At 63.3% G+C, this 54,590-nt stretch carries 62 protein-coding genes, 2 tRNA genes and 1 pseudogene (2 of these 65 cut by a window edge); 35 read left to right on the top strand and 30 right to left on the bottom strand.

What is annotated here, in order from left to right:
* Both C7441_RS17375 and C7441_RS24420 read left to right on the top strand, forming a co-directional pair.
* Positions 1 to 525, top strand: partial view of an argininosuccinate synthase gene (locus C7441_RS17375; RefSeq protein WP_109613973.1) — the final stretch only. 696 nt of this gene lie to the left of the window's left edge; 525 of the gene's 1,221 nt are visible here — the last part of the coding sequence; the start codon falls outside the window, past its left edge; the stop codon is at positions 523 to 525.
* Positions 526 to 1,055: 530 nt separating this feature from the next.
* Positions 1,056 to 1,163: pseudogene (locus C7441_RS24420) on the top strand (excalibur calcium-binding domain-containing protein); the annotation flags it as partial.
* A 111-nt stretch (positions 1,164 to 1,274) separates the two neighbouring features.
* On the opposite strand, the gene acs reads toward C7441_RS24420, so the two are convergent.
* Both acs and C7441_RS17390 read right to left on the bottom strand, forming a co-directional pair.
* A complete protein-coding gene (acs, locus tag C7441_RS17385) occupies positions 1,275 to 3,227 on the bottom strand; it encodes an acetate--CoA ligase (RefSeq protein WP_109613974.1) in 1,953 nt (650 codons plus the stop codon).
* 292 nt (positions 3,228 to 3,519) lie between these two features.
* Positions 3,520 to 3,594, bottom strand: a tRNA-Gly gene (locus tag C7441_RS17390).
* A 223-nt stretch (positions 3,595 to 3,817) separates the two neighbouring features.
* On the opposite strand from C7441_RS17390, the gene C7441_RS17395 reads away from it, so the two are divergent.
* From C7441_RS17395 to C7441_RS17410, 4 genes are all read left to right on the top strand, one after another.
* Positions 3,818 to 4,315, top strand: a complete 498-nt coding sequence (locus C7441_RS17395; protein ID WP_109613975.1) for a prolyl-tRNA synthetase associated domain-containing protein — start codon at positions 3,818 to 3,820, stop codon at positions 4,313 to 4,315.
* A gap of 84 nt (positions 4,316 to 4,399) precedes the next feature.
* Positions 4,400 to 5,380, top strand: a complete 981-nt coding sequence (gene trxA, locus C7441_RS17400; protein WP_109613976.1) for a thioredoxin — start codon at positions 4,400 to 4,402, stop codon at positions 5,378 to 5,380.
* A 72-nt stretch (positions 5,381 to 5,452) separates the two neighbouring features.
* The gene (locus C7441_RS17405) at positions 5,453 to 6,124 is read left to right on the top strand and encodes an LON peptidase substrate-binding domain-containing protein (protein WP_109613977.1); all 672 of its coding nucleotides are present in this window, start codon (positions 5,453 to 5,455) and stop codon (positions 6,122 to 6,124) included.
* A gap of 8 nt (positions 6,125 to 6,132) precedes the next feature.
* Positions 6,133 to 6,351 carry a Trm112 family protein gene (locus tag C7441_RS17410; RefSeq protein WP_019170861.1) on the top strand — a complete coding sequence of 73 codons (219 nt, stop codon included), beginning with the start codon at positions 6,133 to 6,135 and terminating at the stop codon, positions 6,349 to 6,351.
* Between the two features lie 38 nt (positions 6,352 to 6,389).
* Here the strand turns inward: C7441_RS17410 and C7441_RS17415 are convergent, their stop codons facing one another.
* Positions 6,390 to 6,680: a YggT family protein gene (locus tag C7441_RS17415; protein WP_019170862.1), complete on the bottom strand. Its 291-nt coding sequence runs from the start codon at positions 6,678 to 6,680 to the stop codon at positions 6,390 to 6,392.
* A gap of 140 nt (positions 6,681 to 6,820) precedes the next feature.
* Between C7441_RS17415 and C7441_RS17420 the strand changes: the two genes are divergently transcribed.
* Positions 6,821 to 6,896 (top strand) — tRNA-Ala (locus C7441_RS17420).
* Positions 6,897 to 7,043: 147 nt separating this feature from the next.
* Entirely contained in the window at positions 7,044 to 7,379 is a 336-nt protein-coding gene (locus tag C7441_RS17425) for a hypothetical protein (RefSeq protein ID WP_170125171.1), read from the top strand.
* Positions 7,380 to 7,528: 149 nt separating this feature from the next.
* Here C7441_RS17425 and C7441_RS17430 read toward each other — a convergent pair whose 3' ends face one another.
* Positions 7,529 to 8,833 (bottom strand): NCS2 family permease, encoded by a 1,305-nt coding sequence (locus C7441_RS17430; protein ID WP_086002565.1) that lies wholly within the window; start codon positions 8,831 to 8,833, stop codon positions 7,529 to 7,531.
* A 585-nt stretch (positions 8,834 to 9,418) separates the two neighbouring features.
* Here C7441_RS17430 and C7441_RS24120 point away from each other — a divergent pair.
* Together C7441_RS24120 and C7441_RS17435 are read left to right on the top strand one after the other, a co-directional pair.
* The gene (locus tag C7441_RS24120; RefSeq protein ID WP_170125172.1) at positions 9,419 to 9,580 is read left to right on the top strand and encodes a hypothetical protein; all 162 of its coding nucleotides are present in this window, start codon (positions 9,419 to 9,421) and stop codon (positions 9,578 to 9,580) included.
* Positions 9,581 to 9,716: 136 nt separating this feature from the next.
* Entirely contained in the window at positions 9,717 to 10,958 is a 1,242-nt protein-coding gene (locus tag C7441_RS17435) for an MFS transporter (RefSeq protein ID WP_109613979.1), read from the top strand.
* A gap of 84 nt (positions 10,959 to 11,042) precedes the next feature.
* On the opposite strand, the gene C7441_RS17440 is transcribed toward C7441_RS17435, so the two are convergent.
* The 6 genes from C7441_RS17440 to hemC form a co-directional block, all read right to left on the bottom strand.
* Complete coding sequence (locus C7441_RS17440; protein WP_109614037.1) at positions 11,043 to 11,753, bottom strand: glutamine amidotransferase; 711 nt, start codon at positions 11,751 to 11,753, stop codon at positions 11,043 to 11,045.
* Positions 11,754 to 11,761: 8 nt separating this feature from the next.
* Entirely contained in the window at positions 11,762 to 12,244 is a 483-nt protein-coding gene (locus C7441_RS17445; RefSeq protein ID WP_109613980.1) for a tellurite resistance TerB family protein, read from the bottom strand.
* 119 nt (positions 12,245 to 12,363) lie between these two features.
* Positions 12,364 to 13,959, bottom strand: a complete 1,596-nt coding sequence (locus C7441_RS17450; RefSeq protein ID WP_109613981.1) for a heme biosynthesis protein HemY — start codon at positions 13,957 to 13,959, stop codon at positions 12,364 to 12,366.
* A 15-nt stretch (positions 13,960 to 13,974) separates the two neighbouring features.
* Entirely contained in the window at positions 13,975 to 15,423 is a 1,449-nt protein-coding gene (locus tag C7441_RS17455; protein WP_109613982.1) for a COG4223 family protein, read from the bottom strand.
* Positions 15,424 to 15,523: 100 nt separating this feature from the next.
* A complete protein-coding gene (locus C7441_RS17460) occupies positions 15,524 to 16,249 on the bottom strand; it encodes a uroporphyrinogen-III synthase (RefSeq protein ID WP_109613983.1) in 726 nt (241 codons plus the stop codon).
* Positions 16,250 to 17,179, bottom strand: a complete 930-nt coding sequence (gene hemC / locus C7441_RS17465) for a hydroxymethylbilane synthase (RefSeq protein WP_109613984.1) — start codon at positions 17,177 to 17,179, stop codon at positions 16,250 to 16,252.
* Between the two features lie 99 nt (positions 17,180 to 17,278).
* Here hemC and tsaD point away from each other — a divergent pair, with 99 nt between their 5' ends.
* Genes tsaD through C7441_RS17490 form a run of 5 tightly spaced genes read left to right on the top strand, consistent with a single transcriptional unit; the run spans position 17,279 to position 20,744 of the window.
* Positions 17,279 to 18,361 carry a tRNA (adenosine(37)-N6)-threonylcarbamoyltransferase complex transferase subunit TsaD gene (tsaD, locus tag C7441_RS17470; RefSeq protein WP_210205674.1) on the top strand — a complete coding sequence of 361 codons (1,083 nt, stop codon included), beginning with the start codon at positions 17,279 to 17,281 and terminating at the stop codon, positions 18,359 to 18,361.
* Entirely contained in the window at positions 18,358 to 19,341 is a 984-nt protein-coding gene (locus tag C7441_RS17475) for an NAD(P)H-dependent glycerol-3-phosphate dehydrogenase (protein WP_109613985.1), read from the top strand. The genes tsaD and C7441_RS17475 overlap by 4 nt, the downstream gene beginning before the upstream one ends.
* Before the next feature lie 25 nt (positions 19,342 to 19,366).
* Entirely contained in the window at positions 19,367 to 19,663 is a 297-nt protein-coding gene (locus C7441_RS17480) for a YciI-like protein (protein ID WP_019170875.1), read from the top strand.
* Between the two features lie 11 nt (positions 19,664 to 19,674).
* A complete protein-coding gene (locus tag C7441_RS17485; protein WP_019170876.1) occupies positions 19,675 to 20,100 on the top strand; it encodes an EVE domain-containing protein in 426 nt (141 codons plus the stop codon).
* A 44-nt stretch (positions 20,101 to 20,144) separates the two neighbouring features.
* A complete protein-coding gene (locus C7441_RS17490; protein WP_109614039.1) occupies positions 20,145 to 20,744 on the top strand; it encodes a class I SAM-dependent methyltransferase in 600 nt (199 codons plus the stop codon).
* A 95-nt stretch (positions 20,745 to 20,839) separates the two neighbouring features.
* Here C7441_RS17490 and C7441_RS17495 read toward each other — a convergent pair whose 3' ends face one another.
* Positions 20,840 to 21,430, bottom strand: coding sequence for a L,D-transpeptidase family protein (locus C7441_RS17495; protein WP_109613986.1), 591 nt, complete (start codon positions 21,428 to 21,430; stop codon positions 20,840 to 20,842).
* 84 nt (positions 21,431 to 21,514) lie between these two features.
* Here C7441_RS17495 and C7441_RS17500 point away from each other — a divergent pair, with 84 nt between their 5' ends.
* Entirely contained in the window at positions 21,515 to 22,198 is a 684-nt protein-coding gene (locus tag C7441_RS17500) for a response regulator transcription factor (protein ID WP_019170879.1), read from the top strand.
* 63 nt (positions 22,199 to 22,261) lie between these two features.
* A complete protein-coding gene (locus C7441_RS17505; protein ID WP_109613987.1) occupies positions 22,262 to 22,717 on the top strand; it encodes a cyclic nucleotide-binding domain-containing protein in 456 nt (151 codons plus the stop codon).
* Positions 22,718 to 23,105: 388 nt separating this feature from the next.
* Here the strand turns inward: C7441_RS17505 and C7441_RS17510 are convergent, their stop codons facing one another.
* From C7441_RS17510 to mnmE, 5 genes are all read right to left on the bottom strand, one after another.
* Entirely contained in the window at positions 23,106 to 23,981 is an 876-nt protein-coding gene (locus tag C7441_RS17510) for a ParB/RepB/Spo0J family partition protein (RefSeq protein ID WP_109613988.1), read from the bottom strand.
* A 29-nt stretch (positions 23,982 to 24,010) separates the two neighbouring features.
* Positions 24,011 to 24,808 (bottom strand): ParA family protein, encoded by a 798-nt coding sequence (locus tag C7441_RS17515; RefSeq protein ID WP_026060128.1) that lies wholly within the window; start codon positions 24,806 to 24,808, stop codon positions 24,011 to 24,013.
* 41 nt (positions 24,809 to 24,849) lie between these two features.
* Positions 24,850 to 25,482: a 16S rRNA (guanine(527)-N(7))-methyltransferase RsmG gene (gene rsmG / locus C7441_RS17520; protein WP_109613989.1), complete on the bottom strand. Its 633-nt coding sequence runs from the start codon at positions 25,480 to 25,482 to the stop codon at positions 24,850 to 24,852.
* Positions 25,479 to 27,353, bottom strand: a complete 1,875-nt coding sequence (gene mnmG / locus C7441_RS17525) for a tRNA uridine-5-carboxymethylaminomethyl(34) synthesis enzyme MnmG (protein ID WP_109613990.1) — start codon at positions 27,351 to 27,353, stop codon at positions 25,479 to 25,481. The genes rsmG and mnmG overlap by 4 nt, the downstream gene beginning before the upstream one ends.
* Positions 27,354 to 27,533: 180 nt before the next feature.
* The gene (gene mnmE / locus C7441_RS17530; protein ID WP_109613991.1) at positions 27,534 to 28,862 is read right to left on the bottom strand and encodes a tRNA uridine-5-carboxymethylaminomethyl(34) synthesis GTPase MnmE; all 1,329 of its coding nucleotides are present in this window, start codon (positions 28,860 to 28,862) and stop codon (positions 27,534 to 27,536) included.
* A 61-nt stretch (positions 28,863 to 28,923) separates the two neighbouring features.
* Between mnmE and C7441_RS17535 the strand changes: the two genes are divergently transcribed.
* Positions 28,924 to 30,942, top strand: coding sequence for a thioredoxin domain-containing protein (locus tag C7441_RS17535; protein WP_109613992.1), 2,019 nt, complete (start codon positions 28,924 to 28,926; stop codon positions 30,940 to 30,942).
* A 156-nt stretch (positions 30,943 to 31,098) separates the two neighbouring features.
* Here the strand turns inward: C7441_RS17535 and rho are convergent, their stop codons facing one another.
* The 3 genes from rho to hemE form a co-directional block, all read right to left on the bottom strand.
* The gene (rho, locus tag C7441_RS17540; protein ID WP_109613993.1) at positions 31,099 to 32,364 is read right to left on the bottom strand and encodes a transcription termination factor Rho; all 1,266 of its coding nucleotides are present in this window, start codon (positions 32,362 to 32,364) and stop codon (positions 31,099 to 31,101) included.
* A 161-nt stretch (positions 32,365 to 32,525) separates the two neighbouring features.
* Complete coding sequence (gene hemJ / locus C7441_RS17545) at positions 32,526 to 33,065, bottom strand: protoporphyrinogen oxidase HemJ (RefSeq protein ID WP_109613994.1); 540 nt, start codon at positions 33,063 to 33,065, stop codon at positions 32,526 to 32,528.
* A complete protein-coding gene (gene hemE, locus C7441_RS17550; RefSeq protein ID WP_109613995.1) occupies positions 33,062 to 34,096 on the bottom strand; it encodes a uroporphyrinogen decarboxylase in 1,035 nt (344 codons plus the stop codon). Before hemE ends, hemJ begins: the two co-directional genes overlap by 4 nt.
* A 402-nt stretch (positions 34,097 to 34,498) precedes the next feature.
* Here hemE and C7441_RS17555 point away from each other — a divergent pair, with 402 nt between their 5' ends.
* The 5 genes from C7441_RS17555 to dnaQ all read left to right on the top strand — a co-directional run bounded on the left by C7441_RS17555 (position 34,499) and on the right by dnaQ (position 38,334).
* Complete coding sequence (locus C7441_RS17555) at positions 34,499 to 35,320, top strand: pyruvate, water dikinase regulatory protein (RefSeq protein WP_019170890.1); 822 nt, start codon at positions 34,499 to 34,501, stop codon at positions 35,318 to 35,320.
* A gap of 86 nt (positions 35,321 to 35,406) precedes the next feature.
* Positions 35,407 to 36,003: a Maf-like protein gene (locus tag C7441_RS17560; protein ID WP_019170891.1), complete on the top strand. Its 597-nt coding sequence runs from the start codon at positions 35,407 to 35,409 to the stop codon at positions 36,001 to 36,003.
* Positions 35,996 to 36,832: a shikimate dehydrogenase gene (locus C7441_RS17565; RefSeq protein WP_109613996.1), complete on the top strand. Its 837-nt coding sequence runs from the start codon at positions 35,996 to 35,998 to the stop codon at positions 36,830 to 36,832. Before C7441_RS17560 ends, C7441_RS17565 begins: the two co-directional genes overlap by 8 nt.
* Entirely contained in the window at positions 36,829 to 37,434 is a 606-nt protein-coding gene (gene coaE, locus C7441_RS17570; protein ID WP_109613997.1) for a dephospho-CoA kinase, read from the top strand. Before C7441_RS17565 ends, coaE begins: the two co-directional genes overlap by 4 nt.
* Before the next feature lie 171 nt (positions 37,435 to 37,605).
* Positions 37,606 to 38,334: a DNA polymerase III subunit epsilon gene (dnaQ, locus tag C7441_RS17575; RefSeq protein ID WP_109614040.1), complete on the top strand. Its 729-nt coding sequence runs from the start codon at positions 37,606 to 37,608 to the stop codon at positions 38,332 to 38,334.
* Between the two features lie 81 nt (positions 38,335 to 38,415).
* On the opposite strand, the gene secB is transcribed toward dnaQ, so the two are convergent.
* Both secB and C7441_RS17585 read right to left on the bottom strand, forming a co-directional pair.
* A complete protein-coding gene (secB, locus tag C7441_RS17580) occupies positions 38,416 to 38,916 on the bottom strand; it encodes a protein-export chaperone SecB (RefSeq protein ID WP_019170895.1) in 501 nt (166 codons plus the stop codon).
* Between the two features lie 125 nt (positions 38,917 to 39,041).
* The gene (locus tag C7441_RS17585) at positions 39,042 to 39,530 is read right to left on the bottom strand and encodes an FxsA family protein (RefSeq protein ID WP_026060130.1); all 489 of its coding nucleotides are present in this window, start codon (positions 39,528 to 39,530) and stop codon (positions 39,042 to 39,044) included.
* A gap of 214 nt (positions 39,531 to 39,744) precedes the next feature.
* Between C7441_RS17585 and C7441_RS17590 the strand changes: the two genes are divergently transcribed.
* From C7441_RS17590 to C7441_RS17605, 4 genes are read left to right on the top strand one after another with little or no spacing between them, the layout of a single operon-like run.
* Positions 39,745 to 40,449 (top strand): Tim44/TimA family putative adaptor protein, encoded by a 705-nt coding sequence (locus C7441_RS17590; protein WP_026060131.1) that lies wholly within the window; start codon positions 39,745 to 39,747, stop codon positions 40,447 to 40,449.
* Between the two features lie 22 nt (positions 40,450 to 40,471).
* Positions 40,472 to 41,569: a murein transglycosylase A gene (mltA, locus tag C7441_RS17595; RefSeq protein WP_109613998.1), complete on the top strand. Its 1,098-nt coding sequence runs from the start codon at positions 40,472 to 40,474 to the stop codon at positions 41,567 to 41,569.
* Positions 41,566 to 42,114 carry a Smr/MutS family protein gene (locus C7441_RS17600; RefSeq protein WP_109613999.1) on the top strand — a complete coding sequence of 183 codons (549 nt, stop codon included), beginning with the start codon at positions 41,566 to 41,568 and terminating at the stop codon, positions 42,112 to 42,114. Before mltA ends, C7441_RS17600 begins: the two co-directional genes overlap by 4 nt.
* On the top strand, positions 42,111 to 42,479 hold the full coding sequence (locus C7441_RS17605; protein ID WP_019170900.1) for a helix-turn-helix domain-containing protein: 369 nt from the start codon (positions 42,111 to 42,113) through the stop codon (positions 42,477 to 42,479). Before C7441_RS17600 ends, C7441_RS17605 begins: the two co-directional genes overlap by 4 nt.
* Before the next feature lie 11 nt (positions 42,480 to 42,490).
* Here the strand turns inward: C7441_RS17605 and C7441_RS17610 are convergent, their stop codons facing one another.
* The 5 genes from C7441_RS17610 to hslV all read right to left on the bottom strand — a co-directional run bounded on the left by C7441_RS17610 (position 42,491) and on the right by hslV (position 46,538).
* Positions 42,491 to 43,450: a DUF1402 family protein gene (locus C7441_RS17610; protein ID WP_109614000.1), complete on the bottom strand. Its 960-nt coding sequence runs from the start codon at positions 43,448 to 43,450 to the stop codon at positions 42,491 to 42,493.
* A gap of 114 nt (positions 43,451 to 43,564) precedes the next feature.
* Positions 43,565 to 44,875, bottom strand: a complete 1,311-nt coding sequence (gene hslU / locus C7441_RS17615; protein WP_109614001.1) for an ATP-dependent protease ATPase subunit HslU — start codon at positions 44,873 to 44,875, stop codon at positions 43,565 to 43,567.
* Between the two features lie 4 nt (positions 44,876 to 44,879).
* Positions 44,880 to 45,482, bottom strand: coding sequence for a DUF2585 domain-containing protein (locus C7441_RS17620; protein ID WP_109614002.1), 603 nt, complete (start codon positions 45,480 to 45,482; stop codon positions 44,880 to 44,882).
* Positions 45,479 to 46,000 (bottom strand): GNAT family N-acetyltransferase, encoded by a 522-nt coding sequence (locus tag C7441_RS17625; RefSeq protein WP_109614003.1) that lies wholly within the window; start codon positions 45,998 to 46,000, stop codon positions 45,479 to 45,481. Before C7441_RS17625 ends, C7441_RS17620 begins: the two co-directional genes overlap by 4 nt.
* Positions 45,990 to 46,538 (bottom strand): ATP-dependent protease subunit HslV, encoded by a 549-nt coding sequence (hslV, locus tag C7441_RS17630; RefSeq protein ID WP_109614004.1) that lies wholly within the window; start codon positions 46,536 to 46,538, stop codon positions 45,990 to 45,992. Before hslV ends, C7441_RS17625 begins: the two co-directional genes overlap by 11 nt.
* A gap of 197 nt (positions 46,539 to 46,735) precedes the next feature.
* On the opposite strand from hslV, the gene hisB reads away from it, so the two are divergent.
* The 8 genes from hisB to coaA all read left to right on the top strand — a co-directional run bounded on the left by hisB (position 46,736) and on the right by coaA (position 51,754).
* A complete protein-coding gene (gene hisB, locus C7441_RS17635; protein ID WP_109614005.1) occupies positions 46,736 to 47,335 on the top strand; it encodes an imidazoleglycerol-phosphate dehydratase HisB in 600 nt (199 codons plus the stop codon).
* Positions 47,336 to 47,339: 4 nt separating this feature from the next.
* A complete protein-coding gene (locus C7441_RS17640) occupies positions 47,340 to 47,828 on the top strand; it encodes a DUF2628 domain-containing protein (protein WP_109614006.1) in 489 nt (162 codons plus the stop codon).
* 1 nt (position 47,829) lies between these two features.
* On the top strand, positions 47,830 to 48,480 hold the full coding sequence (gene hisH / locus C7441_RS17645; protein WP_109614007.1) for an imidazole glycerol phosphate synthase subunit HisH: 651 nt from the start codon (positions 47,830 to 47,832) through the stop codon (positions 48,478 to 48,480).
* Positions 48,477 to 48,767, top strand: a complete 291-nt coding sequence (locus C7441_RS17650; RefSeq protein ID WP_019170910.1) for a DUF1330 domain-containing protein — start codon at positions 48,477 to 48,479, stop codon at positions 48,765 to 48,767. The genes hisH and C7441_RS17650 overlap by 4 nt, the downstream gene beginning before the upstream one ends.
* Before the next feature lie 4 nt (positions 48,768 to 48,771).
* Positions 48,772 to 49,536: a 1-(5-phosphoribosyl)-5-[(5-phosphoribosylamino)methylideneamino]imidazole-4-carboxamide isomerase gene (gene hisA, locus C7441_RS17655; protein WP_109614008.1), complete on the top strand. Its 765-nt coding sequence runs from the start codon at positions 48,772 to 48,774 to the stop codon at positions 49,534 to 49,536.
* A gap of 103 nt (positions 49,537 to 49,639) precedes the next feature.
* Positions 49,640 to 50,425, top strand: coding sequence for an imidazole glycerol phosphate synthase subunit HisF (gene hisF / locus C7441_RS17660; protein WP_109614009.1), 786 nt, complete (start codon positions 49,640 to 49,642; stop codon positions 50,423 to 50,425).
* A 28-nt stretch (positions 50,426 to 50,453) separates the two neighbouring features.
* Positions 50,454 to 50,777, top strand: coding sequence for a phosphoribosyl-ATP diphosphatase (locus C7441_RS17665; protein ID WP_109614010.1), 324 nt, complete (start codon positions 50,454 to 50,456; stop codon positions 50,775 to 50,777).
* Positions 50,778 to 50,794: 17 nt separating this feature from the next.
* Positions 50,795 to 51,754 (top strand): type I pantothenate kinase, encoded by a 960-nt coding sequence (coaA, locus tag C7441_RS17670; protein WP_019170915.1) that lies wholly within the window; start codon positions 50,795 to 50,797, stop codon positions 51,752 to 51,754.
* 7 nt (positions 51,755 to 51,761) lie between these two features.
* On the opposite strand, the gene C7441_RS17675 is transcribed toward coaA, so the two are convergent.
* From C7441_RS17675 to C7441_RS17690, 4 genes are all read right to left on the bottom strand, one after another.
* Complete coding sequence (locus C7441_RS17675; protein WP_109614011.1) at positions 51,762 to 52,382, bottom strand: alpha-ketoglutarate-dependent dioxygenase AlkB family protein; 621 nt, start codon at positions 52,380 to 52,382, stop codon at positions 51,762 to 51,764.
* Between the two features lie 95 nt (positions 52,383 to 52,477).
* Entirely contained in the window at positions 52,478 to 52,999 is a 522-nt protein-coding gene (gene lysM, locus C7441_RS17680) for a peptidoglycan-binding protein LysM (protein ID WP_109614041.1), read from the bottom strand.
* Positions 53,000 to 53,096: 97 nt separating this feature from the next.
* The gene (arfB, locus tag C7441_RS17685; RefSeq protein ID WP_109614012.1) at positions 53,097 to 53,534 is read right to left on the bottom strand and encodes an alternative ribosome rescue aminoacyl-tRNA hydrolase ArfB; all 438 of its coding nucleotides are present in this window, start codon (positions 53,532 to 53,534) and stop codon (positions 53,097 to 53,099) included.
* An 84-nt stretch (positions 53,535 to 53,618) separates the two neighbouring features.
* Positions 53,619 to 54,590 carry the 3' portion of a phosphoenolpyruvate carboxykinase gene (locus C7441_RS17690; protein ID WP_109614013.1) on the bottom strand. It continues 639 nt past the right edge of the window, so only the last 972 of its 1,611 coding nucleotides appear in the window; the start codon falls outside the window, past its right edge; its stop codon occupies positions 53,619 to 53,621.

Raw genomic sequence — 54,590 nt, forward strand, 5'->3', positions numbered from 1 at the left:
GACGCCGTATCCATCAACGGCGTGCGCATGAGCCCGGCAACGCTGCTCACCAGGCTCAACGAATATGGCCGCGACAACGGCATCGGCCGTCTCGACCTCGTGGAAAACCGTTTCGTCGGCATGAAGTCACGCGGGGTTTATGAAACGCCGGGCGGCACGATCCTGCTGGCCGCGCATCGCGCCATCGAGAGCATCACGCTCGACCGGGGTGCAGCCCACCTCAAGGACGAGCTGATGCCGCGCTATGCCGAACTGATCTACTACGGCTTCTGGTTCTCGCCCGAGCGCGAAATGCTGCAGGCGGCAATCGACCTCAGCCAGAGACAAGTGGAAGGCGAAGTCACGCTCAAGCTCTACAAGGGCAATGTGATGGTGATCGGCCGCGAGAGCGAAAAGTCGCTTTATTCCGACAAGCTCGTCACCTTCGAGGACGATCAGGGCGCCTACGACCAGAAGGACGCGGCGGGCTTCATCAAGCTCAACGCGCTGCGCCTGCGCACGCTGGCCGCGCGCGACCGCCGCTGACATAGTCTTAGCCGCATTTTGCGCGACGCCAGGCGTTACCGCCTGGCTGCAAAATGTTCCAACCGCCGGCCTTCGGGCCGGCGTTTCGCTATCTACCTGTTGAGCATGATCTTTTCCGAAACCCGGTTTCCACTTTTCGCCGGCGCGGCCTTCGGTTCGGGATGATGCCTCCCAAAGAAAAGGCCGCCGCTTCTTTCGAAGCAGGCGGCCCCGTTCTTTCGTCCGGCGTGCGGTCGTCAGCCGTGATCCTCAAGGGAGCGGCCGCACGTCATGCGCTTCAGCGAAGAGGCTGCTCCCCGCGAAGGCAATCCGCCGAGACCTCACTCCGGAAAACGAAATCACTCGACATCGGATCACCTCCTTTCGATTGGTTGAACATGCAACACAATGTGGGAGCTTTCTGCCGCTTGCGCAAGACCTTCGTGACATGCGGTTGAGTTCGCGCACTGCGGGCCTATGCTGCGTCGACGGGGGAAACAATGATGCGGCCTGTGCGCATGGCATCGCTGGCAGTCGCGCTCGCCGCACTGATGCCGACACATGCGATTGCGAAAAGCTGCAAGCAGGTTAGGTCCTGCGAGGAAGCGGTCGAACTCTGGTGCGGCGGCTACAGCCGCGCCGACGGCGACAATGACGGCATCCCTTGCGAGAACGTCTGCTCCACCCGCGAACAGGTGGAGCAGATCAGAAAGCGGATCGGCTGCTGCTGCCGATGCCTGCGGGGCCGTGGCCCGGCCCCGCGGCTTTTCTCACTTCTTGTTCTGGCGATGCTCGATCAGGTCATCGACCACGGCCGGATCGGCGAGCGTCGACGTGTCGCCGAGCGCGCCGAAATCGTCCTCGGCGATCTTGCGCAGGATGCGGCGCATGATCTTGCCCGAGCGGGTCTTGGGCAGACCCGGCGCGAACTGGATCTTGTCGGGCGAGGCGATCGGCCCGATCTCCTTGCGCACATGGGCGATGAGTTCCGTGCGCAGGTCCTCGGTGGCATCGACGCCCGCCATCAGCGTGACATAGCTGTAGATGCCCTGCCCCTTGATGTCGTGCGGATAGCCCACGACGGCAGCTTCCGACACCTTGTCGTGGCTGACCAGCGCCGATTCCACTTCCGCCGTGCCCATGCGGTGCCCGGAGACGTTGATGACGTCGTCCACGCGGCCGGTGATCCAGTAATAGCCGTCCTCGTCGCGGCGGCAGCCGTCGCCAGTGAAATATTTACCCTTGTAGGTGGCGAAATAGGTCTCGATGAAGCGCTGGTGGTCGCCATAGACGGTGCGCATCATGCCCGGCCACGGCTCGGTGATGCACAGATTGCCCGAGCCGGTGCCTTCGATGACCTCGCCGTCATTGTCGACGATCTGCGGCACCACGCCGAAGAACGGCCGGGTTGCCGAACCGGGCTTGAGATCGGTGGCGCCGGGCAGCGGCGAGATCAGGATGCCGCCATTTTCCGTCTGCCACCAGGTGTCGACGATCGGCACCTTCTTTTCGCCGACGACGTTGAAATACCATTCCCAGGCCTCCGGGTTGATCGGCTCACCCACCGAACCCATCACGCGCAGGCTCTTGCGCGAGGACTTCTTCACCCATTCGTCGCCCGCGCCCATCAGCGCGCGGATGGCGGTCGGGGCGGTGTAGAAGATGTTGACCTTGTGCTTGTCCACCACATCCCAGAAGCGCGAGGGCGAGGGATAGTTCGGCACGCCCTCGAACATCAGCGTCGTCGCGCCATTGGCGAGCGGGCCATAGAGGATATAGCTGTGACCGGTGACCCAGCCGACATCGGCCGTGCACCAGTAGATGTCGCCGTCATGATAATCGAAGACATATTGGTGGGTCATCGACGCATAGACGAGATAGCCGCCCGTGGTGTGCAGGACGCCCTTCGGCTTGCCGGTCGAGCCGGAGGTGTAGAGGATGAACAGCGGGTCCTCCGCCTTCATCTCCGCCGGCTTGCAATCCGGTTTCACCGAGGCTGCCTCGTCGTGATACCAGAGGTCGCGCTTGTCGAACCAGGCGATCTTCCCGGCGGTGCGGCGCACCACCAGCACGTTCTTGACGGTGACGTTGTTGCGCGCGGCGATGTCGATCGCCTTGTCGGTGTTCTCCTTCAGCGGGATGGTCCGGCCGCCCCGCAGGCCCTCGTCGGCGGTGATGACGAAGGTCGATTCGCAGTCCACGATGCGCCCGGCCAGGGCGTCCGGCGAGAAACCGCCGAACACCACCGAATGCACGGCGCCGATGCGCGTGCAGGCCAGCATCGCATAGGCCGCCTCGGGGATCATCGGCATGTAGATGGTAACGCGATCGCCTCGTTTGACGCCATGCTTCTTGAGCACGTTGGCCATGCGGCAGACATGCTCGTAGAGCTCGTTATAGGTGATCTTCCTGTCGTCGTAGGGATTGTCGCCTTCCCAGATGATGGCGGTCTGGTTGCCGCGCTTCTTCAGATGGCGGTCGATGCAGTTGTAGGAGACGTTCGTCACGCCGTCCTCGAACCATTTGATCGACACATTGCCGCCGAAGGAGGCGTTCTTGACCTTGGTATAAGGCTTGAACCAGTCGATCCGCTTGCCGTGCTTGCCCCAGAATTTGTCCGGATCCTTCACGCTGTCGGCATACCATTTCTGGTAGGTGTCGTTGTCGATCAGAGCATCTTTCTTCCATGCCGGCTGAACGCGGTAGACCTTGGTGTCGGACATTTTCTCTCCCCAGAAATTGCGAACGGCAAAAACGGTTCGCCGCGCGACTGGCGCGCTGAATATTCGAGCGAATTAATATCATTCCGTCGCAGGGGACAATATTAGACCTTGGGTTCGGATGGCGTCGAGCAAAATGCGCCCAGATGCCGGCGGCCGGTGCGTTCGCGGCGGCGGTGTCCGGGCGGGAAGTATCCCCGGGCGGGCATTGCCGCCAACGTTGTTTGCCAGCGTTGCTTCATTGTCCGGAAAACGAAAAAGCCGCGGAAAACCGCGGCCTTTTTCGTGGAGTAATTGGAGCGGGTGAAGCGATTCGAACGCTCGACCCCAACCTTGGCAAGGTTGTGCTCTACCCCTGAGCTACACCCGCTCGCGCGGTCTTTGTCGACCGAAGCGACGCCTATATGGCCGAAGAGCTTCAGGATTGCAACAGAGAAAATAGCGCTTTTTGCAACTTCTCCGGATCAACCCGTAATTTTTTCGAAAGCCGCTTTCATCCATATCCGCGGCACGGGACGGGCAGGGGATTGTGTATCGCGCCGCCTTGGCCAATAACCGGGGACAGCGACAATCAGCCCGGAAAAACATCATCCATGCCAAAGACTCCCGACGAGCTTCTCGCCTTTCTCGAATCGCTGGGCATTGCGGTCACGACGAAACAGCATCCCCCCTTGTTCACCGTTGCCGATTCGCAGTCGCTGCGCGGCGAGATCGCCGGCGGCCACACCAAGAACCTCTTCCTGAAGGACAAGAAGGACAATTTCTTCCTGGTTACGGTGGACGAGGACGCCGAGGTCGATCTCAAGCAGATCCATCATCTGATCGGGGCTTCCAGCCGCGTTTCCTTCGGCAAGCCCGAGGCGCTGATGGAATTGCTCGGCGTCGTGCCCGGCTCGGTAACGGTGTTCGGTCTCATCAACGACAGCGACAAGCGGGTGAAGCTGGTACTGGACAGCGCATTGATGGACAATGACGTGATCAACGCCCATCCGCTGACCAATGAAGCGACCACGACGATCGGCCGCGACGACCTTCTCACCTTCGTGGAAGCGACGGGCCATGAGCCGCTCGTCTTGAAAGTCTCCGGTTGATTGCCAAATGGAGGACAAGGATACGTTTCGCCCATGCTTTCATGGGAAAAAGGTTTGCCAGGCGGTGACGCCGAAAGGACAGTGATGAGCAATCAAGACAATTCGTTCGGCGGAGCCGACAACAGCTATACGACGACCATGACCTTCGGCAGCCAGCCCGCACCGGCCGGCAACGGCGCTGCGGCCCCCGATGACGCGTCCCTCATCAAGGACACGACCACATCCGGCTTTGCCGCCGACGTGTTGCAGGAATCGCGCCGCCAGCCCGTTCTGGTCGATTTCTGGGCGCCCTGGTGCGGTCCCTGCAAGCAACTGGCTCCGGCGCTGGAGAAGACGGTCCAGCAGGCGGGCGGGCGCGTCAAGCTGGTCAAGATGAACATCGACGACCATCCTTCCGTGGCCGGCCAGCTCGGCATCCAGTCCATTCCCGCCGTCATCGCCTTCAAGGATGGCCAGCCGGTGGACGGTTTCATGGGCGCGGTCCCCGAAAGCCAGATTCGCGAATTCATCGACCGTATTGCCGGCAAGGATGCGGGTCCGCAGCTTGAAGAGGCGCTCGCCGCGGCCGCCCAGGCGCGCGACGCCGGCGATGCGAACACGGCAGCGGCCATCTTCGATTCGGTGCTGCAGCAGGCGCCCGACAATGTCGAGGCGCTGGCCGGCCTTGCCGATCTGCTGTTCGACGCCGGCGACGCGGCCGGTGCCGAGGAGGTGCTGGCGCGTGCGCCCGCCGACAAGGCCGATGCCCCTGCACTCGCCGGCGTGCGAGCCAAGATCGCACTGGCCACGCAGGCCGCCTCTCTCGGCGATCCGAAGGAATTCGAGGCCCGGCTTGCGGCAAACCCGAAAGACCACCAGGCCCGCTTCGACCTGGCCATGATCCAGAACGCTCTGGGCCAGCGTGCCGAGGCTGCCGACAATCTGTTGACGATCGTCAGGACCGACCGCGGCTGGAACGACGATGCGGCGCGCACGCAGCTCCTCCAGCTTTTCGAGGCATGGGGCATGACTGACGAGGTGACGCTGGCCAGCCGCCGCAAATTGTCGTCGCTGCTGTTTTCGTGAACAGGCGAGCGCCGGGCGCCCTTGCATGCGGCCCCCGGCGCTCCAGATGATAGAGCGTGGAGCGGAGGAGAAATGCAGGCGGGAAACGCGCACTACCGTTTCGAGAAGGACATACCGACGACGATTGCGGTATTTCCGCTGGTGGGGGCGCTGCTTTTGCCGGGCGGCCGCATGCCGCTCAATATCTTCGAGCCGCGCTATCTGCAGATGGTCGATGAGGCCATCGGCGGGGGCCGGCTTCTGGGCATGATCCAGCCGGCGCTGGACGGAGCGTTGCGCGCGGACGGCGAGCCCGAACTGAGCGAGGTCGGGTGCCTCGGACGCATCACCTCCTTAACCGAGACCGGCGACGGCCGCTATCTGATCTCGTTGCAGGGTGTGTGCCGGTTTCGCATCGTGCAGGAAGTGAGCGCGAAAGGCCCGTTCCGGCAATGCCGGATCATGCCGTTCGTGGCCGATCTGTCCGAAGACCCGACGGGCACGGAAATCAACCGCCTGGCTTTGCTGAAGGCGTTTCGCGCCTATCTTGAGGCCAACGATCTGGAAGCCGACTGGGACAGCGTCAGCCGGGCCGAGAACGCCATGCTGGTCAATGCGCTGTCGATGATGGTTCCCTACGGCGCTGCTGAAAAGCAGGCGCTGCTGGAAGCCCCCGACCTGAAGACACGGGCCGACACGCTGATCGCGATCACCGAAATGACGCTGGCGCGCGAAAATGACGAGTTCGGCTCCGGCCTGCAGTGAGGACGCCCGTGAGACAGGACAAGCCCACGGTCGATGTGAAACTGCTGGAACTGCTCGCCTGCCCCCTGACCAAGGGGCCATTGACCTGGGATGCGGAAAAGCAGGAGCTGGTGTCGCGCCTTGCCAGGCTCGCCTATCCCGTCCGTGACGGCATCCCGGTGATGCTGCCCTCGGAGGCGCGATCGATCGATGCCGACGACGACGCGCTCCGCCCCGGCACGAAATAGCACCCCCTGTTACGATGGCCGCCGGCAGCGGCGGCGTGTCAGACGACCAGCCGCAGCACCGTCGTCAGCAGGAACTGACGCAGGAAGAAAATGACCAGCAGCACGACGATGGGAGAGATGTCGATGCCGCCGAGATCGGGCAGGGCGCGACGGATCGGCCCCAGCACGGGCTCGGTGGCGCGGAACAGGAAATTGCCGATCGCGCCGACGAACTGGTTGCGCGAATTCACGACATTGAACGCGTAGAGCCAGGAATAGATGGCCGCGGCGATGATAATCCACCAGTAGATGTCCAGCGCCAGAACGAGGGTCTGTATGAGGGCGATCATGCCGTTCTCCGTTGAATTGGCGAGATGTAGCGACTGGAAGCGCGGGCGACAAGTCCTGCGGCAGGTCTCGTTTCGTGTGGCCCAACTACCTGCTTGACAGAAAGCGGCCGTCAACCCTAAATGCCCGCCATCCGCTGAATGGGGCTGTAGCTCAGCTGGGAGAGCGCGTCGTTCGCAATGACGAGGTCAGGGGTTCGATCCCCCTCAGCTCCACCAGCGGATTTATTTTTTCTACGAAATCCCGACTATATGCAGCAATTCTTCTTTCTATTATTATCCCGCAATCAAAATAATTCACCTTGCGCTCAGTTTGAGTAAGCTTATATCTCGCTCGCTCAATTATGGGCTGGGGATATTAATACTATGAAACTTTATATGTTCGCTGCAGCTTTTGCAGTGGCGGGAATTGCTTCGGTGGGGACTGCGAACGCCGAAGATCTGGTATTCACCCTCAAGAACGGCACCAATTCCGTGATGACGCGTTTCCACACCTCGCCGATCAATGTCGGCGAATGGGAGGAAGACGTTCTGGGCCGCGATGTGCTCGAGCCGGGCGAAAGCGTTCGCGTGACGATCGCCGACGGTCGTGACGTGTGCAAATACGACATGAAGTTCGAGTTCGACGAGGATTCCGACCTCGACACGACCACCGACATGCAGGACCTGTGTGAACTGGGCGAATACACGATCACCGAATAACGGATCGGCTCTCATGTCCGAAGGGTCGCCTCAAGCGGTCCTTTTTTCATGGCCGTTGCAGCCATGCGGCGGCGCCACAACGCAAACGGCGCGCGGATCATTCCGCGCGCCGCCCTTGTCGGCTTCGACCTGGCACGAACGCGCAGCCTCTATGCAAAGAAAGCGAACCGTATCACGAACAGCGCCGCCACCAGCCAGGTGGCCGGATGCACCTTGCCCGGCTGGCCGGTAATGGCCTTCAGCACGGCGTAGCTGATGAAGCCGAAGGCCAGGCCGTTGGCGATCGAATAGGTGAACGGCATCATCAGCGCGGTAAGGGCTGCCGGCGCGGCCTCGGTGACATCGCCCCATTCCACATCCACCAGTTCGCGCAGCATCAGACAGGCGACATAGAGCAGGGCAGGCGCGGTGGCATAGACAGGCACGGCGCCCGCCAGCGGCGAGAAGAACAGCGCGGCCAGGAACAGCACGGCCACCACCAGCGCGGTGAGGCCGGTGCGGCCGCCCGCCTGCACGCCTGAAGCGCTCTCGACATAGGCCGTGGTGCTGCTGGTGCCCAGCACCGAGCCGGCGACGATTGCGGTGCTGTCGGCAAGCAGGGCGCGACCGAGACGGTTCGGCTTGCCTTCCTCGATCAGGCCGGCGCGCTTGGCCACGCCGATCAGCGTGCCGGTGGCGTCGAACACCTCGACCAGCACGAACACCAGGATGACATGGACAAGACCGCCGTGCAGCGCGCCGACGATGTCGAGCTGGAAGAAGGTGGGCGCGATGCTCGGGGGCATCGACACGACACCGCCGAACTGGCTGACCCCGAGCGCCATGGAAAGCGCGGTGATGATGAGGATGCCGATCAGGATGGCTCCGCGCACCTTGAGCCCATCAAGGGCGGCGATGATGAAGAAGCCGAGGATCGCCAGCAGCGGCCCGGTCTGGGTGACGTCGCCCATCGCCACGAGGGTGGCTTCATTCCCGACCACGAGGCCCGAGCTTTTCAGCGCGATGATGGCCAGGAACAGGCCGATACCGGCGGCCACCGCACTGCGCATCGAATGGGGAATGCCTGCGACCAGCCAGCTTCGCACGCCGGTGACGGTGAGCACCACGAAGATGACGCCCGAGATGAACACGCAGCCCAGCGCCTGCTGCCAGCTGAAGCCCATGGCGCCAACCACGGTGAAGGCGAAGAACGCGTTGAGCCCCATGCCCGGCGCCATGCCGATCGGCCATTTCGCCACCAGCGCCATGATGAGTGAACCGAGCGCCGCAGCCAGGCAGGTGGCGACGAACACCGCATTGCGATCCATGCCCGTAGAGGACAGGATCTCCGGATTGACGAAAATGATGTAGGACATCGTCAGGAACGTGGTGATGCCGGCGATCACTTCCGTGCGCACCGACGTGCCCTGTTCCTTCAGGTTGAAGTAGTTTTCCAGCACTCGCTTCCCTCCCATGCGGCCCGCGGCCGACATATGGCGGCCCCACCTTCACGACCCCCGCAGGCACACAATGGCCGCCTGCGCGGGATCGCCAGCCCAACGCCGCAAATGGCGTCCTCTTCCCGGCCGGTACGGAACCGCAACTTTCGCGTGCAAACTGGCGCTTGCACAAACCGCGCTAACTTCTGCCCATTGTTTTGACGGCACAAGTACCGTCATTACTGCTTCTTCTAAAAGCAGTTTATCAATTTGCTGAACAATCCATGATGCCGGCGCAGCCAGTCCGGCATTCCGGAAAGCAGCGGGAACTCTTCGGCTTCAGAAGTCTTATCGCCTTGAATATTGCCTCGGTTTCCCTCGGGAAGCCGCATGTTTTACGGCGTGGCCTGACGGGTTTTGCCCCGGCCTCTCCACCCTGATTTCCGACCCGCATAATGCTGAAACAGGAGGTGCTTTGGCAATGCGACCCTTGCTGCTGGTGCTGGCTGTCTACACGATCCATCGCATCATCGCCGAGAACACCATTCGAGAAGCGGCGGCTCCCGTACTGCTCCTGCCGCCGCCCCGCCGAACGACGGCCCGACGCCGGAGCCCGGGGACATGAATGCGCTGGCCTTCGGCGGCTGCCTCGCGGCATGTTCGCTGGTGGGCCTTGCCATCGGCGCCTGGATCGGCCGGCCGGTACAGGGCCTGCTGATCGGCTTTGCCGCGGGTGCCGCTATCGCCAGCGTGCTGATTGCCCTGGACGACAGGGCGAACTGAGAAGACGGAGCCTCCACCCGGTAGCCGCAAAAGCGGGGCGCATGGCAAAAAAGCCGCACAAGGCGAAAAACTCGTTTATGGTCGCGGCCGCGAAGCGCAGAAAGCCGTCAATCGCCAGTTCAAACGAAGCTTCCCCATGCCCGCCGCAGCCGATCCGGACGCTTATCAACGATACGCCGCTTTTCGCCACGGGGCCTTCCTCCGTTTCTGGGCGGCGCGTTTTCTGACCACCTTCGCCACGCAGATCGTGTCCGTGGCCGTCGGCTGGCAAATCTACGACCTGACACGCGATCCGTTCGATCTCGGCCTCGTCGGCATCATCCAGTTCGCGCCGGCATTGCTTCTGGTGCTGATCACCGGCGTGGTCGCCGACAAGTTCGGCCGCCGCCTCATCATGGGGCTGGCGGCGATGCTGGAAGCTTTGTGCGCGCTGGCGCTGCTGTTTCTCACATGGCACGGTCTTGCCGGGCCTCTCCCCGTCTTTGCGGTGCTGGTCGTATTCGGCACGGCACGCGCCTTCTTCGGCCCGGCCTCCGCCTCGCTGGTGGCCAATCTCGTTCCGAGCGAGGATTTCGCCAACGCGGTGGCCTGGAATTCCTCGGCCTGGCAGACGGCAACGATCGTCGGCCCCGTCGCGGGCGGCCTGCTCTACGGGCTTTCGTCCGAGGCCGCCTATGGCACGGCCGTTCTCCTCATGCTGGTGGCGAGCCTGCTGGTGCTGTCGATCCCCAAGCCCGCGCAAACCAGCGCCGCGCAGAAGGCGACGCTGGAAACGCTGTTCGCCGGTTTCCGCTATATATGGGGTGAAAAAGTCGTTCTCGGCGCGATCTCGCTCGACCTGTTCGCGGTTCTGCTGTCCGGCGCCACCGCGCTGTTGCCGGTCTATGCGCGCGACATTCTCGATCTCGGGCCCTGGGGGCTCGGCCTGCTGCGTTCGGCCCCCGGTGTCGGCGCACTGACGGTCGCCGTGTGGCTGGCCGGCCATCCGATCCGCGACCATGCCGGCGCGATCATGCTGTTTTTCGTCGCGCTGTTCGGCGCCGTCACGGTCGTCTTCGGCCTGTCGACGGTAACCTGGCTGTCGATCGCGGCGCTTGCGTTGCTCGGCGCAACCGACATGATCAGCGTCTATGTGCGCGAAACGCTGATCCAGTTGTGGACGCCGGACGAGGTGCGCGGGCGCGTCAACGCCGTCAACGGCGTCTTCGTCGGCGCATCCAACGAGCTTGGTGAATTCCGCGCCGGCACCATGGCCGCCTTCATCGGCACCGTGCCTGCGGTTGTGGTGGGCGGCGTGGGCGCGGTAGCCGTGGCCGGCCTGTGGGCGGTCATCTTTCCCGAGCTGCGCAAGGTGCGCCATCTTGGCGGCAGGCACTGAGCACGTTGCAGCCGGGTGGAATCACCTAGCATCGCATACATGCGGTAAAATCAATCAGTTAGACCATGATCCCACCCGAAGAAATCAGCGCGGCTCCGGCCGGCCGAATACGGTGTGCAGGAATTCCGTCAGCCAGCGTTTCAGATGCATGTCCCAGATCAGCCGGCCGCCGAGATGATCGCGGCCGGGCTGCGCGCCGGGCAATTCGAAGCGGTGCGCTCCATGCACGACCCAGCGATGCATCATCATGCGCGTCAGCTCCGCATGGAACTGGATGCCCCAGGCGTTATCGCCATAGCGGAAGGCCTGGTTCGGGTAGGTTTCGGCGGTGGCCAGAAGCTTTGCACCGGAGGGCAGCGAAAAACCTTCGCGATGGAACTGGTAGACCATCTCCGGCCAGTGCATCATCCTGCGGCCTTCCTCGGTCGCCCTGAGCGGATACCAGCCGATCTCGACCTGACCCTCGCCATGGCCCTCGACCTTGCCGCCGAGATGATTGACCAGCATCTGCGCGCCCAGGCAGATGCCGAGAAAGGGCCGGTTTTCCTTGAGTGGCACCGCCAGCCACTCGGTTTCGCGCCGCACGAATTCATCCGTGTCGTTGGCGCTCATCGGACCGCCGAACATCACCGCTCCGGCATGACCGGCAAGGGTTTCCGGTAGCGGGTCGCCAAGCGGCGGCCGTCTGATGTCGAGGTCGAAACCGCTTTCCAGCAGGAGATGGCCGACGCGGCCGGGGCTGGAGGTTTCCTGGTGCAGGACAACGAGGATTTTCGGCCGATGGGCTGGCGGCATGGATGGCATCAAACCTGTTCGTCGGAGGCGTCACCGGTTTTCGCGCCGGCGACCTGGCGGCGCATGGCTATACGGTCGTGCCGGGCGACGCCCAGAAGCTCGGCCACGCGCCAGATGATGTTGTCTTCCAGTTCGTGCACCTCACCGTCGGCATAGACGATTTCCCACATCAGACGGATGAACTCGACGCGCGCCGGCTCGTCGAGGCGACGCATGAGGACGCTGGTGAAGGCATAAAGGTCGATGGCCTCGCGCTCCGCCTTTTCACCCGCCGTGACGAGCGCGTCCAGTTCCGTGCCACTGGCGCCATAGGCCTGCGAAAGGACGTCTTTCAACCGCTCCCATTCGGCGTCCTGACGCACCCCGTCGGCATTCATGACATGATAGAGCAGGGCGGTGGCGGCCACGCGCGGGTCATCGGCATGCAGCGTGCCCGCACCCGTCATGCCGGCGGGGAGGTCCCTGAAAAAGGACAGAACGCGGTCGAACATCACTGCACTCCCTCACTTCGCGACAAAACTATCGCGTCGCGGTTGCGCCTGTCCATCGCGGCAGGACAGGCGAAAGCCGAAATCTGCGCCGGCACGACTTTCCGGTGGTCAGCCACCCGTCAGAACAAACGGAAGCGGCTTTGGCTTTGTTCCGAAGCCTCTTCCTCCTGCACGCCGGGGTCGTCCGGCAAGCGCGGCGATTGCCATTTTTCTTCCGCCACCGCATCCGTCACCGCCGTTTCAGGCGGATTGGATGCAGGCTCCCTGGCCTCCGCGGGCCTGGTTGCCTCAGCCGGCTTTTCGCTGGCGACAGGCGCAAGGGGCCGGATCACTTCGACCTCTTCGACCTCTTCAGCCTTTTCCGGCGCTTCGATGGCCGGGCGGACCGTGGCGGCGATTTCCTCGTCAGATTCGATCATCTGGCCAAGCCTTTCGACCGGCGCACGCCATTCAAAGGCATCGACCTTGCCGGTGACCGGCGAGGCGGGCGCCCAGCGCTGGGAGACAAAACCGTCAGCCACCCAGGCCGGATCGCGCGGCGCGCGCATCGCCTTGCCGAGAAGCTGGCGCACCTTGCCCTGATCACCGGTCTCAGCCTCCTCTATGTCGGCAAGGAGCAGATAGGCGCTTTCGGTCGGCCGCATGCGGATGGCTGCCTCGACCGCGTCGCGCGCGATCTTGTACTCGCCCGCATCGAGCGCGGCCCGCGCCACCGCGAGCGAGGATTCGGGATTGTTCTGCTTGAGCGACTGCAGGCGCTGCGCGCGCGCCAGACGATCCAGCGCGGCATCGGCCGGCCGCGCGCGGATATAGAGATCCGCGATTTCCGGATGCGGCTCGGCCCTCCATGCCGCCTCGAGGATTTTGGAACCCTTGCGGATATCGTCCTGCCGGAACAGCGCGCGGGCGGCGACCAGTGCCGCCGGCGCGAAGCCGGGCGCCAGCCGGTCGGCCTCGATGCCCGCCTGCTTGGCCGTGGGAAGGTCGGTGTCGAGAACGGACATGGCCTTGGCCGTCAGCAGCACGGCGCGGCGGCGGTTGGCGGCGGCGGCATCGACCTGACGGGTGGATTTCTGCGTCTCGACGATCTTGAGTGCGCCGTCCCAGTCGCCGCGCTCGACCTTTTCCTCCAGCGTCGATTCCGATGCCCAGCCAAGTTGCGGCGCAACATCGGCGGCGCGGCTGGCATAGTGGCGGGCCGCTTCGCGATGGCCAAGGCGCTCGGCCTCGAGATAGAGCCCGCGCAAACCCAGCAGCCGCATTTCCGGATCGTCCAGCATGGCTTCGAACTTGCCGCGCGCGGCCTCGTGATCGCCTTCCAGCAGGGAGGCCTGCGCATCGAGCAGGTTGATCAGCGGTTCCTGATCGGAGCGGATCAGCTTGGCCGCCTGCTTGTTCATCTTGCGCGCCAGCGCCGCATCGCCGGCACCCGCCGCGATCATGCCGGTGGACAGCGCCTGATAGCCCCGGTCGCGCTGGCGCACGCGGAAATAGCGGGCAATGGTGTAGGGACTGTTCCAGATCGACTTGGTCAGCCACCACAAAAGCATGATGGCCGCCACGATGGCCGTGACCGCAACGGCGGCAGTGATGAGCTTGACCTCATATTCATAGCCGTTGAAGGTCACCACCATGTCGCCGGGACGGTCGGCCAGCCAGGCAAAGCCGAGCCCGAGCAGGAAAACGACGAGCAGGAAGAAAAGAATGCGGATCATCTGCGTCTTTTCCCCTTAACCCTTCATCGCGCCGGCAACCGCCTGATCGACCAGCTTCTGCGCCTCGACACGGGCGCGGATCTTGTCGGCAAGCCCGGCGCCGGCGGTCTTTGCCGCCTCGGGCAGCGTCTCGAATTCGGCGAGCGCCTTGTCCAGTTCACCCGACTTGATCGCATATTCGATGCGTGCGGTGGTTTCCGGCACGCCCGCACCCTCGACGGGCCCGACCGGGCGCACTGCCACCAGCGACTGCGCGCTGGTAACCAGCCTGTCGAGCACGCCCGCCTTCTCGTCCACCGGCTTCGCGGCGGCGATCATTGCCTGGATGGCCGGCTTGGTTTCGGCCTGGATGTCGGCGAGCGTGGGAACGCCGCTCTGCGCATAGGTCCGCAATTGCGCGATGCCGGATGCATCGGGCGCGATGGCCGCGAATGTCTCGAGTTCGGCCTCGAAGGGCGCGCCGCGCTCGACCGCCGACTTGAGCGCCGACGACGCGATGGCCAGCGCCACCTTGGGCTGGCCGGCCTGCGCCTCCACCTTGCCCGACAGGTCGTTCACCTTCTGCTCGAGCGCGGAAATCTTGCCATCCGCGGCGGTCATGGCTTCGCCGCCGCTCCTGGCCAGCGCCTCGACGCCGGCAATGCGCTCGCCAAGGGCGGCAAGATCGCCGGAAGCGGCCTGGCTTGCCCCCTGCTGCTCGCGCAGCGCGGCGATCGCCGCCTCGGTTTCCCTGACGCGGCCATCCAGCGCCTGCAGCCCGGCCTCGTCGCCGGTGGCGGGTGCCGCGCTCTCGCGCAGATTGGCAAGGTCGGCCTTCACCGCGTCGAGCGACTTCGTCACCGTCTCGACCTGGCCGGCAAGCTGCGTGTCGGGCTGGCTGCCGGCGTTCTTCAGCGCCGTGATGTCCTGTTGCATGCCCGAAAACTCGGCGCGCAGCGAATCGATCTGCGACTGCGCCACCCCGCCATTCGAGCCGGGAGCCGGCAGGACACCGGAATATTGCAGCGCGCCCGCACCCGCCAGCGCGATCACCCCACCGACAATGCCGGCGGCAAGCGGCGGAAATCCGCTGCGGCGCGGCTGCGGCGCGGCCGCGGGCGATGCAGGCTTCTGCGGCGGCTGCCGGTCGGAAGCGGTGGCCGCGGATTGCGGTTTCCGGGCCTCGGAGGAGGGGGCGGAAGCGCTCTCCGGTTTCTTGCCGGCATCGGACGTTCCAGTCTTCGGCTGCTCTGAAGCTGCCTTGGGCTTTTCTTCCGGTTTGGCCGAAGCGGCCGGCGTTTCGACGGTCTTTTCGGCCATTGCGGGTTCCTGCGGCTTTGACGATTGGGAAGAAGCTTTCGCTTCGGTCGGCTCGGATTGCTTCTTTTCCGGGTCCGAAATGCGTGAAACCGCGCCCGGTTCCAGTTCTATCGTCACCGGTTCCCGATGTGTCCTGGAGTGCCGCGCGCTCGGCGTCTTGACCATAAGAGAACTCCGCAATGAGTGTCGCTGTCAGAAATTCCCGGAAAGAGGAACCGTGAAGGGGATCAGTAGCACACCAGCCTCGCGTGAAAAAAGACAAGCGTCATGAAACGGCCGGAGATGCTGCCGCCAGGCGCGCCAGAAGCGCATCCTCGTCGGGCGTGGCGGCGGTGAAGATATGTGCCCCCTCAAGCCCCTGCAGGCTGGCGGCGACACGCGGCGAAAGGCACAGCAGCGCGCCTGCGGCAAGACGCGGATGGGCGTGCGCAAGCATGGCGAATGCCTCCGCAGCCTTTGCCGAATAGAGCAGCACCGCATCCGGTGCGTCATTTTCGAGCAGGTCGCGCAACGCCGTTTCGGAAGGCTGCAGCCGGTCGGTGTCATAGGTTTCGATCGCCTGCAGCGCAAACCCGGCCTCGCGCATATGCCTCTCGAAATCCGGCATGCGCACGCGCCCGGCCAGATAGGCGATGCGCGCGCCTGCGGGCAGCTCGGCGACGATCGCCTGCGCCAGCCCGGCGGCATCGCCCGGCCCATTGTCCACGGCGGCAAAGCCGGCATCGCGCGCGGCCTTCGCCGTTCTGGCGCCGACAGCGAGGCACCGTGTCCGGGACAGCATGTCGATCAGCTCGCGCGGCGCATGGGAAAGCGCATTGGCGCTGGTGACGGCAACTGCATCGAAAGGACCGTGAACCGCCTCAAGGTCGACCGGCAGCGCAACGGTGCGCGACAGCGGCAAAAGCACCGCTTCATAGCCCGCCTGCTTCAGCCGCGCGGCAGTAGCCGACGCCCCCGGTTCGGGGCGCGTCACCAGCACGCGGCCGGCCATTCAGCCCCACGCCTCGAAGAACTTGGGGCCGGCTCTGCCGCGCACATCCTCGCCGGCGGCGCGGCCGATGGCTTCGGCGTCCGAAACCTTGCCTTCGCGCTCCACCTCATGCGCCTCCTGTCCGTCGAGCGACAGGATGATGCCCTTGAAGAACAATCGGTCGCCGTCGACCACCGCGTGGCCGGCAATCGGCGTGCGGCAGGACCCGTCAAGCGCCCGCAGATAGGCGCGCTCGCAAGTCAGCGCATGGCCGGTCGGGGCATCATGGATGGCCGACAGCATTTCCCTGATCGACCTGTCGGCCGAGCGAAACTCGATGCCGATGGCGCCCTGGCCGGGCGCCGGCGGGAACATATCCAGCGGCATCAGGTCCGTGATGATGTGGGTGAGGCCCAGCCGGCGCAAGCCCGCATAGGCAAGCAGGGTGCCGGCGGCGATGCCTTCATCCAGCTTGCGCAGGCGCGTCTGCACGTTGCCGCGAAAGATGATGACGTTGAGGTCGGGTCGCATGCGGCGGATCAGCGACTGCCGGCGCAGCGACGAAGAGCCAACGGTTGCGCCATGCGGCAGCTCGGCGATGGAAGGCGCGAGCTTGCCGATGAAGGTGTCGCGCACGTCCTCGCGCGGCAGGAAGACGGTAGCCTCCAGGCCATCCGGCAGCACCGTCGCCATGTCCTTGGAGGAATGGACGGCGATATCGATGCGCCCGTCGAACAGCGCATCCTCCAGTTCCTTGGTGAACAGCCCCTTGCCGCCGACTTCCGACAGCGGCTTGTCCAGGATCTGGTCGCCTGTGGTGGTGAGGGGCACGATCTCGAACGCGTCTTCGCTCAGGCCATGCGCGGCCATCAGCCGGTCGCGCGTCTCATGCGCCTGTGCCAGCGCCAGCGGGCTGGCGCGCGTTCCGATTTTCAAGGCTTTTGTTTGCATGGCGCTCCGTCCGTGATACCCACCCGGCGAGCGGGGAATTCTCCCCTATTCTCCTATCGGGGAAATGACGGCCGGGCAATGGAACGAAATGACGCCATGATCCGCATACTCGGGATCGAGACAAGCTGCGACGAAACCGCCGCCAGCGTGGTGGCGCTGGGCGAGGACGCGCCGCACATCCTGTCCAATGTCGTGCTGAGCCAGATCGAGGATCATGCCGCCTTTGGCGGGGTGGTGCCGGAAATCGCAGCGCGCGCCCATGTCGAAGCCCTCGACGGCATCGTGGAAGCAGCCCTAGCCGACGCAGGCACAAAGCTCTCGGACATCGACGCCATTGCCGCCACCGCCGGGCCGGGCCTCGTGGGCGGGCTGATCGTCGGGCTGATGACGGCCAAGGCAATCGCCGCCGCTGCCGGCAAGCCACTGATTGCCGTCAACCATCTGGAAGGCCACGCGCTGACGGCGCGGCTGACGGATGGGCTCTCCTTCCCCTACCTGCTGCTGCTCGTTTCCGGCGGCCATACGCAGATCCTGCTCGTGCGTGGCGTCGGCGACTATCAGCGCTGGGCGACGACCATCGACGATGCGCTGGGCGAGGCCTTCGACAAGACGGCGAAGATGCTCGGCCTGCCCTATCCGGGCGGCCCGAGCGTGGAAAGGACGGCTGCCGCCGGCGATGCAACCCGCTTTGCCTTTCCGCGCCCGATGAAGGGCGAGGCGCGCCCCGATTTCTCCTTCTCCGGCCTGAAGACCGCCGTGCGGCAAGCGGCGACCGCGATCGCGCCGCTGAGCGACCGGGACGTGGCCGATATCTGCGCCTCGTTCCAGACGGCGGTTTCGGATGCGCTGGGCGACCGGGTGGCGCGTGCGCTGGCCCGCTTCCGCGAGGAATATCCGGCGGTGGACGCCCCCGCGCTGGTGGTGGCGGGCGGCGTCGCCGCCAACAAGACGATCCGCGCCACGCTGGAAACGCTGTGCACCGACAACGGCTTTGCCTTTGTCGCGCCGCCGCATGCGCTGTGCACCGACAATGCGGCGATGATTGCCTGGGCAGGCATCGAGCGCATGCGCGCCGGGCTGCTCGACCCCGATGCGATGGATTTCGTGCCGCGCTCGCGCTGGCCGCTGGATAGCGTCTCGGTGCCGGTGGTCGGCTCGGGCAGAAGAGGGGCAAAGGCATGAGTGGCTATCGCGTAACCGTTCTCGGCGGCGGCGCATGGGGCACGGCGCTCGGGCTGACGGCGGCGCGCGCCGGCCATGACGTGCGGCTGTGGGCGCGCGATCCCGAAATGGTCGAGGCGCTGCGGCGCGGCGAGAACCCGCGCTATCTGCCCGGCATCGCGCTTGAACCCGCGCTCGAAGCAACGACGGATCTAGCGGGAGCGCTCGACGGCACGGATTGCGTCCTCATCGTCACGCCGGCGCAAGTGCTGCGCTCGGTTCTCACGGCAGCGAAACCGCATCTGCCGGCCGGTGCGCCGCTGGTGCTGTGCGCCAAGGGCATAGAGCGCGAAACCGGCACGCTGCTGTCGCAGATCGCCGACGAGATCGTGCCGAACCATCTGGTCGCGGCCCTGTCCGGTCCGAGCTTTGCCTCCGATGTTTCGCGCGGCCTGCCGACGGCGGTGGTGATCGCCGCGCGCGAGGAAGAACTCGCGGCGGGACTGGCGCAGCGCTTCTCCACCAGCAGCTTCCGCTGCTATTCGACCGACGATCTCATCGGCGTCGAGATCGGCGGCGCACTGAAGAATGTATTTGCCATCGCGGCCGGCGCAGTCACCGGGGCCGGGCTCGGCGCCAGCGCGCAGGCCGCCACCGTCACGCGCGGCTTTGCCGAACTGCGGCGCATCGGGGAAGCCTTCGGCGCGCGGCCCGAAACGCTGATGGGGCTTTCCGGCTTCGGCGACCTGATGCTGACCTGCTCGTCCCCGCAGTCGCGCAACTTCGCCTATGGGCTGGCGCTGGGGCGCGGCGAGCCGCTGGAAGGCCGGCCGCTGGCCGAGGGCGTGGCCACAGCCGCGATTGCCGCCCGCATCACGCGGGAACGCGGCATCCGCGCGCCCATCATCACCACGGTCTCCGAAATACTCGCGGGATCGATCACCGTTCAGGAAGCGGTGACGGCGCTGATGACGCGCCCACTGCGCCACGAAGCCGAATAGATTTTCAGACAGGAGCGGAAATTCCATGCTGTTTGCGTTCATCTGCAAGGACAAGCCCAATCATCTTCAGCTGCGCATGGAGGTGCGGCCGAACCACGCCGCGTTCCTGAACGGCCTGAACGCCGAAGGAAGGTTGAAATTCGCGGGACCCTTCCTGGATGACGACGGCAATCCTTGCGGCAGCCTGGTCGTGATCGAGGCAAGGGACAGGCAGGCGGCCGCCGATCTTGCCGCGAGCGATCCCTATGCCAGGGCGGGTCTGTTCGAATCGGTCGAAATCCGCCCGTGGAACTGGGTGTTCAACAATCCGGCAAGTGCCTGAGGACCTGCGACATGAATTACTGGCTGTTCAAATCCGAGCCGTTCAAATTCTCCTTCGAGGACCTCAAGGCGCTCGGCAGGAAGGGCTCGCAATGGGACGGCGTGCGCAACTATCAGGCCCGCAACAACATGCGCGCCATGCAGATCGGCGATCTCGGCTTCTTCTACCACTCCAATGAGGGGCTGGCGGTCGTGGGCATCTGCGAGGTCTGCGCGCTCGCCCATCACGACACGACGACCGAGGACCCGCGCTGGGAATGCGTGGATGTGCGCGCCGTGCGCGACATGCCGCGTCCGGTGACGCTGGCCGATGCGAAGGCCAATCCGAAGCTCGAGAAAATGTCGCTGGTCACCTCGATGCGCCTTTCGGTGCAGCCGGTGACCCCCGACGAGTGGCAGGAGGTCTGCCGCATGGGCGGGCTCGATCCGGCGCCGTGACGCCCGAAGACGCAAAGCGCTTCATCCGCACCAATACCGCGCTGATGGCGCCGCCGCATGTGCCGGAAATCCGGCTCTATCTGGCCGATGAAGCGCATGAACTGTGGGAGAAGACCGAGGAAGAACTGGCCGAGATCGGCCTGCCGCCGCCCTTCTGGGCCTTCGCCTGGGCGGGCGGGCAGGGGTTGGCCCGCTATATAATGGACAACCCGCAAACCGTGCGCGGCAAGCGCGTGCTGGATTTTGCGTCGGGATCCGGCATGGTTGCGATTGCGGCGGCAATGGCCGGCGCGCGCGAGGTGATCGCCGCCGATATCGATCCGTTTTGCGAGGCGGCGGTGACGCTGAACGGCGAGGCCAATGGCGTTTCGCCGGGGTTCACCGGCACCGATACGATCGGCACGGATGACGGCTGGGATATCGTGCTGGCCGGGGATGTTTTCTATCAGAAAGACTTTGCCGAAAGGCTGGTCGGCTGGTTTTCCAATCTCCGCCGGCGCGGCGCGGATATTCTGGTCGGCGATCCCGGCCGTTCCTACCTGCCGAAGGAACGGCTTGCCGAACTCGCCGTTTATCAGGTTCCGGTCACTCGCGCCCTTGAGGATGCCGAGGTCAAGCGCACCACGGTGTGGCGCTTCGGTTAAGGCCGACGACGTTTCCCTGTTATTGTCCTCGGGGTCTATCTATTCGTTCGAGCCGATCTTTTCCGAAATCCGGTTTCCGCTTTTCGCTGACGCTTTCAGCGTACCACTTTCAGCACCGTCCGTTCGTTGAGATAGGGCAGCAGCCGCGCCATGGTGCGCGCGCTGACCGCCACGCAGCCCTGTGTCGGCGAGAAATCCGGGCGGGCGAGATGGAAGAAGATCGCGCTGCCGCGCCCGCGCCGGCGCGGGCTTATGTTCCAGTCGAGCACCAGGCAGGCGTCATAAAGCCGGTCGTTGCGACGCATATATTCGTGGCTGGCCGCATAGGGCAGCCTTACCGGCCGGTTGTAGTTGCGGTCGCCGGGCACTTCGCACCAGCCGAGCGCGGCGTCGATCTCGCGCATGGGAAGCCGCGTGCGGTTTACCGTGAACTGATCGCGCCGGAAATAGCCCGAAAGAATGCGCATGGCCGCCAGCGGCGTGCGGCCATCGCCCTCGCGCTTGTTGGCGGTTATCCCGCCACGCCCCAGCGCGCAGAAGAAAACGGTTCCGCCTACATTCATGAAACCTTGCGTGGGGTGGCCGGGACGCGCCCGAACCGTCAATATCCTCAGGCTTTTGCGGTTTTTTGCAACCGCCTCATTGCGCTCGTGTTTTTTAGAGTATGATCGCATGGAACAAATCACTGTGATCGGCTTTTCTGGAGATCAGCTTGGCCATAAACCGGCAACGGTCAACAGAATAACGCATGTAAAACAACGGATTGATCTATGAGTTCACGCACCATCCTGATCGTCGACGACGACGAAGACCTGCGTTCCACGCTTGTCGAGCAACTTTCCCTCTATGAGGAGTTCGACGTGCTGCAGGAAGCCAGCGCCTCCAAGGGCGTGGCGGTTGCGCGCGGCGGCCTCGTGGATCTCCTCATCATGGATGTCGGCCTGCCGGACATGGACGGCCGCGAAGCGGTGAAGATCCTGCGCAAGGGCGGCTACAAGGCCCCCATCATCATGCTCACCGGCCACGACACCGATTCGGACACGATCCTCGGCCTCGAGGCCGGCGCCAACGACTATGTCACCAAGCCGTTCCGCTTCGCGGTGCTGCTTGCCCGCATCCGCGCCCAGCTTCGCCAGCATGAACAGAGCGAGGACGCGACCTTCGCGGTCGGCCCCTACACCTTCAAGCCCAGCCAGAAGCTGCTTCTGGATCAGCGCGGGGCCAAGGTGCGCCTGACCGAAAAGGAGGCCTCGATCATCAAATATCTCTATCGCGCCGACCAGAAGGTGGTGACCCGCGACGTGCTGTTGGAAGAAGTCTGGGGCTACAATTCAGGCGTCACCACGCATACGCTGGAAACACATGTCTACCGGCTGCGCCAGAAGATCGAGCGTGATCCTTCCAATGCTGAAATTCTTGTGACAGAAAGCGGCGGATACAAGCTGGTTCCCTGACCGGTTTGCGGTTCGGGGGGACCGCATAGGGGAGGGGTGCCAGACCAAGCAGTCGGGGACACCATGGCGCTGGATGACGACATCCGGATACTGTCCGGCGTGAGACTCTTCGAGGGTTTCAGCCAGGAACAGTTGCGTCTGCTCGCCTTCGGCACGGAAACGATGCGTCTACCGGCCGGGCGCAAGCTCTATCTCGAGGACGACGAGGCCGATTCAGCCTATGTCGTCATCAGCGGCGGCATCATATTGTTCCACGAACATGACCAAAACAGGACGCCGATCGCAATCATCCCTCCCGGCGCGATTCTCGGCGAACTGGCGCTCATCGCCGACACGCGCCGGCTGACCAGCGCCGCCGCCGAAAGCGATTCGGAAGTGATGCGCCTGAACCGCAGGATGTTCCACCGCATCCTCGAGGAATATCCCGATCTTGCGGTGCGGCTGCATCAGCGCATCACCGAAGAATTGCAGGCGCTGATCCGTCGCATCGAGGCGATGGCGCCGCGTTTCACGCCCTGATTTTTCCGTCCGGCGCCCCGTAACCCTGACGAAGCCTGTTGCTACAACGCTTGGTCTTCCCGCCATGAGGCGTATGGCGGTTTCCTGATGCAGCATCCGGTTTCCGCGTCTTTGCCCCAGGCGGCGGAAATGTGCTATCTCCGATCACAAAGTGGCATCAGAAAATTATTTGAAAACAATAGGTTAGATAATAAAGTGTTCGCCGTTACGATGAAGCGGCGGCACGCGCGCCCCATCGTTCTTACAATCCGATCCCGCCCATCGGACCTGCCCGAACAAGCAGTTTTTCCACGCCTTGTCTGCGCCTGACATACGAGTGGCCGCCGCGAAGGCGGCCGTATCGCTATCCAAAAATATGATCCCGAAAAGACGTTGCGCGCTGGCGCTCTCACGCTTTGAGACGCCGGCACAAATCGTCGAGTTGCTCCAGCGTGCGATAGGAAATGCGGATTTCCCCACCCTTGGCCTTGTGCGCGATCGCCACCCGCATGCCGGTGACATCCGACAGCAGCTTTTCCAGCGCAATCGTGTCGGCATCCTTCTCGACCGGCGCGGAAACCTTGCTTTCCTGCACCGCCTCGGCCGGCAATTGCGCCAGCATCTCGGCCTGACGCACGGACAGGCCTTCCTCGACAATGCGCTTGGCAAGGCCGACCGGATCGGCCGCGCTGACCAGAGCCCGCGCGTGGCCTGCTGAAAGCTGGCCGTCCACCAGCATGTCGCGGATCACGTCCGGCAGCTTGAGCAGGCGCAGCGTGTTGGCGACATGGCTGCGGCTCTTGCCGATGACCTGGCCGAGGTCGGCCTGTGTGTAGCTGTGCTCGTCGATGAGCTGCTGATAGCCCAGCGCCTCTTCGACCGGATTGAGATCGGTGCGCTGGACGTTCTCGATGATGGCGAGTTCCAGCGCGGTACGGTCGTTGACATCGCGGATGATGACCGGAATTTCGGTGAGACCGGCCCTTTGCGCAGCGCGCCAGCGCCGTTCGCCGGCGATGATTTCATAACGCCCCGACTGCGCGGGCGACGGGCGCACCACCACCGGCTGCACGACGCCATGTTCGCGGATCGATTGGGCCAGATCGGTCAGTTCCGCATCACCGAAGCTGCGACGTGGATTCTTCGGATTGGGGGATACGAATTCGATCGGAACGTGCCTGTCGGACGACGCCACCGGCTGCGCGGGTGCTGCCGGCTTGTCGATTTCCCCGATCAATGCTGCGAGACCACGCCCCAGCCGTTTTTTCGAAATGTCTTCGTTCATGATCCGTCCAGACTGTTTCGGAGCCGTTCCTATGCCGCGCGCAGCTTGCGTTCCTGCCGGATGACTTCGGAGGCAAGTTGCAGATAGGCCTGGCTGCCAGAGCATTTGAGATCGTAAAGGATGGCCGGCTTACCGTGAGACGGCGCTTCCGACACCCGCACATTGCGTGGGATGATGGTCTCGTAGACCTTCTCGCCCATATAGGACCGCACGTCTTCCACTACCTGGTTTGCGAGATTGTTGCGACCATCATACATCGTCATGACGATACCCTGGATCACCAGATCCGGATTGATCGAGTTGCGCACCTGATCGACGGTTTCCAGAAGCTGGCTCAGGCCCTCCAGCGCGAAGAACTCGCACTGCAACGGCACCAGAACGGAATCCGCCGCCGCCATCGAATTCAGGGTCAGCAGATTGAGGGAAGGGGGGCAATCGATCAGCACGTAGGAAAAATTCGCCGCACGCTGCGAGGAGGCGCGCACGGCATTGCGCAGGCGCAGCACCCGGTCCGGTGCCCCGGCGATTTCCATTTCCACGCCCAGAAGGTCGAGCGTCGACGGTACGATCGACAGTCCGGGTACTGCGGTCGGGACGGCCGCATCCTCCAGCATCATCTTGCCGGTCAGGACATCATAGGAAGAAACCGAGCGGTCACGGCGATCGATGCCCAGCCCGGTGCTGGCATTGCCCTGCGGATCGAGGTCGACAATGAGAACCCGCTCGCCAATCGCGGCGAGCGCGGTGGCGAGATTGATGGCGGTGGTGGTCTTGCCGACGCCGCCCTTCTGGTTTGCCACGGTGATGATACGGGGTCCGGTCATCATGATCATGCTTCTGTTGTGATCCTTGTTCGGTGGAACGCAATTCACATTCGACGCAGATTGGAGATCTCGAGGATGACGCTCTGCGGATCGATCATGCTTTTATGTTCTACCAGTTCGAACGACCACAGTTGAGCGCTTTCTTCCACCTCGGTCCGGTAATCCCGGCCTTTATGGAACAATGCCTTGGCACCGGCCTGCAGCCAGGGAGCCGAAAGCTGCAAAAGCAGCGGCAGGGGCGCCAGAGCCCGCGCCGTCACCACCTCGACATCGCGAATCATCTGATAGGTATCCTCGATGCGTTTGGCATGAATGCGGGCAGGCAAGCCGAATTCACCACAAACCATCTGCAGGAAACCGGTTTTCTTGCGGTTGCTCTCGACAAGATCGATGCTCGCCCCCGGCCTTTCCATGAGCAGAAAGGCCATAACCAGTCCCGGAAAGCCCCCGCCGGAACCAAGATCGACCCATCGCAGGGCCTTCGGTTCGATTCGCCCGAGTTGCGCGCTGTCCAAAATATGCCTGCGCCAGACATCGTTCAGCGTCGAAGATGCGGAGAGATTGATCCGCGCCGCCCATTTGCCGAACAGGTTTTCGAAGGCCTGAAGGCGATCGAAAGTTTCACGTGAAACAGGCCCGGCCAGTTCACACAGCTCATCAAACCCGATCTTGCTCACGCCGCCCCCTTGCGCAACGCTTCTTCCGCCTGTCGCACATGTGCGACGATGATGGCCAGGGCAGCCGGGGTCATTCCGTCTATGCGCTGCGCCTCGGCAACCGAGCGCGGCCGCCGGTCCCGCAGCTTCTGTTTCAACTCGTTGGAAAGACCGGGAACCGAATCGAAACTGATATCCAAAGGGATAAGCCGCTCTTCTTCCCGCCGAATTTGTATCGCATCGGCCTTCTGGCGTTCCAGATAGACAGCATAGCGCGCCTCGATTTCGAGGGCCTCGGCGGTGCGGGCATCCAGTGCACCCAGCTCGGGCCAGATCGTTGCCAGTTGTTCAAGGCTGGTGTCAGGATAGGAGAGCAGGTCATAGGCGCTTCGCCGGACGCCGTCCATATTCACATGCAAGCCGTGCCGCCGCGCTTCGTTCGGCGTCATCCCGAGCGATTTGGCAAGCCGCCGCGCCTCCTCAAGGCGCGCGGCAATCTTCCCGAACCGGGCGGTTCTGGCCTCGCTCACAATGCCCAATTCAATGGCCATCGGCGTCAAACGTTCATCGGCATTGTCGGCGCGCAGCGACAGGCGAAACTCCGCCCGCGATGTAAACATGCGATAGGGCTCGGTGATGCCGCGACTGGTGAGATCGTCCACCATCACACCGATATAGGCATCGGTGCGGCTTAGCGTGATTCCGTCGGATCCCCCGGCGCGCCGGGCCGCGTTGAGCCCGGCCAGCAAACCTTGTGCGCCGGCCTCCTCATAGCCTGTCGTGCCATTGATCTGACCTGCAAGAAACAGCCCGGCAACACGACGGGTTTCGAGGGTCGTCTCCAGCTCACGCGGATCGATATGATCATACTCGATCGCGTAACCCGGCTGCAGCATCTTTGCCTGCTCAAGCCCCGGAATGGTTTTCAGCAGCTCAAGCTGAACATCCTCAGGCAGGGAAGTGGAAATACCATTGGGATAGACCGTGTGATCGTCCAACCCTTCCGGCTCGAGAAATATCTGGTGCCCCTCACGGTCGCCGAACTTGACGATCTTGTCCTCGATCGACGGGCAATAGCGCGGCCCGATGCCCTCGATCGATCCCGAATACATCGCCGAGCGCCCGAGATTCTGACGGATCAATTCGTGGCTTGCGGGGGTTGTGCGCGTGATACCGCAGTTGATCTGCGGGTTCGTTATCGCATCCGTCATCAGGGAGAACGGAATCGGATGGTCGTCCGCGGCCTGGCTTTCCAGGCTCGCCCAGTCAATGGTGCGGCCATCCAGTCGCGCCGGTGTCCCGGTCTTGAGCCGCCCGAGCCGAAATCCGGCACGTGTCATAGTCTCTGAAAGACCCAGCGACGCCTGCTCATTCATTCGCCCGGCGGGAAACTTTCGCTCCCCGATATGAATGAGACCGCGCAGGAAGGTACCGGTCGTCAACACAACCGCACCGCAGTCGAGGCGGCGACCATCGGCAAGAAGAACCCCAGTTATACGGTCATCGACGATCGCGAGGTCGAAGACTTCGCCTTCGATCACATCGAGCCCGGCTTGTTCCTCTATCGCCGCCTGCATGGCAAGTCGGTAAAGCTTCCGGTCCGCCTGGGTGCGGGGACCACGCACCGCAGGCCCTTTCTTGCGGTTGAGCAGTCGAAACTGGATTCCTCCGGCATCCGCAATGCGCCCCATCAGCCCGTCCATGGCGTCGATCTCGCGAACCAGATGTCCTTTCCCAAGTCCGCCGATTGCCGGATTGCAGGACATGACGCCGATCGTGTCCGCGCGCAGAGTCACCAGCGCAGTGCGTGCACCAGCGCGCGCGGCAGCGCTTGCTGCCTCGCACCCGGCATGACCGCCACCAACAACGATGACATCATAATTGCTGTTCATCTATCTGCTCCGAACGATCGGTCTTCCTTGTTGCTGTTCGCCGCCTCTGTCAAGACGATGTCCGGTCACATTGTTTCACGTGAAACAAGCTGTTTACAATCCCGGGCGTTTCACGTGAATCATTTGACAGGGTTTTGGCATGTTTCACGTGAGTCACGCCCGGACAGTGTTTCACGTGAGTCATTTTCCGATACAGAATTGGGAAAAGATCACGTCGAGCAAATCTTCGGTATCCACAGCGCCCGAAATACGCCCAAGGCGGTCGGACGCCAGTCTCAGATTTTCCGAGCGCAATTCCAGCATATCGCTTGGAAGGGCGAGGCAGGCTTCAATATGCTCAATCGTTTCGGCCAGCAGTCTGGTGTGCCGGTGCCGGGTGGGCAGGATGTCGCCCATATCACCAATCGCTCCGCTGGATCGCGCGATGATGATTTGGATCAGTTCGTCCATTCCCATTCCGGTCGTGGTCGATACGATCAGATCATAGTTCCCTTTTCCCTCAGCAGCCGGTTCGCCCGCCAGATCGCACTTGGTTCCGATCCGCAACATCGGTCGATCCTCAGGCAACTCGGGGAGGGGTTCCGGCTGTGACATATCTTCAAGATAGAGGATGAGATCAGCCGAAGCCGCACGACCCAGAGCCCGCCCGATACCGATCGCTTCCACTTTTCCCGTAGTTTCACGTATGCCGGCCGTGTCGGTGAGCCGCACTTTCATGCCCTCCAGGTCGAGCACGATTTCGACCAGATCACGCGTCGTTCCGGGTTCGTCGGTAACGATCGCCACTTCACGTCGTGCAAGTGCATTGAGCAGGCTGGATTTACCGGCATTGGGAGCGCCAAGAATAACGATGTCAAAGCCATCGCGGATCATCTCCGCACGATGGAACCCTTTGATATGGCTTTTGATCTCCTCCACCATAAGCCGAATGTCAGGCCATATCGTTGCCGAAACGGAACCGGGAATGTCGGATTCGTCGGCGAAATCCATCTCCGCCTCGATCATCGCGCGGCCATGGATCAGCCGCCTGCGCCATTCCAGATAGAGCCCGCTCTGCCGACCTTCGGCATTCAACATGGCGAAGCGTCGTTGCGCCTCGGTTTCAGCCGTCACCAGATCGGCAAGTGATTCCGCTTCGACCAGATCGACCTTGCCGTTGAGGAAAGCGCGCCGGGTGAACTCTCCCGGTTCCGCGAGGCGCAATCCGTCAAGGTCGGTCAGCGCGTCGATCACAGCCTGAACGACGGCGCGGCCGCCATGAACATGAAGCTCGGCCGAGTCCTCGCCGGTAAAGCTGTTGGGGCCCGGAAAGAACAACGCAATGCCCCGGTCCAGCAATGAGCGATCGGCTTTACGCAGGGAGGTATAGCGCGCCTGGCGTGGCGCTGGCACGAATCCAATAATCGTTTCGAGGACGAATCGAGTTTGCGGCCCTGATATACGAATGACCGCGATGCCGGAGGGAAGGCGACCGCTCGATAGCGCCACGATCGAATCCTGGAATATCATTTGCTCGCTACCTTCCATCGCCCTAAGTTCGGGTGCCTGTACTCTTGCCGGGGCCGAAATCGTGATACTTCCCGCCGAAAATCTGCTTTCCGACCAAACCAGCCCCTATCTGCGCCAGCACAGCGGCAATCCGGTTCACTGGCGGCCGTGGTCGCCGCAATCGCTTGCGGAGGCGCGGCAGACGCAGAAGCCGATTCTGCTGTCGGTCGGCTATGCGGCCTGCCATTGGTGCCACGTAATGGCCCATGAAAGCTTCGAAAACGAAGATGTGGCCGCCGTCATGAACCGTCTGTTCGTCAATATCAAGGTCGACCGCGAGGAACGGCCCGATATCGACCAGATCTACATGGCGGCACTTACGGCGATGGGCGAGCAGGGGGGCTGGCCGTTGACCATGTTTCTCACGCCCGACGCAAAACCCTTCTGGGGTGGAACCTATTTTCCGAGGGAAACGCGCTACGGCCGGCCGGGCTTCATTCAGGTTCTGGAAGCCGTGAACAAGGCCTGGCAGGAAAAGCAGCAAAGCCTTGCCGAGAGCGCCGAGCAGCTCAGCGCGCATGTCGAAACCCGGCTTGCCGCCACTCATACCCCAACAGAACTTGATGGAAAGCTCCTGACTGCCCTGGCCGACGGCATTTTCGGCATGATGGATCGGCAAGCCGGCGGATTGCGCGGCGCGCCAAAGTTTCCCAACGCCCCCTTCATGCAAACGCTGTGGCTGAACTGGCTCGTCAACGGCGCCGCAACACACCGCGATGCCGTCATCGACAGCCTCGCGCATATGCTGCGCGGCGGCATCTACGACCATGTCGGCGGCGGTCTGGCACGCTACGCGACGGATGCCGAATGGCTGGTGCCGCATTTTGAAAAAATGCTCTACGACAACGCACAGCTGTTGCGTCAGGCCAACTGGGCGCTTGCCGCAAACGGCAATGAGTTGTTTCGTGTCCGAATCGAAGAGACCGTGATCTGGCTTCTGCGGGAAATGCGGATCGAAGGGAGCGGCTTTGCCTCCAGCCTGGATGCGGACAGCGAAGGCGAAGAGGGCCTGTTCTACACCTGGAACAATGCGGAAGTCGCCGAGGCCCTGGGGGAGGATTCTGCAAAGTTTGCCAGCAGTTTCACCCTTTCGGCGCCGGTGAATTGGGAGGGAAAACCCATTATCCACCAGACACCGGCCCAAACCGCCCATGAGGTGGAGCACCGCGAGGAAACCACCCGTCTCAAGAAGGCGCTGCTGACAGCGCGCGCACATCGCGTGCGGCCGGGTCGCGACGACAAGGTGCTGGTCGACTGGAACGGTCTTCTGATCGTCGCCCTGGCCGAAACAGGGCGAACTCTAGGCAAGCCGGAATGGATTGAAGCGGCCGAAGCGGCCTGTGCCTTCATCGTCGATCATCGGGACGAGGATGGTCGCCTGCCGCATTCCATTCTGGGCGATCGCGCACTCTATCCCGCACTTTCCAGCGATTATGCGTCCGCTATCAATGCAGCGATCGCGCTTTATGAAGCCACCGGAAAGACGGACTATCTGAAAACGGCGCGGCAGTTTGTGGACATGCTCGACCAATGGTATGCGGACACGGACGGCAATGGCTATTTTCTTACCGCGTCCGACAGCAACGATGTGCCGATCCGCATCCGCGGCGATGTGGACGAGGCCATTCCTTCCGCGACAAGCCAGATCATCGAGGCGCTTGTGCGTCTGGCAAACGTCACCGGGTCGATCGAACTGCAGGAGAAGGCCTGGCGGGTAGCCGAACACGCGGCCGGTCGCAGCAGCAGGCAGCAATATGGGCAGGCCGGCATCGTCAATGCCTGCACGCTGGCAATGAACCCGATGAAGCTGGTGATCGTCGAAGACAGGAACGCCCCCGAATTTGTTCCGGTGGCGAATCGATACCCTGACCCAAGACGGGTTGACATCATTATCGCGCGCGATGCGGCAAACGAATTGCCGGCGCTCCCCGGCGGAGCCTATCCATCGACGGAAAAGGCCGGCGCATATCTGTGCACCGGCCTGAGCTGCCTGCCGATCATCACCGATCCGGATGAACTGACCCGCGTGCTTGGCGGCTGAGCCCCGGCGAACGTTGTTTCCGAAACAGAAGCGGTTACAGCGGTTTTGGGCCGCTGCAACGAACTATCTCATTGTTTTAAAAAGATATTTTCTGAAACCGGGCGTGAGACACGCCCGATTCGACCGGTATCCCCGATAACCTGCCTGACCGATCGCTCAGGTGTTCATCGAATCGAAGAAATCGGAATTCGTCTTGGTCTGCTTGAGCTTGTCGATGAGGAATTCGATCGCGTCGGTCGTCCCCATCGGCGCCAGGATGCGGCGCAGCACGAAGATCTTCTGCAGGTCCTGACGTGGCACCAGCAGGTCTTCCTTGCGGGTGCCGGACTTGAGGATGTCCATTGCCGGGAAGATGCGCTTGTCGGCCACCTTGCGGTCGAGCACGATTTCGGAGTTGCCGGTGCCCTTGAACTCTTCGAAGATCACTGCGTCCATGCGGCTGCCGGTGTCGATCAGCGCGGTGGCGATGATGGTGAGCGAGCCGCCTTCCTCGATGTTGCGCGCCGCACCGAAGAAGCGCTTCGGGCGCTGCAGGGCGTTGGCGTCGACACCGCCGGTCAGCACCTTGCCGGAGGATGGCACGACGGTGTTGTAGGCGCGGCCGAGACGCGTGATGGAATCGAGCAGGATGACCACGTCGCGGCCATGCTCGACAAGACGCTTGGCCTTTTCAATGACCATTTCGGCCACCTGCACGTGGCGCGCGGCCGGCTCGTCGAAGGTCGAGGACACGACCTCGCCCTTCACCGAACGCTGCATGTCGGTCACTTCTTCGGGACGCTCGTCGATCAGCAGCACGATCAGGTAGCATTCGGGGTGATTGGTAGTGATCGAATGGGCGATGTTCTGCAGCAGCACCGTCTTGCCGGTGCGCGGCGGCGCCACGATCAGCCCGCGCTGGCCCTTGCCCAGCGGCGCCACCAGATCGATCACGCGCGGCGAGATGTCCTTGGTGGTCGGGTTGTCGACTTCCATCTTCAGCCGCTCGTTCGGATAAAGCGGCGTCAGATTGTCGAAGTGGATCTTGTGCCGGATCTTTTCCGGATCGTCGAAATTGATGGTGTTGACCTTGAGAAGGGCGAAATAGCGCTCGCCTTCCTTCGGGCTGCGGATCGGTCCTTCAACCGTGTCGCCGGTCTTCAGCGAGAAACGGCGGATCTGCGAGGGCGAGATATAGATATCGTCCGGACCCGGCAGATAGTTGGCGTTGGCCGAGCGCAGGAAGCCGAAGCCGTCCTGCAGCACCTCGACGACACCGTCGCCGATGATCTCGACGTCCTGCGCGGCCAGCTTCTTCAGGATCGCGAACATCAGCTCCTGCTTGCGCATGACGCTGGCATTCTCGACCTCAAGCGATTCGGCGAACGCGACGAGATCGGTCGGCTTCTTGTTCTTGAACTCCTGGAGTTTCATTTCCTGCATGGACGGACTCTGCCTGGGGCTTTGGGAAAAATATCGGCAAATGCGATTAAGCGCCGCGCGCGACCTGTGCAACGGCAAGAGGTGGCGTGGACGAAAAGGAAGGACCCCCTTTTAGCTGCCCGCGCAGCAAAGAGCAAGGTCCCTTTTTGCCGGGCAGGCCGTCAGAAGGGTTTCACGACCACCAGAATGACGATGAGGACCATCAGAACGGTCGGAATCTCGTTGACGATGCGCCAGTGCCGGGCCGGCTTGGTGTTGCGATCTTCCGCAAAACGGCGCACCGAGGCGGAAAGATAGCCGTGCACGCCCGACATCAGGACCACCAGGGCAATCTTGCCGTGCAGCCAGCCGCCCTGGAAGGCAAAGCCCTTCCAGGCGAGCCACAGGCCGAACACCCAGGTGACGATCATGGCCGGATTGATGATGGCGCGCAGCAGGCGGCGCTCCATCACCTTGAAGGTCTCGGACTGCACCGAGCCCTTTTCGGCATCCGCGTGATAAACGAACAGCCGCGGCAGATAGAGCATGCCGGCCATCCAGGAAATGACCGCGATGATGTGGATCGCCTTGGCCCAGGGATAGAAACCGTCGGTGCCGAGCCAGAACAGGAGGCCCGTCAGTACCAGAAGGATGACGATGGCGATCACGGCCCGCTGCATGGCCTTGCCGCCGCTCGATTGTGGCGTGTTCGTTGCGTTCATTTGCCCGAATAGCTCCTCACCTGGCGGATCATCGCCTCGACATGCTCGATCGGCGTTTCCGGCGTGATGCCGTGGCCGAGATTGAACACGAAGGGACCGTCGCCGAGCGCCCGCAGAATGTCGTCCACGCCTTCGCGCAACGCCCGTCCGCCGGCCACCAGCCTCAGCGGGTCGAGATTGCCTTGCACCGCCCCTTGCGCCTGCAATCGGCGCGCCTGCGAGAGCGGCACGGTCCAGTCGAGGCCGAGCCCCGTCACGCCCGTTTTCGAACGATAGGCGTCATAGCGGCTGCCTGCTCCTCGCGGGAAGCCGATCACCGGCACGTCGGGATATACGGCATGCACTTTGCGCACGATCTCGGCGACCGGCTTCACGCAGAAGGCGTCGAACGAGGCTTCATCGAGAATGCCTGCCCAGGAATCGAAGATCTGCACCGTGTCGGCACCCTGTTCGATCTGCCGGATCAGATATTGCGCCGAGTAGTCCGCAAGGATCGACAGCAGCCGTTCCATCGCTTCCGGGTTGCGATAGGCAAACAGCCGCGCCGGTCCCTGATCTGGCGTGCCGTGGCCGGCGATCATATAAGTGGCCAGCGTCCATGGCGCGCCGCAGAAACCGATCAGCGTCGTCTCGGCCGGCAGTTCGCCGCGCAGCCGCTTTACCGTCTCGTAGACCGGCGCGAGATGCTGATGGAAATCGGAACCGTCCAGCCGTTCGACATCGTCGGCCGTCATCGGTGTCATCAGCGGGCCTCGGCCCTCTTCAAAGCGCAGGTCACGGCCGAGCGCATGCGGTACGACGAGAATATCCGAAAACAGGATCGATGCGTCGAAACCGAAGCGCCGGATCGGCTGCAGCGTCACTTCGACGGCAAAATCGGGATTGTAGCAAAGGTCGAGGAACCCTCCCGCCGTCTTGCGCGTTTCCCGATACTCCGGAAGGTAGCGGCCGGCCTGACGCATCATCCAGAGCGGCGTCGGGGAAACGGTCTGGCCCTTCAGAACATCCAGCATGGCGCGTCTTGCGGTCATGGTCGCGTCGTTCTCCCAGTTTGTCCTGAAAATATAATTCTCAAGGAAAAGAGTCTTTTGATTCTTAGACTCTGTTGGAATCGAGAATTGTCACTTATCCACGCAGCCCAACCCGTCGCCAGAAAGCATATTGTCGCGCTTGGCTGGCTGTGGATTGGGGAATTATGGGGATTATCTCAATTCGATTAGGAATTACAAGCGCTTGCGTAGAAGCTTGTTTAAGGCTCTCGGGTGGCCGCGATATGGCGGCTTGCCTTATCCCCATTTCCATCCACGGCCGGGCTGCGAAACTGACAGCGGGGTGAATTGTGGACAAGTCGCCATCTGATACAGTCGCCGGCGACCGCCATCGGCAAAACGCCACCCTTATCCACATTTGACCACAGAGACCGGGCAAAGCTTGTGAACAAACCCCAGAGCTTCTTCCATCTGCACCTGATTTCGGACGCCACCGGCGAAACGCTGCTGGCGGCCGGCCGGGCGGCGTCGGCGCAATACAAGGATGCGCGCGCCATCGAACACATCTACCCGCTGATCCGCACCGAAAAGCAGCTCATGAAGGTGTTCGAGGACATAGAGGAGGAGCCGGGCATCGTGCTCTACACGATGGTGGACCAGAGCCTTGCGCGCATGATCGACAGCCGCTGCGTGGCCATGGGCCTGCCTTACGTCTCGGTGCTGGAGCCGGTGCTTGGCGTGTTCCAGTCTTATCTCGGCACGCCGGCCGGGCGTCGCGTCGGCGCGCAGCATGTGCTCAACGCCGAATATTTCCGGCGCATCGACGCGCTGAACTTCACCATGGAGCATGATGACGGGCAATTGCCCGACGACGTGGACGATGCCGACATCGTGCTGATCGGCATTTCGCGCACCTCCAAGACGCCGACCAGCATCTATCTGGCCAATCGCGGCATCAAGACAGCCAATATCCCTATCGTGCTCGGCGTGCCGCTGCCCGAGAGCCTCGCTTCCGCGACCAAGCCCCTGATCGTCGGGCTTGTCGCCACCGCCGAGCGCATCTCGCAGGTGCGCCAGAACCGGTTGCTCGGCACGACGCCCGGCTTCGAGGGGCAGAGCTACATCGATCGCGCGACGATCAGCGAGGAACTGGCCTATGCAAGGCAGATCTGCACACGCCATGGCTGGCCGATGATCGATGTCAGCCGCCGCTCCATCGAGGAAACCGCGGCGGCAATCGTTGCCCTGCGGAACAAGACGCGATAACGCGTCGTTTCGGAGATTATCGCGCACGCAAAACGCGCGGATGAACCTCGTTTGGCGGAACGAACAGGGTCTGGAGGATTCAGGCGATGGACAGGATCATACTTGCGTCGGGAAGTCCGTTTCGCAAAACCTTGCTCACCAATGCCGGCATCGATTTCACCGTCGCAACGGCCGATCTCGATGAGCGCGCCCTTGAGGCGCCGCTGGAAAACAGCGGCACCGGCCCCGAGGACGTGGCGTTGATCCTGGCGGAAGCCAAGGCGCTCAATGTCAGCGAAAGTCACCCGGATGCGCTGGTCATAGGCTGCGACCAGACGCTGTCGCTTGACGACCGCATTTTCCACAAGCCGCGCGACATGGAGGATGCGCGCCGCCATCTGCTCGACCTTTCGGGCAGGACGCATCAGCTCAACAGTGCGGTCGTGCTGGCCAGGGGCGGCAACACATTGTGGAGCGACGTGCCCATTGCACGCCTCACCATGCGCAAGCTCGACCCCGCCTTCATCGGCCGCCACCTGGCGCGTGTTGGCGACAAGGCGTTGATGAGCGTCGGCGCCTACCAGATCGAAGGCGAAGGCATCCAGCTTTTCGACAGGATCGAGGGCGATTATTTCACCATCGTCGGCCTGCCGCTGTTGCCGCTGCTCAAGAAGCTGCGCGAACTTGGAGCCATCGATGGCTGAACGCAAGGCTTTCGTCTGCGGACACCCGATCGCGCATTCGCGTTCGCCGAAGATTCACGGCTTTTGGCTGAGACAATACGGCATCGACGGCAGCTATGACGCCATCGATGTGGAGCCGGAGGTTTTCGATGATTTTCTGGCGCGGCTGGCCGCGAACGGGCTGGTCGGCGGCAATGTCACCATTCCGCACAAGGAAGCGGCCTTCCGCCTGGTTCAGCGGCGTGCCGCGGCCGCCGAGGCGATCGGCGCGGTCAACACGCTGTGGTTCGAGAACGGCCATCTGTGGGGCGACAATACGGATGCCTATGGTTTTGCCGCCAATCTCGATGAATATGCGCCCGACTGGGACAAGGCCGAAATCGCGCTGGTACTGGGCGCGGGCGGAGCGGCGCGCGCGGTGGTCCATGCGCTGAAGATGCGCGGGTTCAGGCATATCCGCATCGTCAACCGCACCGCGGAGCGCGCGCTGGCGCTGGCGGATGCGTTCGGTGAAGGGGTTTCGGGCCATCCGCTTGCGGCAAGCGGCGAATTCCTGCCCGACACCGGGCTCCTCGTCAACACGACCTCGCTCGGCATGCATGGCAGTGGCGAATTGCCGGTCGATCCGTCGGCCTTGCCCGCCCATGCCATCGTCACCGACATCGTCTATGTGCCGCTGGAAACGCCGCTGCTTGCGGTGGCAAGGGCGCGCGGGCTGAAGACCGTGGACGGCCTCGGCATGCTGCTGCATCAGGCCGTGCCGGGCTTCGAGCGCTGGTTCGGCGTGCGGCCCGAGGTGACGCGGAAGCTGCGCGAGCTGATCGTGGCCGACCTGGGTGTGGCGGCATGATCGTGCTGGGGCTCACAGGGTCGATAGGCATGGGCAAATCGACTGCCGGCAGGATGTTTTCGGAAGCCGGCGTGCCGGTGCATGATTCGGACGAGGCCGTGCATCGGCTCTATGCCGGCAAAGCCGCTCCGCTGGTGGAAGCTGCATTTCCCGGCACTGTTCGCGACGGCGTCGTCGATCGCGCCGAGCTTTCCAGGCGGGTGCTCGGCAAGCCCGAGGCGTTGAAAAAGCTCGAGGGGGTCATCCACCCTCTGGTGCGTGCCGATGCCGAAGCCTTTCTGGCGCAGAGCCGCGCGTCCGGAGCACCGCTGGCCGTGCTCGACATACCGCTGCTGTTTGAAACCGGCGGACGCGACCGCGTCGACAAGGTCGTCGTGGTCAGCGCCTCGGCCGAAGCGCAGCGCGAGCGCGTGCTTGCCCGCCCGGGCATGACCGAAGAAAAATTCGCCAGCATTCTGGCGCGTCAGGTGCCTGACGCCGAAAAGCGCCGGCAGGCCGATTTCGTTATCGACACGAGCGGCTCGTTCGATCGCACGAGGCAGGCGGTGCAGCGGCTGATCGCCTCGCTCGTCGGGGAAAAGCCGCATTCTCCTGCCAACTGACCCTTGCGGCCTCAGGCGGTCGCGGTCATGATTCATGAGGTTTCCGCCGGTCGACGGCGGTGACCGGCACCAGCTTCGAGAGAACCGGCAAGCCTTCGGGAAGCCACTCAGCATCGTAACTACTGCGCCAGTCCGCCCATGTGCGAGAATGGCGCTGAATGGAGTGATTCGTTGCGCGAAATCATCTTCGATACGGAAACCACCGGCCTCGACGCGCGCGAGGATCGCATCATCGAGATCGGCGCGGTGGAGATGGTCAACCGGTTTCCGACCGGAAACACGTTCCATGTCTACATCAATCCGCAGGGCAGGCAGGTCCATCCCGACGCGCTTGCCGTCCACGGCATCAGCAATGAACGCCTTGTCAACGAGAAAACCTTCCCTGAGATCGTTGATCAGTTCCTGGCTTTTTTCGATGGCGCGAAGCTGATCGCGCACAATGCCAATTTTGACATCGGCTTCATCAATGCCGAACTGGCGCGGCTCGATTTCCCGGCGGTGGACAATGAGCGGGTGGTGGATTCGCTGGCGCTCGCGCGCCGCAAGCACCCGATGGGGCCGAATTCGCTCGACGCGCTGTGCCGGCGCTACGGCATCAACAACAGCCACCGCACATTCCACGGCGCCTTGCTCGACTCCCAGCTTCTGGCCGAAGTCTATATCGAGTTGGTCGGCGGCAGGCAGGCGGCGCTCATCCTCGACGCGGGCAGCCAGTCGGGCGGCGAGGATTTTGGCGGCCAGGCTACGGTCACCATCGGCCAGCGTCCGGTGCCGTTGGCTCCGCGCATCACGGATGCCGAGCGCGCGGCCCATGCGAAACTGGTCGAGAAACTGGGCGAGAAATCGATCTGGCAGCGTTTCGGCGCATCGGACGAAGAGCGCGAAGCCGCTCTTGGATAAGGGTCGCTTGAAGTTCTTCTATCAGACAAAAAACCCGGCACGAGGCCGGGTTTTTCATGAAAAGTCGCTGCTGCGCTGGGCTTAGCTGACCTGCACCTTGGCAGCCGCCTGGTCCTCGGCGATCTTCTGCTGGAACATCTGCGCGAAGTCGATCGGGTCGAGCATCAGCGGCGGGAAGCCGCCATTGCGGGTGGCGTCGGCGATGATCTGGCGCGCGAAGGGAAACAGCAGGCGCGGGCACTCGATGAAGAGCAGCGGCAGCATGTGCTCCTGCGGGAACCCTTCGATCTTGAAGACGCCGCCATAGACCAGCTCGACGTTGAACAGCACTTCCTTGTCGAAAGCCGCCTTGGCCGAGAGCGTCAGGTTGACGTCGAATTCCTTGTCCGAAAGCGGATTGGCGTTGACGTTGACGTTGATGTTGATGCCGGGCGCCTTGTCGCGGCCGCGCAGCGAGTTGGGCGCGCCGGGGCTCTCGAAGGAGAGGTCCTTCACATATTGTGCAAGCACGTTGAGCGAAGGCTGCGCACCGGCGGCATTGCCGTTTCCGTTGCCGACCGGCTGGTTCTCGTCATTGGCCATGAGCCATCTTCCTCTTTGCGTTCAGCCGCCGGGCGGCCCCGATTGAAATCGAGCGTTGGCTAGCATGGCCTTCATGTCAAGACAAGGTTTTGGCCGGGCTGCCGTCGCGGGCGGGTTTTGCGTCTCTAGTCGTCGCCAAGACGCCGCCAGGGCGAATTCGGATCGGCGTCGCGCGAATAGTCGGCTTCGTCGAGGTCGATGGTCCGGCTTTGACCCTGCCGGCGCGAAAAGCCGCCCATGCCGCCATAATTCACCGTGAAATCCACGCGCTTGCGCAAAAAATTCCAGCCGAAATCGCGCACCGGCGGCAGGAACAGCAAAATGCCGAGAATATCGGTGAAGAAGCCCGGCAAAAGAAGCAGGATGCCTGCCAAAAGGATCATCACGCCATGGGCGAGGTCGCGGCTGGGGTCGCGCCCGGCCTCGATCTCATTGCGGATGCGCGCCATCACGCCAAAACCCTGATGTCGCAAAAGCATGCCGCCGGCGATGCTGGCGGCGATGGTGAGCCCCAGCGTCGGAAAAACGCCGATCTGCCGGCCGACGATGACGAAGCCGGCGATTTCGATCAGCGGAAGCAGCAAAAGAAGGGAGGGAATGAGGGAAACGCGCACGAACCAGCCTGTTTTTCGGGTTTTTGACCTGGGTTGCATCAAAATGTCCAGCGGCCAACGCTGGCGCATCCTACATTAGATAGGTAAGCATGGCTTTCATTTGAATGATGGCAGCATGCGTTCTATATGCATTGGAACAGAGGGCGCTGAAATGCCGGAGCGGTGAGAGTGCCGTTTCGGCACGGCCGAAGACAAGGGATTGATGGCGGAAGATATGGAATTTTTCGACTTCGGCACATTGTTCTTTCTGATCGCGGCCGTCGTGATCTTCTTTCAGCTGCGCAACGTGCTGGGGCGCCGCACCGGCAATGAGCGTCCGCCGTTCGATCCCTATACGGCCGCCCGCACCGGCGACAAGGATGCCGCCCAAAAATCCGAAAATGTGGTGTCCCTGCCGCGCAAGCGTGGTCCGGCCGACAATGACGATGCCTATGCGGCCATTGATGCCGTCGCCAAGCCCGACACCGATCTGAACAGGGGCCTGCGCGCCATCAAGGATGCCGATGCGAGCTTCGAGCCCAAATCCTTCGTCGACGGCGCCAAGATGGCCTATGAGATGATCGTCATGGCCTATGCCGACGGCGACCGCAAAACGCTGAAGAACCTGCTTTCGCGCGAGGTCTATGACGGTTTCGTCGCCGCCATCTCAGACCGCGAGGCGCGCTCGGAAAAGATCCAGTCCTCCTTCGTCGGCATCGACAAGGCCGATATCGTCGCCGCCGAAGTGAAGAACGGCGAGGCCCACATCACGCTGCGGATCATCAGCGAGCTTATTTCGGCCACCCGCGACAAGGCCGGCGAGGTGATCGACGGCGATCCCGAAACGGTGGCCGAGGTCAAGGACGTATGGACTTTCGCGCGCGATGCACGCTCGCGCGACCCGAACTGGAAGCTCGTCGCGACCGAAGAAGAAGAGTGACCGTCGTTCAGGGGCCGGTCCGGTGGCGCTGTCGCCTGTCTTCCGCATCGTCTCCTTCGGCGATCTTCCCGGCTGGCGCCAGGACGACCAGACCGATGCCTACGCAGCCTTTCGCCGCTGCGCCTTCCATGTGCTGACCAAACCCTATCGCACCGGCGCGCTGGGTGTGGAGTTTTCCGCTTTCGCGGATGCCTATGCGGATGCGCGCGCATCCGGGCGGCAGGATGCCCGTGCCTTCTTCGAGCGCCATTTTGTGCCGGCGCGCGTCGCGCCGGACGACAGACCGTCGGGCTTCGTGACCGGATTCTACGAGCCGGAAGTGGTGGCCTCTCTTGTAAGAACGGATCGTTTCACCGTGCCGCTGCTCGCGCGGCCGGACGATCTGCTTGATGTGGACGATGGCAATCGGCCGGACGGGATGGACCCTTACCTTGCCTTTGCGCGCCAAACGCCTGACGGGCTCGCCGAATATTTCGACCGGCAGGCCATCGAACGGGGCGCGCTGGAAGGGCAGGGGCTGGAAATCGCCTGGCTGACCGATCCGGTGGATGGATTCTTCGTCCATGTGCAGGGTGCTGCACGGCTGAAAATGACGGACGGCTCGCTGCGGCGTGTGACCTATGCGGCGAAATCCGGCCAGCGTTTCACCGGGCCTGGCGGGGTGCTGGCCGAACTGGGCGAAATCCCGCTGGAAAAGATCACCATGCAGTCGATCCGGGCATGGTTCAAAGCCAATCCGGGGCGGGTGAACGAGATATTGTGGCGCAACCGCTCCTATATCTTCTTCCGCGAGGCTGCGGTTGAACGAGCCGAGCTGGGGCCGATCGCGGCGGCAAAAGTGCCGCTGACGCCCGGCCGTTCCATGGCGGTGGACCGGCTGCTGCATACATTCGGCACGCCGTTCTTCATTGACGCCCCGAAGCTGACGGCCTTCGGCGGCGCTGGCTTCCGCCGGCTGATGATCGCGCAGGACACCGGCTCGGCCATCACCGGTCCGGCGCGAGGCGATCTTTTCGCCGGTTCCGGTGATGCTGCCGGCGAGATCGCCGGTGTGGTGCGCGCCGATGCCGATTTCTTCGCGCTGGTCCCGCGCGGCCTCATCGGCGGGGCCGCGTCATGAGCAAGGCCCCCAAGACACTCAGCGACGAGGATCGCATCCTCTGGAGCCTGGTTGCCCGCTCGACCAAACCGTTGAAGGGTCGAGCTGCGGTCGAAGTCCCGCCCGAACCGGCGATGACCATGGAACAGGCCATGGCCGCGACGGAAAAGCCCACTCCGAAGCCGGCATCCCCGCAGCGCCAGGCCAGGCCCGGGCAGGCCGTCACCACTTCGCTCGATGCGCCGACGCACGAAAAGCTCGCCAGGGGCCGCTTGCCGATAGAGGGCAGGGTCGATCTGCACGGGCTGACGCAGGAGGAGGCCTATTCGCTGCTTTTGTCCTTCCTCGGCCGCGCACATGCCGGCGGTGTGCGCTATGTGCTCGTCATCACGGGCAAGGGGTCTTCGTCGGGCGGCGAGGGGGTGTTGCGGCGGGCCGTGCCCGGCTGGCTTGCCACGCCGCCTTTCCGCATGCTGGTCAGCAGCCACGACCATGCCGCGCGCCACCATGGCGGCGGCGGGGCTCTCTATGTGCGGCTGCGCCGCCACGCGGCGCGACGCCCATGACGCCGCTGGGGGAAAGGCTGCGGGCGCTGCGGCGCGAGCGCGGCGTCAGCCAGAAGGACATGGCCGCCGCAATCGGCGTCAGCGCGGCCTATCTGTCGGCGCTCGAGCATGGCCGGCGCGGCGCGCCGACCTGGGCGCTCCTGCAGAAGATCATCGGCTATTTCAACGTCATCTGGGACGATGCGGAAGAGCTTCAGCATCTGGCCGAAACATCGCATCCGCGCGTGGTGATCGACACCTCCGGCCTGTCGCCGGCCGCGACCGCGTTGGCCAATCATCTCGCCGCCAGCATAGGCCGGCTGGCCGAGGATGACATCAAGGGCCTGATCGCGCAGGTGGAGAAGGCGCGCAAGCGCCGGCGCTGAGGCCAAAAGCCCTAAAACAGCGCCTGCAATTCGGGTAGCTTCTCATTGACCAGCCAGCCGTAATAGTTTTCTTCCGGCAGCTTTTGTTCCCGCCCTTCGGCCTGCCGGCGCAGGTTTTCGGCTTTCAGCGCATAGGCGCGCGCTTCCGGGCCGCCGACATTGTAGAGCGTGGCGGTGATGCCGGGATTCCGCGAAATGTCGAAGCCGGCGATGTCGCGATAGGCGTCGATGGAGGTTTTCAGGATCGCGGCCACATAGGGCAGCGTCAGGTCGGGGTCCATGATCGTCTCATAGACCTTGTTGGGATCCGCCGCATCGAGCTTCGGCAGGCCAGAGACGCGCTGCACCATGTCGCTCACCTCCAGCGCGGTCAGCGGATTGAGCTGGCCGATGCCGAAGGTCTGCCCGGCATAGAGCGGCTGGAAGAAGGTGGCGCTGAAACGGTCGTCGGGAAAGCTTGTCCCGCCCACCGCCCTGCCGCGGAACTGTCGGTTCCAGACCGTCTCGCGGCAGGCCCACAGGTCGTAGCTGTCGGTCTTGGCCGCGCAGGACGCGAATTCCGGCCGTTTGACGAAATCCGTCACGTTCTCGCCGCGGTAGCTGAAGGTCAGGCCGCTGGAGAGATAGGACGCGGCCTTGACGTAATAGGTCTGAAGCCGGTCGTAGGCGTCGACATTGTAGGTGTGCTCGCCGACGATCGCGCCGACCATGTGCATCGGGTCGATGCGGTAGGCGGCGGCCGTCTCGCGGATCTTGGCGCGCAGCTTGCCGTCATTCTTCAGAAGTGCATAGACCTTGCGGTATTTGGCGTCGAATGTGGTGTTGCTGGCCTTGGTGCGGCGGGTCGAGGCGCCGGGCACGGCGGGTTGCGCGATATGGCGGTTGCCGGGCGGCACCAGCGTCGACGCGTGCGCCTGCGGGGTGCTCCACGCGAGTGCGAGCGCAATTGCCGGAATGGATCGTTTTTTCATGCGCCGCCGCGTCTCGGGATAGCCATAAGGCCGGCAAATTAGAAAAAGCACCCGACGGAGTCGAGTGCAATTCTGTCACGCCCGCCGCTGGGATGCCGGCGGGCGTGAATCGCATCAGAGAATGAAGCGCGACAGGTCGGTGTTGCGCGACAGGTCGCCGACATGCTTCTGCACATAGTCGGCATCAATGGTGATCGTCGTGCCGGAACGGTCGGGCGCGTCGAAGGAGATTTCATCGAGCACGCGCTCCATCACCGTCTGCAGGCGCCGCGCGCCGATATTCTCGACGCTCTCGTTGAGATCGACGGCAATGCCGGCCAGCGCGTCGATGGCGTCGTCGGTGAAGTCCAGCTTCACGCCTTCCGTCTCCATCAGGGCGATGTACTGCTTGATCAGGCTGGCTTCCGTTTCCGTCAGGATGCGGCGGAAGTCGTTCTTGTCCAGCGCACGCAATTCCACGCGGATCGGCAGGCGACCCTGAAGCTCGGGCAGCAGGTCCGACGGCTTGGAGACATGGAACGCGCCCGAGGCGATGAACAATATGTGATCGGTCTTCACCGGCCCGTATTTGGTCGCAACGGTCGTGCCTTCCACCAGCGGCAGCAGGTCGCGCTGCACGCCCTCGCGCGAGGGGCCGCCCGAAATGTCGCTGCGGGCCGCGATCTTGTCGATTTCGTCGAGGAAGACGATACCGTCATTTTCGGCCGATTCCATTGCGCGCCGCACCACCTCGTCCTGGTCGAGCAGCTTGTCGGATTCGTCGGCGATCAGCAGTTCGTAGGACTCCTTCACCGTGGTCTTGCGCATCTTCGTGCGCCGCCCGCCCATCGCCTTGCTCAGCATGTCGTTGATGTTGAGCACGCCGATATTGGCGCCCGGCATGCCGGGTATGTCGAAGCCGGGCATGCCGCCGGTGCCGGTGTCGGCCACCTCGATCTCGATTTCCTTGTCATCGAGTTCGCCGTCGCGCAGCTTCTTGCGGAAGGAGTCGCGCGTCGCGGGGCTTGCCGTCTTGCCGACCAGCGCTTCCAGAACGCGTTCCTCGGCGTTCAGGTGGGCGCGCGCCTTGACGTCCTCGCGCATCTTTTCGCGCGTCAGGCCGATGGCCACCTCGACCAGATCGCGCACGATCTGCTCGACGTCGCGGCCGACATAGCCCACCTCGGTGAACTTGGTCGCCTCGACCTTGACGAAGGGCGCGGCGGCAAGCTTGGCCAGGCGGCGCGAAATCTCGGTCTTGCCGACGCCGGTGGGGCCGATCATCAGGATGTTCTTGGGCATCACCTCTTCGCGCATCTGGCCGTCGAGCTGCTGGCGGCGCCAGCGGTTGCGCAGGGCGATCGCCACGGCGCGCTTGGCCTCCTTCTGGCCGATGATGAAGCGGTCGAGTTCCGAAACGGTTTCGCGGGGAGAGAAATTGCTCATGTTGCTACAACCCATTTTGCCACTGCTTGATGAACTCGAACGGATGCAGCAGCATGATCACGTTGAGTGTCAGATTGTCCCGGATGAGGTAGCCGACGCCGATCTCGAAAACGAGGGCGAGGCTCACGATCACCCATATAGGTAGCCGCGCGGCCATCACAAATCCCAGTACCATCGCCAGCGTGTCCGAGACCGAGTTGATGATGCTGTCGCCGTAATAGTCGAGCGAGATCGTGCCTTCCCGGTAGCGGTTGATGATGAAATCGCTGTTTTCGACGATTTCCCAGGCGCCTTCGACGAAGATCGCCAGACCCAGCCTGAGCCAGATCGAGCGACCCGGCAGCACCAGCCATGCCAGGAGATAGAACAGGAAGCCGTGGATGATGTGCGAGAAGGTGTACCAGTCGGCGATGTGCTGGGAGTTCTCCGAACTCTGCACGATGCCGTGCCACAACTTCACATAGCCGCATTCGCAGATCGGCGTGCGCCCCATCAGATAGAGGATCAGCGCCTGTGCCGCGATCAGCCCGGCCGCGATGGCGAGCCCCACCGGCCATGAAATGCGCCAGCCTTTCTCTGTGACGTCCTTCGCAGCCGTGTCGCTCATGGTTCCTCCTCCATGTCGTCATTGTCGATGGCCATCAGCAGGACTTCGCCGTGCTCGCCCGCCCTGCGCCCGATCGGTCGGAAGCCGGCTTTCTCATAGGCGCGGATGGCGGCCGCATTGGCCGGGTCCGGATCGACGATGACGCGCGGCGCGCCCTCCTCGAACAGCATTTCGAGGAACGCACCGATCAGCCGGGTGCCGTGACCCTTTCCGATCAGGTCAGGCTCGCCGATGAACTGGTCGATGCCCAGCGTGCCGCTGGGTTGGCCCTGATAGGGGTTTTCGTCTTCCAGATGCGGATCGTAGCTCTGGATGTAGCCGATCGGCCTGCCGTCGAGCTCGATGATGAAGGGCTCGACGGAAATGCTGTCGATGTGGCTGCCTATGCCTTCCAGCTCGCTTGCCTTGTCGCCCCACCAGGCCGCGACATGCGGCTCGGCGAGCCAGCGGGCAAGAAGCTTCATGTCCTTGCCCGTCAGCGGACGGAACGCATAATCGTGCGGCACCTCAGGCGGCATCCAGCGCTTCGACGGTGAAGCTGTGATTGGTGTAGACGCAGATGTCGGCCGCGATCTCCATCGCCTTGCGGGCGATTTCCTCGGCGTCCTTGTCCGTGTCCATCAGCGCGCGCGCGGCGGCCAGCGCATAGTTGCCGCCCGAGCCGATGGCCATCACGCCGAATTCGGGCTCCAGCACGTCGCCCGTGCCGGTCAGAGCCAGCGACACGTTCTTGTCGGCCACCAGCATCATCGCTTCCAGCCGGCGCAGGTAGCGGTCGGTGCGCCAGTCCTTGGCGAGTTCCACGCAGGCGCGCGTCAACTGGTCGGGATATTGCTCGAGCTTGGTTTCGAGGCGTTCCAGAAGCGTGAAGGCATCGGCCGTGGCGCCCGCGAAGCCGGCGATGACATTGCCCTTGCCGAGCCTGCGCACCTTGCGCGCATTTCCCTTCATGATGGTCTGGCCGAGGCTTACCTGGCCGTCACCGGCGATGACGACCTTGCCGCCCTTGCGCACGGTCACGATCGTGGTGCCGTGCATGATCAATTCATTGGACATATATGGCTCCGATTCGCGCCATCCCCTGAAGGCAATTGGCGCGGTACGAGTAATGTTGCGACCTTATGTATGTCGACGGATTTCGAATGCAAAGGGTGTAGGCTTCGTTGCTGCAGCGCAGCGCGATGCAACTGGAAATCGCCCGGCCATGCTGTTAGAACGCACCCGTTCTTTCAAAGTACCGCAAGGATAGCTCCATGAGCGCTCGCGCCGCAAAAGTCAGCCGCCAGACGAAGGAAACCGAAATTGCCGTTTCCATCGACATCGATGGCGCCGGCCGGTCAGATATGTCGACGGGTGTCGGCTTCTTCGACCACATGCTCGACCAGCTTTCGCGCCATTCGCTGATCGACATGACGGTGCGCGCCAAGGGCGACCTGCATATCGACGACCACCACACGGTGGAAGACACCGGCATCGCGCTTGGCCAGGCGCTGGCCAGGGCGATGGGCGACCGGCGCGGCATCATGCGCTACAGTTCGATTGACCTTGCCATGGACGAGACGCTGACGCGGGCGGCAATCGACGTGTCCGGCCGGCCGTTCCTGGTCTGGAACGTTGACTTTTCGGCGCCCAAGATCGGCACGTTCGACACCGAACTGGTGCGCGAATTCTTCCATGCGCTGGCGCAGAATGCCGGCATCACGCTGCATGTGACGAACCACTACGGCGCCAACAACCATCACATCGCCGAAACCTGCTTCAAGGCAGTGGCGCGCGCGCTGCGCATGGCGCTGGAGACTGACCCGCGCCAGCCGGATGCGGTGCCTTCCACCAAGGGTTCGCTGAAAGGCTGACGCCATGGCCATCTATGTCGTGATGGAACCGCCGTTCGGGAACGCCGCCGCCGCGTCGGAGCGCGCCGTCCTGGTGCGCGATGGTTTTTCGCTGGTCGCCTTCCTCGTGCCGCCGTTCTGGCTGCTGTGGCATCGGCTGTGGATCGAGGCCGTGCTGGCTTTCGCGGCAGCGCTTCTGCTGACGGCGCTGGGCGAGGCGGTGGGCTTTGGCGTGACGAGTGCGCTGCTTTCCCTGCTGGTGTCGATCTATGTCGGCCTCGAAGGACCCGCCCTGCGGCTTGCGGCGCTGCGCCGCCGCGGCTGGCGCGACTGGGGCGCCGTGGAGGCGCGCGACCGGCAGGATGCCGAAATCCGCTATCTCTCGGAAGTCGATCTGCCCGAACGCGCCGACGTTTCTCCGCCATTTGCGGACCAGCCGGCAATGCCGGTCGCCGCCGCGCCCGCCCGCAAGGGTCCGGCGCTCGGTCTGCTCGATTATCCCGGAAGGGCCTGATATGCGCGTTGCCATCATCGATTACGGCTCGGGCAATCTGCGCTCGGCCACCAGGGCGTTCGAACGTGCCGCCCGCGAAAGCGGGATCGACGCCGGGATCGAGCTGACAGCGGACGTCGAACGGGTGCGTACAGCCGACCGCATCGTGCTGCCGGGCGTGGGCGCCTATGCAGACTGCCGCGCCGGGCTCGATGCCGTGCCGGGCATGGTGGAGGCCATTGAGGACGTCGCCATCAGGAATGGCCGGCCGTTCCTCGGCATCTGCGTCGGCATGCAGCTCATGTCCGAACGCGGGCTGGAAAAGACCGTCACACGGGGGCTCGGCTGGATACCCGGAGATGTGAGGGAAATGCAGCCGGCCGATCCGTCGCTGAAGATCCCGCAGATCGGGTGGAACACGATTCACGTGAAACATTCGCATCCGCTGTTCGATGGAATCCGCACGGGCGAGGGCGGTCTGCATGCCTATTTCGTGCATTCCTACCACCTTGCCGCGGCCAATCCGCAGGATGTTCTGGCCGAAGCCGACTATGGCGGCCCGATCACTGCGGCGGTGGCGAAAGACAATGTCGCCGGCACGCAGTTCCATCCCGAAAAGAGCCAGGCGCTGGGCCTTGCTCTGATTGCCAATTTCCTGAGGTGGAAGCCATGAGCAAGAAGGGCTACTGGATCGCGATGGTCGATATTACCGACCCGGAGGTCTATTCGCGCTATGTCGCTGCCAATGCGGCGGCCTTCGAAAAATACGGCGCGCGCTTTCTCGCGCGCGGCGGCCGCCACGAAGACCCCGAAGGCCCGACCGGCCTGCGTCACGTCATCATCGAATTCGACAGCTATGCGCAGGCGCTGGCCTGCTACAATTCGCCCGAATATCAGGAAGCGCTGAAGCACCGGCTTGCCGCCTCGACCGCGCATTTTTCCATCGTCGAAGGGGTTTAGCCTCATGATCCTTTTCCCGGCCATCGACCTCAAGGACGGCGAGTGCGTGCGCCTCAAGCTCGGCGATATGGAGCAGGCGACCGTTTACAACACCGATCCTGGCGCGCAGGCGCGCGCTTTCGAAGAGCAGGGTTTCGAGTGGCTGCATGTTGTCGATCTCAACGGCGCCTTTGCCGGCGAGAGCGTCAATGGCGCGGCGGTCGAAGCGATCCTGAAGGCGACGAAGAACCCGGTGCAGCTCGGCGGCGGCATCCGCACGCTCGCCCATATCGAAGGCTGGCTGGACAAGGGCCTGGCCCGCGTCATCCTCGGGACGGTGGCGGTGCGCGACCCTGAGCTGGTCAAGGAAGCCTGCCGGCTCTTCCCCGGCAAGGTCGCCGTCGGCATTGACGCCAAGGGCGGCAAGGTGGCGGTCGAGGGCTGGGCGGAAGCCTCCAGCCTCGGCGTCATCGAGCTGGCGAAGAAATTCGAGGGCGCGGGCGTGGCGGCCATCATCTACACCGACATCGACCGCGACGGCGTGCTGGCCGGCATCAACTGGAATTCCACCATCGATCTTGCCGAAGCCGTTTCCATCCCCGTCATCGCCTCGGGCGGCCTTGCTTCAATTGCCGACATCGTGCGCATGACCATGCCGGACGCGCAAAGACTCGAAGGCGCGATCTCCGGCCGCGCGCTTTATGACGGCCGCATCGACCCGGCCGAGGCGCTGGCGATATTGCGCGGCGAGCTGAAGCCTGAGCCCGCTCTGTTCGAGGACCGCCCATGAACCTCGAAGCCCGCGTAATCCCGTGCCTGGACGTCAAGGACGGCCCGCGTCGCCCGCAGCCGCGCAGCGGCGAGGACGCGCAAATGGAAAAGGAGACCGTCCTTTGACCCTCAAAGCCCGCGTAATCCCGTGCCTGGACGTCAAGGACGGCCGCGTCGTCAAGGGCGTCAACTTCGTCGATCTGATCGATGCCGGCGATCCGGTCGAGGCGGCGAGGGCCTATGATGCGGCCGGCGCCGACGAGCTTTGCTTTCTCGACATCACCGCCTCGTCCGACAATCGCGAGACCATTTTCGATGTCGTCGCCCGCACGGCCGAACAGTGCTTCATGCCGCTGACGGTCGGGGGCGGGGTGCGCCAGGTGTCCGACATCCGCAAGCTGCTTCTGGCCGGCGCCGACAAGGTGTCGATCAATACGACCGCCGTGAAGAACCCGGATTTCGTCGCCGAAGCCGCCGACAAGTTCGGCAACCAGTGCATCGTCGTTGCCATCGACGCCAAGAAAGTGTCTGCGCCGGGCGAAGCCGACCGCTGGGAGATTTTTACGCATGGCGGCCGCGAAAGAACCGGCATTGATGCGATCGAGTTCGCCAGAAAAGTCGTCGATCTCGGCGCCGGCGAGATCCTGCTCACCTCCATGGACCGCGACGGCACCAAGGCCGGCTACGACATCACGCTGACCCGCGCGGTGGCCGATGCGGTGCGCGCGCCGGTGATCGCCTCGGGCGGCGTCGGCACGCTCGATCATCTGGTCGAAGGCATCCGCGACGGTCATGCCAGCGCCGTTCTGGCTGCCTCGATCTTCCATTTCGGCACTTATACCATTGCACAGGCCAAGGCCTACATGGCAAAAGCGGGTCTGCCGATGCGGCTCGATCCGGCCGCCTGATCCATTTGCCGAGGCGCGAAGAACGCGAATGACCGGTTTTTCCCTCAACGATCTCGAACGCATCATTTCGGAGCGCGCCCGCTCGGGCGACGCCAATTCCTGGACCGCCAGGCTCTATGCGTCGGGCATGGAGCGCGCCGCCAAGAAACTGGGTGAAGAGGCGGTTGAAACCGTCATCGCCGCGGTCAGGGGCGACACCGGGGAACTCGTTTCCGAAAGCGCCGATCTTCTTTATCATTGGCTCGTCGTGCTGACGGTTGCCGGGGTGCCGCTGTCTGATGTGCTTCAGGAACTCCAGCGGCGAACGGGCCAGTCCGGCATCGCCGAGAAGGCATCGCGCAACCAGGGCTGACTTTGGAAGGGCAGGCGATGGATCAACTCGCTGCGACCGTCAAATATTCCCCATACCGGTTCTTCACGGCGGAGCGATGGGCGGAATTTCGTGCCGATACGCCGCTGACGCTGACCGAGGACGAGGTCCAGCGGCTGAGTTCGCTCTATGATCCGATCGATCTGGACGAGGTGCGCCGCATCTATCTGTCGCTGTCGCGGCTTTTGTCGGCCCATGTCGAGGCAAGCCAGCTTCTCTATCGCCAGCGCAAGACCTTCTTCAATGGCGACGAGGCCAACAAGACCCCTTACATCATCGGCATGGCGGGCTCGGTGGCGGTGGGGAAATCCACCACCGCGCGCGTGCTGAAGGAGCTTCTGGCGCGCTGGCCGTCCAGCCCCAAGGTCGATCTGGTCACCACTGACGGCTTCCTGCTGCCCAACGAGGTGCTGCGCCGCGAAAACCTGATGGAGCGCAAGGGCTTTCCCGACAGCTATGATGTCGGCGCGCTCCTGCGTTTCCTCTCGGCGATCAAGTCGGGCGAGCCCAATGTGCGGGCCCCGCTCTATTCGCACCTGACCTATGACGTGATGCCGGGCGAATATATCACGGTCGACCGGCCCGACATCCTCATCTTCGAAGGCTTGAACGTGCTGCAGCCGCGCGACCTGCCGAGGGATGGCAAGTTCGTGCCGTTCCTGTCTGATTTCTTTGATTTTTCGATCTATATCGACGCCAGGGAAGAGCTTATCCATTCCTGGTATATCAAGCGTTTCATGAAGCTGAGGGAGACGGCCTTCCGCAATCCGGAATCCTTCTTCCATCGCTACTCGCAGCTTTCGGAAGATGCCGCCCGCGCCATCGCGGAGGGCCTGTGGGGCAACATCAACCTGAAGAACCTGCGCGAAAACATCCTGCCCACGCGCCCGCGTGCCGATCTCATCCTGCGCAAGGGGCCCGACCACCGCGTCGAGGAAGTGGCGCTGCGGAAGCTTTAAGCCGTACTTACGCTACGGGTTTCGTCACCCGCCGCATCGTCAGGTTGATGCGCCCGCCATTTTTCAGCAGCGTTGAGGTTGCCGGATAGATGCGGTCGACGCCGTGAAAGCTCAAGCGGCTTTCGCCGCCCAGCACGACCAGATCGCCGCTTTCAAGCCGGAATGACACCGTGGGGGCCGCGCGCGTTGTGCCGCCGATGCGGAACAGGCAGGCGTCACCCAGTGAAATGGAGACCACCGGGGCGGCGAATTCCGCCTCGTCGCGGTCCTGATGCAGGCCCATTTTGGCGGTTTCGCCGTAGAAATTGACGAGACAGGCTTCTGGCGGCAGCGGATAGTCTGCCACCGCGCGCCAGATGGAAAGCAGCGCCTCGGGGATCGGCGGCCAGGGCTTTCCGGTTTCCGGGTGCGTGGGCTGGTAGCGATAGCCGCGCTCGCGGTCCGTCACCCAGCCGAGCGTGCCGCAATTGGTCATGCGCACGCTCATTTCCTTGCCGCTGCCGGGCATGGTCGGCACATAGAGCGGCGCGGCGCGCACCACGGCGCGAATATCCTCCACCAGCGCCTCTTGTGCGGAGCGGTCGAGGAAGCCGGGAATGTGTCTGACGCCGGGCGGCAGCGCGAGCATGGGCTTGTCCGGTATGGTTGCGGGAAGCGTGAAAACGTCGCCGAAAAGAAAACGGCGGCATCGCGCCGCCGTTCCGTTTTTTCAGGTCCCGGGCCTCAGGCCTGGTCGATGTCGGGGATGCGCAGCACCTGGCCCGGATAGATCTTGTCGGGATGGCTCAGCATCGGCTTGTTGGCCTCGAAGATGATGTTGTTCTTGGCGCCCTTGCCCTTGCCATATTGCGCCTCGGCGATCTTCCAGAGATTGTCGCCCTTCTTGACCGTATAGAACACCGGCGCCTTGGCTGGCGTCGAGGCCGCCACCACCGCTGTCATGTCGACATTGCTGTCGAGCTTGAGGCCGCTTTCCGGCGGTACGATCTTCAACTCGTCGGCCTCGACCTTGGAGATGCCGAGCGTGTTGCCCACCGCAATCACCGCCTTTTCGAAGATCGACTGGTCCGCGACCACGCCTTTCAGGACCGCCTTGTCACCCTGAACCTCGACCTGCACCTTGTCGGTGCCGAGCTTGTGCGAATCCAGTTCCTTTTTCAGCGCATCCGCCTGCGGCGCCTGCTCTTCCTCGCCGCCGAAGCCAAGTTTCTTGCCGACGCTCTTAACGAAATCGAACATTCCCATTGATGCCTCCTTGATGCTGCCGCTGTTGTGACGAGCGAATTTCGCATCCGCCACCCGAAATTGGAAGCGGCGATTGAAACCGGCCGTTGCAAATCGTTCAGTCGCTCTCGACCCTGCCGCGCAGTTTCTTCACCGTCGAGCGTCCGGCCTTGGCTTTCAGCCGCCGCTCGATCGCGCCCTTGGAAGGCTTTGTCTTCTTGCGCGGCGGGGGTGGCGGTTCGGCCGCGCGCGCGACGAGGGCCGTCAGGCGGGCGCGCGCGTCGGCGCGATTCTGTTCCTGCGTGCGGAAGCGTCCGGCCTCGATGACGATCACGCCGTCCTTGGTCGCCCTCTGCCCGGCAAGCTTGAGCGTGCGTTCGCGCACGCGCTCGGGCAGGCCCGGCGCGTTGCGCGCATCGAAGCGCAACTGCACCGCCGTGGCCACCTTGTTGACGTTCTGCCCGCCGGGGCCGGAGGAGCGTATGAAGCTCTCCTCGATGTCGTCGGGATGAATGACGACGTCGTTGGCGATGATGATCTTTTCGTCCGAACTCATCGCCTAGAGATGCCGTGCATCCGCGCAAAAGAAAAGACCCGGCGTTTCCACCGGGCCTTTCCGCGTCCGTCCCTGCCGTAAAGCTTATTCGGCGGCAGCCGCAACGCGCGGTGCTGCTCCCAGCACGCTGGCATCGACGTGGGATTCGAATTTGGCGAAATTGTCGATGAACATGCCCACCAGCTTGAGCGCTTGGCGATCATAGGCTTCCTTGTCGGCCCATGTCGAGCGCGGATCGAGGATCGACGTTTCCACGCCCGGCACCGCCACCGGCACGGCGAAGCCGAAATTCGGATCGGTACGGAACTCGACATTGTTGAGCGAGCCGTCGAGTGCTGCCGAAAGCAGGGCACGCGTGGCCTTGATCGGCATGCGCTTGCCGGTGCCGTGGGCGCCGCCGGTCCAGCCGGTGTTGACCAGCCAGCAATCGACATTGTGCCGGGCGATCAGTTCGCGCAGCAGATTGCCGTATTCCGATGGATGCCGCGGCATGAAGGGCGCGCCGAAGCAGGTCGAGAAGGTCGCTTCCGGCTCGTTCACGCCCTTTTCGGTGCCGGCCACCTTGGCGGTGTAGCCCGACAGGAAGTGATACATCGCCTGCGCCGGGGTGAGCTTGGCGATCGGCGGCATCACGCCGAAGGCGTCGGCGGTCAGCATGATGATGTTCTTCGGATGGCTGGCGCGGCCGGTGGCGCTGGCGTTGGGAATGAAATCGAGCGGGTAGGCGCAGCGCGTGTTCTCGGTCAGCCGGCCATCGTCGAAGTCCGGAATGCCGTTCTCGTCGAGGATGACGTTTTCCAGCACGGTGCCGAAGCGCCGGGTGGTGGCGAAGATTTCCGGCTCGGCCTCGGCCGAGAGGCGGATGGTCTTGGCGTAGCAGCCGCCTTCGAAGTTGAAGATGCCGTCGGGGCCCCAGCCATGCTCGTCGTCGCCGACCAGCGTGCGCGCCGGATCGGCCGACAGCGTGGTCTTGCCGGTGCCCGACAGGCCGAAGAACACGGCCGCGTCGCCCTTCGGCCCTTCATTGGCCGAGCAGTGCATGGGCATCACGCCCTT

Origin of the sequence: Pseudaminobacter salicylatoxidans (assembly GCF_003148475.1) — a bacterium.
In the GTDB taxonomy this organism is placed as follows: Bacteria; Pseudomonadota; Alphaproteobacteria; order Rhizobiales; family Rhizobiaceae; genus Pseudaminobacter; species Pseudaminobacter salicylatoxidans.

Coding starts and splice junctions, on each gene's coding strand:
- acs (WP_109613974.1), bottom strand. CDS start 3,227: ATGTCCGACACCAAGGTCTACCGCGTTCAGCCGGCATGGAAGAAAGAT.
- C7441_RS17395 (WP_109613975.1), top strand. CDS start 3,818: ATGCCAAAGACTCCCGACGAGCTTCTCGCCTTTCTCGAATCGCTGGGC.
- trxA (WP_109613976.1), top strand. CDS start 4,400: ATGAGCAATCAAGACAATTCGTTCGGCGGAGCCGACAACAGCTATACG.
- C7441_RS17405 (WP_109613977.1), top strand. CDS start 5,453: ATGCAGGCGGGAAACGCGCACTACCGTTTCGAGAAGGACATACCGACG.
- C7441_RS17415 (WP_019170862.1), bottom strand. CDS start 6,680: ATGATCGCCCTCATACAGACCCTCGTTCTGGCGCTGGACATCTACTGG.
- C7441_RS17425 (WP_170125171.1), top strand. CDS start 7,044: ATGAAACTTTATATGTTCGCTGCAGCTTTTGCAGTGGCGGGAATTGCT.
- C7441_RS17430 (WP_086002565.1), bottom strand. CDS start 8,833: ATGGGAGGGAAGCGAGTGCTGGAAAACTACTTCAACCTGAAGGAACAG.
- C7441_RS24120 (WP_170125172.1), top strand. CDS start 9,419: ATGAATGCGCTGGCCTTCGGCGGCTGCCTCGCGGCATGTTCGCTGGTG.
- C7441_RS17435 (WP_109613979.1), top strand. CDS start 9,717: ATGCCCGCCGCAGCCGATCCGGACGCTTATCAACGATACGCCGCTTTT.
- C7441_RS17440 (WP_109614037.1), bottom strand. CDS start 11,753: ATGCCGCCAGCCCATCGGCCGAAAATCCTCGTTGTCCTGCACCAGGAA.
- C7441_RS17445 (WP_109613980.1), bottom strand. CDS start 12,244: ATGTTCGACCGCGTTCTGTCCTTTTTCAGGGACCTCCCCGCCGGCATG.
- C7441_RS17450 (WP_109613981.1), bottom strand. CDS start 13,959: ATGATCCGCATTCTTTTCTTCCTGCTCGTCGTTTTCCTGCTCGGGCTC.
- C7441_RS17455 (WP_109613982.1), bottom strand. CDS start 15,423: ATGGTCAAGACGCCGAGCGCGCGGCACTCCAGGACACATCGGGAACCG.
- C7441_RS17460 (WP_109613983.1), bottom strand. CDS start 16,249: ATGGCCGGCCGCGTGCTGGTGACGCGCCCCGAACCGGGGGCGTCGGCT.
- hemC (WP_109613984.1), bottom strand. CDS start 17,179: ATGCAAACAAAAGCCTTGAAAATCGGAACGCGCGCCAGCCCGCTGGCG.
- C7441_RS17475 (WP_109613985.1), top strand. CDS start 18,358: ATGAGTGGCTATCGCGTAACCGTTCTCGGCGGCGGCGCATGGGGCACG.
- C7441_RS17480 (WP_019170875.1), top strand. CDS start 19,367: ATGCTGTTTGCGTTCATCTGCAAGGACAAGCCCAATCATCTTCAGCTG.
- C7441_RS17485 (WP_019170876.1), top strand. CDS start 19,675: ATGAATTACTGGCTGTTCAAATCCGAGCCGTTCAAATTCTCCTTCGAG.
- C7441_RS17490 (WP_109614039.1), top strand. CDS start 20,145: ATGGCGCCGCCGCATGTGCCGGAAATCCGGCTCTATCTGGCCGATGAA.
- C7441_RS17500 (WP_019170879.1), top strand. CDS start 21,515: ATGAGTTCACGCACCATCCTGATCGTCGACGACGACGAAGACCTGCGT.
- C7441_RS17505 (WP_109613987.1), top strand. CDS start 22,262: ATGGCGCTGGATGACGACATCCGGATACTGTCCGGCGTGAGACTCTTC.
- C7441_RS17510 (WP_109613988.1), bottom strand. CDS start 23,981: ATGAACGAAGACATTTCGAAAAAACGGCTGGGGCGTGGTCTCGCAGCA.
- C7441_RS17515 (WP_026060128.1), bottom strand. CDS start 24,808: ATGATGACCGGACCCCGTATCATCACCGTGGCAAACCAGAAGGGCGGC.
- mnmG (WP_109613990.1), bottom strand. CDS start 27,353: ATGAACAGCAATTATGATGTCATCGTTGTTGGTGGCGGTCATGCCGGG.
- mnmE (WP_109613991.1), bottom strand. CDS start 28,862: ATGATATTCCAGGATTCGATCGTGGCGCTATCGAGCGGTCGCCTTCCC.
- rho (WP_109613993.1), bottom strand. CDS start 32,364: ATGCAGGAAATGAAACTCCAGGAGTTCAAGAACAAGAAGCCGACCGAT.
- hemJ (WP_109613994.1), bottom strand. CDS start 33,065: ATGAACGCAACGAACACGCCACAATCGAGCGGCGGCAAGGCCATGCAG.
- hemE (WP_109613995.1), bottom strand. CDS start 34,096: ATGACCGCAAGACGCGCCATGCTGGATGTTCTGAAGGGCCAGACCGTT.
- C7441_RS17560 (WP_019170891.1), top strand. CDS start 35,407: ATGGACAGGATCATACTTGCGTCGGGAAGTCCGTTTCGCAAAACCTTG.
- C7441_RS17565 (WP_109613996.1), top strand. CDS start 35,996: ATGGCTGAACGCAAGGCTTTCGTCTGCGGACACCCGATCGCGCATTCG.
- coaE (WP_109613997.1), top strand. CDS start 36,829: ATGATCGTGCTGGGGCTCACAGGGTCGATAGGCATGGGCAAATCGACT.
- secB (WP_019170895.1), bottom strand. CDS start 38,916: ATGGCCAATGACGAGAACCAGCCGGTCGGCAACGGAAACGGCAATGCC.
- C7441_RS17590 (WP_026060131.1), top strand. CDS start 39,745: ATGGAATTTTTCGACTTCGGCACATTGTTCTTTCTGATCGCGGCCGTC.
- C7441_RS17600 (WP_109613999.1), top strand. CDS start 41,566: ATGAGCAAGGCCCCCAAGACACTCAGCGACGAGGATCGCATCCTCTGG.
- C7441_RS17605 (WP_019170900.1), top strand. CDS start 42,111: ATGACGCCGCTGGGGGAAAGGCTGCGGGCGCTGCGGCGCGAGCGCGGC.
- C7441_RS17610 (WP_109614000.1), bottom strand. CDS start 43,450: ATGAAAAAACGATCCATTCCGGCAATTGCGCTCGCACTCGCGTGGAGC.
- hslU (WP_109614001.1), bottom strand. CDS start 44,875: ATGAGCAATTTCTCTCCCCGCGAAACCGTTTCGGAACTCGACCGCTTC.
- C7441_RS17620 (WP_109614002.1), bottom strand. CDS start 45,482: ATGAGCGACACGGCTGCGAAGGACGTCACAGAGAAAGGCTGGCGCATT.
- C7441_RS17625 (WP_109614003.1), bottom strand. CDS start 46,000: ATGCCGCCTGAGGTGCCGCACGATTATGCGTTCCGTCCGCTGACGGGC.
- hslV (WP_109614004.1), bottom strand. CDS start 46,538: ATGTCCAATGAATTGATCATGCACGGCACCACGATCGTGACCGTGCGC.
- hisB (WP_109614005.1), top strand. CDS start 46,736: ATGAGCGCTCGCGCCGCAAAAGTCAGCCGCCAGACGAAGGAAACCGAA.
- C7441_RS17640 (WP_109614006.1), top strand. CDS start 47,340: ATGGCCATCTATGTCGTGATGGAACCGCCGTTCGGGAACGCCGCCGCC.
- hisH (WP_109614007.1), top strand. CDS start 47,830: ATGCGCGTTGCCATCATCGATTACGGCTCGGGCAATCTGCGCTCGGCC.
- C7441_RS17650 (WP_019170910.1), top strand. CDS start 48,477: ATGAGCAAGAAGGGCTACTGGATCGCGATGGTCGATATTACCGACCCG.
- hisA (WP_109614008.1), top strand. CDS start 48,772: ATGATCCTTTTCCCGGCCATCGACCTCAAGGACGGCGAGTGCGTGCGC.
- C7441_RS17665 (WP_109614010.1), top strand. CDS start 50,454: ATGACCGGTTTTTCCCTCAACGATCTCGAACGCATCATTTCGGAGCGC.
- coaA (WP_019170915.1), top strand. CDS start 50,795: ATGGATCAACTCGCTGCGACCGTCAAATATTCCCCATACCGGTTCTTC.
- C7441_RS17675 (WP_109614011.1), bottom strand. CDS start 52,382: ATGCTCGCGCTGCCGCCCGGCGTCAGACACATTCCCGGCTTCCTCGAC.
- lysM (WP_109614041.1), bottom strand. CDS start 52,999: ATGGGAATGTTCGATTTCGTTAAGAGCGTCGGCAAGAAACTTGGCTTC.
- arfB (WP_109614012.1), bottom strand. CDS start 53,534: ATGAGTTCGGACGAAAAGATCATCATCGCCAACGACGTCGTCATTCAT.